General features: G+C 71.7%; 47 protein-coding genes (2 of these 47 running past the window's edge). 29 read left to right on the top strand and 18 right to left on the bottom strand.

The window, feature by feature from the left end:
• The 3 genes from ACF1CT_RS08070 to ACF1CT_RS08080 form a co-directional block, all read right to left on the bottom strand.
• A protein-coding gene (locus tag ACF1CT_RS08070; RefSeq protein WP_391782923.1) for a helix-turn-helix domain-containing protein crosses the window boundary here: on the bottom strand, positions 1-1,147 show its 5' portion. It extends 74 nt beyond the left edge of the window; only the first 1,147 of its 1,221 coding nucleotides appear in the window; the start codon lies at positions 1,145-1,147; the stop codon falls past the left edge of the window.
• Between the two features lie 701 nt (positions 1,148-1,848).
• Positions 1,849-2,799 carry a ScbA/BarX family gamma-butyrolactone biosynthesis protein gene (locus ACF1CT_RS08075; protein ID WP_391782924.1) on the bottom strand — a complete coding sequence of 317 codons (951 nt, stop codon included), beginning with the start codon at positions 2,797-2,799 and terminating at the stop codon, positions 1,849-1,851.
• Between the two features lie 532 nt (positions 2,800-3,331).
• On the bottom strand, positions 3,332-3,919 hold the full coding sequence (locus ACF1CT_RS08080) for a TetR family transcriptional regulator (RefSeq protein WP_391782925.1): 588 nt from the start codon (positions 3,917-3,919) through the stop codon (positions 3,332-3,334).
• Between the two features lie 623 nt (positions 3,920-4,542).
• Between ACF1CT_RS08080 and ACF1CT_RS08085 the strand changes: the two genes are divergently transcribed.
• Positions 4,543-5,745, top strand: a complete 1,203-nt coding sequence (locus tag ACF1CT_RS08085) for an IS701 family transposase (RefSeq protein WP_391782926.1) — start codon at positions 4,543-4,545, stop codon at positions 5,743-5,745.
• 92 nt (positions 5,746-5,837) lie between these two features.
• Here the strand turns inward: ACF1CT_RS08085 and ACF1CT_RS08090 are convergent, their stop codons facing one another.
• Both ACF1CT_RS08090 and ACF1CT_RS08095 read right to left on the bottom strand, forming a co-directional pair.
• Positions 5,838-7,454, bottom strand: coding sequence for a PH domain-containing protein (locus ACF1CT_RS08090; RefSeq protein ID WP_391782927.1), 1,617 nt, complete (start codon positions 7,452-7,454; stop codon positions 5,838-5,840).
• A 192-nt stretch (positions 7,455-7,646) separates the two neighbouring features.
• Positions 7,647-8,915 (bottom strand): choice-of-anchor A family protein, encoded by a 1,269-nt coding sequence (locus tag ACF1CT_RS08095; RefSeq protein WP_391782928.1) that lies wholly within the window; start codon positions 8,913-8,915, stop codon positions 7,647-7,649.
• 321 nt (positions 8,916-9,236) lie between these two features.
• Between ACF1CT_RS08095 and ACF1CT_RS08100 the strand changes: the two genes are divergently transcribed.
• Together ACF1CT_RS08100 and ACF1CT_RS08105 are read left to right on the top strand one after the other, a co-directional pair.
• Positions 9,237-9,416 carry a hypothetical protein gene (locus ACF1CT_RS08100; protein WP_391782929.1) on the top strand — a complete coding sequence of 60 codons (180 nt, stop codon included), beginning with the start codon at positions 9,237-9,239 and terminating at the stop codon, positions 9,414-9,416.
• A 174-nt stretch (positions 9,417-9,590) separates the two neighbouring features.
• The gene (locus tag ACF1CT_RS08105; RefSeq protein WP_391782930.1) at positions 9,591-10,022 is read left to right on the top strand and encodes a DUF4240 domain-containing protein; all 432 of its coding nucleotides are present in this window, start codon (positions 9,591-9,593) and stop codon (positions 10,020-10,022) included.
• 314 nt (positions 10,023-10,336) lie between these two features.
• On the opposite strand, the gene ACF1CT_RS08110 is transcribed toward ACF1CT_RS08105, so the two are convergent.
• Complete coding sequence (locus tag ACF1CT_RS08110; protein ID WP_391782931.1) at positions 10,337-11,167, bottom strand: DUF6008 family protein; 831 nt, start codon at positions 11,165-11,167, stop codon at positions 10,337-10,339.
• Between the two features lie 340 nt (positions 11,168-11,507).
• On the opposite strand from ACF1CT_RS08110, the gene ACF1CT_RS08115 reads away from it, so the two are divergent.
• The 9 genes from ACF1CT_RS08115 (at position 11,508) to ACF1CT_RS08155 (ending at position 25,421) form a co-directional block, all read left to right on the top strand.
• Positions 11,508-11,951, top strand: a complete 444-nt coding sequence (locus tag ACF1CT_RS08115) for a winged helix-turn-helix transcriptional regulator (protein WP_391782932.1) — start codon at positions 11,508-11,510, stop codon at positions 11,949-11,951.
• Between the two features lie 190 nt (positions 11,952-12,141).
• Complete coding sequence (locus ACF1CT_RS08120) at positions 12,142-13,128, top strand: DUF1702 family protein (protein WP_391782933.1); 987 nt, start codon at positions 12,142-12,144, stop codon at positions 13,126-13,128.
• Positions 13,129-13,201: 73 nt separating this feature from the next.
• A complete protein-coding gene (locus tag ACF1CT_RS08125) occupies positions 13,202-14,257 on the top strand; it encodes a DUF1702 family protein (RefSeq protein ID WP_391782934.1) in 1,056 nt (351 codons plus the stop codon).
• Between the two features lie 56 nt (positions 14,258-14,313).
• Entirely contained in the window at positions 14,314-16,182 is a 1,869-nt protein-coding gene (locus tag ACF1CT_RS08130) for a CRTAC1 family protein (RefSeq protein ID WP_391783069.1), read from the top strand.
• A complete protein-coding gene (locus ACF1CT_RS08135; protein WP_391782935.1) occupies positions 16,179-17,204 on the top strand; it encodes an enediyne biosynthesis protein in 1,026 nt (341 codons plus the stop codon). The genes ACF1CT_RS08130 and ACF1CT_RS08135 overlap by 4 nt, the downstream gene beginning before the upstream one ends.
• A complete protein-coding gene (locus ACF1CT_RS08140) occupies positions 17,201-23,026 on the top strand; it encodes an SDR family NAD(P)-dependent oxidoreductase (protein ID WP_391782936.1) in 5,826 nt (1,941 codons plus the stop codon). The genes ACF1CT_RS08135 and ACF1CT_RS08140 overlap by 4 nt, the downstream gene beginning before the upstream one ends.
• A gap of 3 nt (positions 23,027-23,029) precedes the next feature.
• Positions 23,030-23,491, top strand: a complete 462-nt coding sequence (locus ACF1CT_RS08145; RefSeq protein ID WP_391782937.1) for an acyl-CoA thioesterase — start codon at positions 23,030-23,032, stop codon at positions 23,489-23,491.
• Positions 23,488-24,075 carry a flavin reductase family protein gene (locus tag ACF1CT_RS08150; protein ID WP_391782938.1) on the top strand — a complete coding sequence of 196 codons (588 nt, stop codon included), beginning with the start codon at positions 23,488-23,490 and terminating at the stop codon, positions 24,073-24,075. Before ACF1CT_RS08145 ends, ACF1CT_RS08150 begins: the two co-directional genes overlap by 4 nt.
• Positions 24,072-25,421, top strand: coding sequence for a cytochrome P450 (locus ACF1CT_RS08155; RefSeq protein WP_391782939.1), 1,350 nt, complete (start codon positions 24,072-24,074; stop codon positions 25,419-25,421). The genes ACF1CT_RS08150 and ACF1CT_RS08155 overlap by 4 nt, the downstream gene beginning before the upstream one ends.
• Positions 25,422-25,581: 160 nt before the next feature.
• Here ACF1CT_RS08155 and ACF1CT_RS08160 read toward each other — a convergent pair whose 3' ends face one another.
• A complete protein-coding gene (locus ACF1CT_RS08160) occupies positions 25,582-26,346 on the bottom strand; it encodes a helix-turn-helix transcriptional regulator (protein WP_391782940.1) in 765 nt (254 codons plus the stop codon).
• Positions 26,343-27,260: a transcriptional regulator gene (locus ACF1CT_RS08165; protein WP_391782941.1), complete on the bottom strand. Its 918-nt coding sequence runs from the start codon at positions 27,258-27,260 to the stop codon at positions 26,343-26,345. Before ACF1CT_RS08165 ends, ACF1CT_RS08160 begins: the two co-directional genes overlap by 4 nt.
• A 583-nt stretch (positions 27,261-27,843) precedes the next feature.
• Between ACF1CT_RS08165 and ACF1CT_RS08170 the strand changes: the two genes are divergently transcribed.
• From ACF1CT_RS08170 to ACF1CT_RS08200, 7 genes are all read left to right on the top strand, one after another.
• Positions 27,844-28,374: a DUF5987 family protein gene (locus tag ACF1CT_RS08170; RefSeq protein WP_391783070.1), complete on the top strand. Its 531-nt coding sequence runs from the start codon at positions 27,844-27,846 to the stop codon at positions 28,372-28,374.
• Positions 28,371-30,032 carry an FAD-dependent oxidoreductase gene (locus ACF1CT_RS08175; protein WP_391782942.1) on the top strand — a complete coding sequence of 554 codons (1,662 nt, stop codon included), beginning with the start codon at positions 28,371-28,373 and terminating at the stop codon, positions 30,030-30,032. The genes ACF1CT_RS08170 and ACF1CT_RS08175 overlap by 4 nt, the downstream gene beginning before the upstream one ends.
• A 189-nt stretch (positions 30,033-30,221) precedes the next feature.
• The gene (locus ACF1CT_RS08180; RefSeq protein ID WP_391782943.1) at positions 30,222-31,271 is read left to right on the top strand and encodes a carboxymuconolactone decarboxylase family protein; all 1,050 of its coding nucleotides are present in this window, start codon (positions 30,222-30,224) and stop codon (positions 31,269-31,271) included.
• A 2-nt stretch (positions 31,272-31,273) separates the two neighbouring features.
• On the top strand, positions 31,274-32,116 hold the full coding sequence (locus tag ACF1CT_RS08185) for a TIGR03084 family metal-binding protein (protein ID WP_391782944.1): 843 nt from the start codon (positions 31,274-31,276) through the stop codon (positions 32,114-32,116).
• Positions 32,117-32,256: 140 nt separating this feature from the next.
• On the top strand, positions 32,257-33,018 hold the full coding sequence (locus ACF1CT_RS08190) for a prephenate dehydrogenase/arogenate dehydrogenase family protein (protein WP_391782945.1): 762 nt from the start codon (positions 32,257-32,259) through the stop codon (positions 33,016-33,018).
• An 84-nt stretch (positions 33,019-33,102) separates the two neighbouring features.
• The gene (locus tag ACF1CT_RS08195) at positions 33,103-34,101 is read left to right on the top strand and encodes a class I SAM-dependent methyltransferase (protein ID WP_391782946.1); all 999 of its coding nucleotides are present in this window, start codon (positions 33,103-33,105) and stop codon (positions 34,099-34,101) included.
• Positions 34,102-34,198: 97 nt separating this feature from the next.
• Complete coding sequence (locus tag ACF1CT_RS08200) at positions 34,199-35,884, top strand: thiamine pyrophosphate-binding protein (protein ID WP_391782947.1); 1,686 nt, start codon at positions 34,199-34,201, stop codon at positions 35,882-35,884.
• Positions 35,885-36,066: 182 nt separating this feature from the next.
• Here ACF1CT_RS08200 and ACF1CT_RS08205 read toward each other — a convergent pair whose 3' ends face one another.
• The gene (locus tag ACF1CT_RS08205) at positions 36,067-37,650 is read right to left on the bottom strand and encodes a 4-hydroxyphenylacetate 3-hydroxylase family protein (protein ID WP_391782948.1); all 1,584 of its coding nucleotides are present in this window, start codon (positions 37,648-37,650) and stop codon (positions 36,067-36,069) included.
• Positions 37,651-38,149: 499 nt separating this feature from the next.
• Between ACF1CT_RS08205 and ACF1CT_RS08210 the strand changes: the two genes are divergently transcribed.
• The 3 genes from ACF1CT_RS08210 to ACF1CT_RS08220 all read left to right on the top strand — a co-directional run bounded on the left by ACF1CT_RS08210 (position 38,150) and on the right by ACF1CT_RS08220 (position 41,529).
• Complete coding sequence (locus tag ACF1CT_RS08210) at positions 38,150-39,331, top strand: acyl-CoA dehydrogenase family protein (protein WP_391782949.1); 1,182 nt, start codon at positions 38,150-38,152, stop codon at positions 39,329-39,331.
• A gap of 378 nt (positions 39,332-39,709) precedes the next feature.
• Complete coding sequence (locus ACF1CT_RS08215) at positions 39,710-40,138, top strand: SgcJ/EcaC family oxidoreductase (protein WP_391782950.1); 429 nt, start codon at positions 39,710-39,712, stop codon at positions 40,136-40,138.
• A 41-nt stretch (positions 40,139-40,179) separates the two neighbouring features.
• A complete protein-coding gene (locus tag ACF1CT_RS08220; protein WP_391782951.1) occupies positions 40,180-41,529 on the top strand; it encodes an FAD-dependent oxidoreductase in 1,350 nt (449 codons plus the stop codon).
• Between the two features lie 96 nt (positions 41,530-41,625).
• Here the strand turns inward: ACF1CT_RS08220 and ACF1CT_RS08225 are convergent, their stop codons facing one another.
• Positions 41,626-42,219 (bottom strand): NAD(P)H-dependent oxidoreductase, encoded by a 594-nt coding sequence (locus ACF1CT_RS08225; protein ID WP_391782952.1) that lies wholly within the window; start codon positions 42,217-42,219, stop codon positions 41,626-41,628.
• A gap of 97 nt (positions 42,220-42,316) precedes the next feature.
• Positions 42,317-43,141 carry an inositol monophosphatase family protein gene (locus ACF1CT_RS08230; protein ID WP_391782953.1) on the bottom strand — a complete coding sequence of 275 codons (825 nt, stop codon included), beginning with the start codon at positions 43,139-43,141 and terminating at the stop codon, positions 42,317-42,319.
• A 182-nt stretch (positions 43,142-43,323) separates the two neighbouring features.
• Between ACF1CT_RS08230 and ACF1CT_RS08235 the strand changes: the two genes are divergently transcribed.
• Positions 43,324-44,220, top strand: coding sequence for a glycosyltransferase family 2 protein (locus ACF1CT_RS08235; protein ID WP_391782954.1), 897 nt, complete (start codon positions 43,324-43,326; stop codon positions 44,218-44,220).
• A gap of 197 nt (positions 44,221-44,417) precedes the next feature.
• On the opposite strand, the gene ACF1CT_RS08240 is transcribed toward ACF1CT_RS08235, so the two are convergent.
• The 5 genes from ACF1CT_RS08240 to ACF1CT_RS08260 form a co-directional block, all read right to left on the bottom strand.
• Positions 44,418-44,924, bottom strand: a complete 507-nt coding sequence (locus tag ACF1CT_RS08240) for a GNAT family N-acetyltransferase (RefSeq protein ID WP_391782955.1) — start codon at positions 44,922-44,924, stop codon at positions 44,418-44,420.
• Positions 44,925-45,096: 172 nt separating this feature from the next.
• On the bottom strand, positions 45,097-46,347 hold the full coding sequence (locus ACF1CT_RS08245) for a cytochrome P450 (RefSeq protein WP_391782956.1): 1,251 nt from the start codon (positions 46,345-46,347) through the stop codon (positions 45,097-45,099).
• Positions 46,348-46,433: 86 nt separating this feature from the next.
• On the bottom strand, positions 46,434-47,666 hold the full coding sequence (locus tag ACF1CT_RS08250; protein ID WP_391782957.1) for an acyl-CoA dehydrogenase family protein: 1,233 nt from the start codon (positions 47,664-47,666) through the stop codon (positions 46,434-46,436).
• A gap of 91 nt (positions 47,667-47,757) precedes the next feature.
• Positions 47,758-49,131: a condensation domain-containing protein gene (locus ACF1CT_RS08255; RefSeq protein WP_391782958.1), complete on the bottom strand. Its 1,374-nt coding sequence runs from the start codon at positions 49,129-49,131 to the stop codon at positions 47,758-47,760.
• Positions 49,132-49,225: 94 nt separating this feature from the next.
• On the bottom strand, positions 49,226-51,046 hold the full coding sequence (locus ACF1CT_RS08260) for a non-ribosomal peptide synthetase (RefSeq protein ID WP_391782959.1): 1,821 nt from the start codon (positions 51,044-51,046) through the stop codon (positions 49,226-49,228).
• 414 nt (positions 51,047-51,460) lie between these two features.
• On the opposite strand from ACF1CT_RS08260, the gene ACF1CT_RS08265 reads away from it, so the two are divergent.
• From ACF1CT_RS08265 to ACF1CT_RS08280, 4 genes are all read left to right on the top strand, one after another.
• A complete protein-coding gene (locus ACF1CT_RS08265) occupies positions 51,461-52,105 on the top strand; it encodes an ArsR/SmtB family transcription factor (RefSeq protein WP_391782960.1) in 645 nt (214 codons plus the stop codon).
• Positions 52,102-53,466, top strand: coding sequence for an MFS transporter (locus tag ACF1CT_RS08270; protein WP_391782961.1), 1,365 nt, complete (start codon positions 52,102-52,104; stop codon positions 53,464-53,466). Before ACF1CT_RS08265 ends, ACF1CT_RS08270 begins: the two co-directional genes overlap by 4 nt.
• A gap of 110 nt (positions 53,467-53,576) precedes the next feature.
• Complete coding sequence (locus tag ACF1CT_RS08275) at positions 53,577-54,083, top strand: SigE family RNA polymerase sigma factor (RefSeq protein WP_391782962.1); 507 nt, start codon at positions 53,577-53,579, stop codon at positions 54,081-54,083.
• A 65-nt stretch (positions 54,084-54,148) separates the two neighbouring features.
• Positions 54,149-54,976 carry a hypothetical protein gene (locus tag ACF1CT_RS08280; protein WP_391782963.1) on the top strand — a complete coding sequence of 276 codons (828 nt, stop codon included), beginning with the start codon at positions 54,149-54,151 and terminating at the stop codon, positions 54,974-54,976.
• Between the two features lie 137 nt (positions 54,977-55,113).
• Here the strand turns inward: ACF1CT_RS08280 and ACF1CT_RS08285 are convergent, their stop codons facing one another.
• Positions 55,114-55,797: an alpha/beta fold hydrolase gene (locus ACF1CT_RS08285; RefSeq protein ID WP_391782964.1), complete on the bottom strand. Its 684-nt coding sequence runs from the start codon at positions 55,795-55,797 to the stop codon at positions 55,114-55,116.
• A 478-nt stretch (positions 55,798-56,275) separates the two neighbouring features.
• Here ACF1CT_RS08285 and ACF1CT_RS08290 point away from each other — a divergent pair, with 478 nt between their 5' ends.
• Together ACF1CT_RS08290 and ACF1CT_RS08295 are read left to right on the top strand one after the other, a co-directional pair.
• On the top strand, positions 56,276-56,482 hold the full coding sequence (locus ACF1CT_RS08290) for an MbtH family protein (RefSeq protein WP_391782965.1): 207 nt from the start codon (positions 56,276-56,278) through the stop codon (positions 56,480-56,482).
• A complete protein-coding gene (locus ACF1CT_RS08295) occupies positions 56,479-57,120 on the top strand; it encodes a LuxR C-terminal-related transcriptional regulator (protein ID WP_391782966.1) in 642 nt (213 codons plus the stop codon). Before ACF1CT_RS08290 ends, ACF1CT_RS08295 begins: the two co-directional genes overlap by 4 nt.
• Positions 57,121-57,172: 52 nt before the next feature.
• Here ACF1CT_RS08295 and ACF1CT_RS08300 read toward each other — a convergent pair whose 3' ends face one another.
• Positions 57,173-57,671, bottom strand: partial view of a LeuA family protein gene (locus ACF1CT_RS08300; protein WP_391782967.1) — the end only. 701 nt of this gene lie beyond the right edge of the window; only the last 499 of its 1,200 coding nucleotides appear in the window; its start codon lies off the right edge, out of view; the stop codon is at positions 57,173-57,175.

A 57,671-nucleotide genomic window follows, 5' to 3' on the forward strand; every position in this document is an offset into this window, starting at 1 on the left:
TGTTGGACGACTGCTGGGCCTCCCGGGCCAGGGCGCGCATCCGGTCGAGTCCGACATCCGGGCGCCCGCCCAGTATCAGCAGACGGCTGTCGAGGATCTCCAGCCTCACCCGGTCCCGGTAGGTCAGGCGCGGACCGGTCTTCCGCACCTCGTCCACCAGAGTCCGAGCCTCCTCCAGCTCACCCTTCTGGAAGGCGAGTTCGGCCTTGAGGGCGGTCAACTCCTGGGCGAACGAGGGGACCCCGACGTAGACGAGGGCGCTGTCGGCCTGATCGATGCAGCATTTCGCCGCGCCGAGGTCCGGTGGGCTCTTGCGCAGGTGCAGTTTGGTCGCCGCGATCCGCAGGCGCAGCCACAGTCGCAGGTCGATGGCGCGGTCGAAGCCGTCCAGCGCGGTGAGGAGGAGTTCCTCCGCCGCGGCGTTGTCGCCCTGGTGCGCGCGGACCGCGGCGGCGGTCCAGAGCGCCTCGGCCCACAGTGCGTCCGACCGGCCCTCGGTCATTCCGGTCAGCTCGTCGGCGTGCTGCCGGGCCCGGGTGAGGTGTCCCGTCTCCGCCTCCGCCGACACGAGTGCCAGCAGGACGTTCACGACGTCACGGGCGGGGAGACGTTGCTCGCGCGCCAGCCGGTACGCGGCGGTGGCGGCGTCGGTGGCGGGAGCCGTGTCGCCGCTCGCCCGTAAGCAACGGGCGAGCTGGGTGAGGCCGCGGGCCTGAAGGGCGGGAAGGGCCAGCTCGTCACCGAGGCGCACCATCTCCTCCAGGTACATCCGCTCCCGGCCGTGGTCGTTGTGCCGTTGTCTCCAACGGGCCAGCATCCACAGGGCCTGCCAGCGCAGCGCGTCACGGTTGTGCGAGCCGTTGAGGGCGCGGTCCAGCGCCTCCAGGTTCTCCTCGGTCTCGGCGGAGGCCACATGGGCGAGTGCCTGGGGCAGCGTGTCGGCGGGCGCTTCCTCGAACGCCGAGGAGGAAACACCGAGTTGGCGGGCCAGATGGTCCACGGCCCGGTCGGTGGGGTGCCGGGCCCCCGATTCGAGGCGGGAGAGGTAGCCGGTGGACATGCCGTCGCCCGCGAGTGCGGCCTGGGACAGCCCTCGTTCGAGCCTCAGCTGTCTGAGTCGACGTCCGAACAACGGCTGCTCCAACATGACCGACACCATCTCCTGAACCCACGTGAGACAAACAGGTGACGCCGTCCGGAGGCGACGCCCACCGCCCTGGGGCCGCGTGGAGGCGGTGGGCAAAGTATTGCCGAAAATCAGCGTTCGCGCAGCATGCCCGGCGAGTTGTGCGACCTCTTTCTGATTGCCAGGATGCTGGAAACCATTGCCAAGGTGCCGAGAGGGGATTGCCACGGTGCTTCGGTTCGGTCGAATTTTCTGAATGGGATGTCGAAAGAGGGGGTCCGACAGGGTTCGGTCCGTTTGGATTTTTGTCCGGTATGCCGCTCCCGAGTTGCTCCGCTCGTTCGGGGTGTTGCGGTGGTCACCCGTGAAAACGGTTGACCGGGGGCGGTTCTTGGCAGGTTCGAGAGGTTTTTTCGGCCCTGCGGTTTCTCTTCATAGGTATCGGTTCCCATCCGTATTCGGGCGACGGTCCGTATACGATTCTTCCTCACACCCCCGGGCTTGGGTCGGCATTGGTCGCCGACCCTTCTCCGGACGTTCGGAACGAATTCCCGGACGACGGGAGAAGGGTTGCTCATTCCGTGCCGGTAATCGGGTTCCGAACGATGCCGGTGGGTCCCGAATGTGCCATCCGGTGGAATGCGCCGGCCATCCGTCGGAATGGATCAGGAGGACGGCGGAGCGGAGGGGCGGAGTCGGAGGACGGGGGAACGGGCGGGGCCTCAGGCTCCGGTCAGGTCGGTCATGCCGGTCGACGCGGTGAAGACGGGCACGTCGTTCTGACGGGCGTCGATCCGTGCGCCGCGGTCCGCGCAGTCCGCCGGGGGAGCGGTGTCGGTCCCGTCGATCCAGCAGGGGGAGTCGAACTCCACGTACTGGTGGAAGCGGACGTCCATGAAGGTCGGCGTCTCGGCCGCCGGAGCGGCGGCCAGGGCGTGGCCGGCCTGCCGGACCGCCTCCAGGAGCAGCATGCCCGGCACGTGGTCGACGGGGTGGTCGAACAGGACCGGGTGGGACGTGTCGACGCGCAGTTGCCAGCAGGCCTTCCGCGGAGTGGGCGTGAGCACGACGTCCCGCGCGCGATGGCGGCCGACCGTGCCGTGGTGCACGGGGGTGGTGGGGGAAGGCGCCTGGCCGTAGACGCGGGGTATGTCGTCACCGCGGTCCCGGCGCAGCCACTGGTAGACGGTGGGGGAGTGGATGCCGGACCGGGCCGACGCCACGGCCAGCAGCGCGTTGTCCCGGACCGCTTCGATGTCCATCCGTATGGACGAGGGCACCACCCTCTGGCGTCTGATCTCCGAGCAGCGTATGTGCAGTTCGATGTCGGCCGGGGTCGCTCCCGCCCTCAAGGCCCCGGGGTTCACCCGGTAGCGGAAGTGCGACCAGCTGAGCTGGTGTCCGAAGGGCACCCCGTATGCGGCGTGGATGAGCAGCGGAAAGGTCTGCCGCACCGTTTCGCAGAGCAGCAGTGGGTCGTGAAAGCCGCGTTCGGAGGCATAGAAACTGTGGCTGCGCGGCCACTGGGCGGTGACGACGAAGTGATCGTCGGCCATTTTGTGCCAGCCGGTCAGGAACACCTCCGCGAGCGCCGCCCGGTGCACGTACTCCTTGGCGACCGTGGTGGTCAGAGCGGGACGCGGTACGGCGGGACGTTCGGTCGTGATGAGCATGCCACTCCCCTGGGGCGTGCCGATGTGGAACCTTCCGGCGTCGGGCCGTGAAGGTGCTCAGTAAAATAAAGGATGCTCGTTTTGTTTGTCGAGTAGGACGTGTGAATATGGTGTTGAGCAGGGGGTGTCCGTGAGAGGGCGGTGAAGGAAGTCCTGCTTTGATCTTGCTTCGTGCGGGAGATTTTCGTACCACTGTCGGTGGTCGATGCGATCGGTGATTCGGGGGGAAGATCCTCTGTCGAATTACGTGCGGCCGTACGGGGCGAGTCGGCTGGTCGCATCGGCGAATTCGCGGTGACATTTCGGGAAAGGGATCCCCGCTTCGGCGGTGCGTCACGCCTATTCCAGCGGAATATCCCGTCGGGCCGGTGCCGCGCCCCGACGGCACCCGTGCGGACGGCACCCGGTACGCACGGGCGCCGTTCGGCCCGGACGGGCGAGGCGGTACGGCCGGGGAGGAGCGCGGGGCGGACGAGGCGGGACGGGACGAAGGCGGGACGAAGACGGGACGGCGGTTCGCTCCGGTGCCGTTTCAGACGGCCTCGTCGGTCGCCGATACACCCGCGAGGGCCAGGCGCCACACCCGTTCGAGCGACTCGGTGGCGTCGCGCACCTCCTTCGAGGCGTTCAACTGGGCCTCGGAGCCGGCCGTCAGGTACTCCACCAGCCTCGTGACGTCGTCCGGCAGCGCGCCCTCCCGCAGCTCCCCGTCCCGGGACGCCTTGGCCAGGAGTTCGCGCACGGTGGGGAGCCAGATCTCCGACCACTCCTCGAACGCCTGCCGCTCACGTGCCAGGCGCACCGCGGATCGCACGAGAGGTTCCTTGTCGATCAGCCGCGTCAGTTCGAGCGTCAGTCTGACGACCGCGCGCAGCGCCGACCCCGGCTCGCTGCCGAGCTTGTCGAGCGCCGCTTCCACGAGCTCGCGGCCGCCCTCGTGGACGGCTTCGGCGAGTTCGGCCTTCGACGCGAAGTGGAAGGACAGGGCGCCCATGGAGATGTCGGCCGCTCTGCTGATACGGGCCAGGCTCGTGCGCTCGTAGCCGCCCTGGGCGAACTGTTCGGCTGCCGCGTGCACGAGCGCGGCCCGGGTCCGGACGGCCCTCGCTTGTTTGACCATGTTTTCTCCGAAGTCGTTCGTGGGGGGCATGCGGCGCCGCGGCTCGCGCCTCGTGCCGCAGCCTCCGCGCCGTCAGGTCATGGCGCCCGCGGGGCCCAGCCTGCGTCGGTGGTCCGAGAACTACAACGCGGAGTTGCTGAAGACGTATCGGGTTTCCGCCGGACTCCCGCGGAAGGTCACCGCGGCGACGCGGCTCTCCGTGACCGGTCCCGCCCCGGTACCGCGACGGTGAACACCCCGCGGGCCGACGGGTGCCGTGTCGCGTCCGGGGGCCCTGGTGTGGCGGGGCGGGGCCGGGAACTGCTTGTGTCCGGACGAAAAATCATAGAGATCACTATGTCAGATACGGTTCCGGTGATTTCGGGGCAGGGCCTCGGCCGGAACCCCGTCATCGGGGCACCGTAGATGTTCGAATGCCTCACGGATGCGTCTGACCAGGCAAAATGTACCTACCCTCTCGGTTTTGATCGTCGGACCGGTCTTCGGTGGGGGTGCTGATCGAGATTTTCGCGGACTTGGCGAAGTCGCAAAGTTGGCTCCGAGGGGTCATAAAACAAAGAGGTCGTTCGCTATTGTTTCTTGGTGCTCGTCGCGGTCGCCGGCTGTCGCAGGGAGGGAACGTCATGGTCACGAGTACGAGTGCCGCCACGCGGTCACGCACCTCGGTGCCTGGGTTCGCCGAGGCCGTCTTCGAGAATCTGCCACGCACCGACCAGCGCAGGTGGGCCCACGTCTATCTGCAGAGCCTGCTCACCACGACGGGGAAGAAGTCGGTCCGCCGCCTCGCCGCCACGGCCTCGCAGTCGCCGACCGCCTCGCAGTCGCTCCATCAGTTCATCAACGCGAGCCCCTGGGACTGGGCACCGGTACGGGAGGAACTGGCCCGCTGGACCGCCCGGCGCATGACGCCGTCCGCCTACGCGATCGACCTGGCGGTCATCCGCAAGCGCGGCGAGCACTCCTGCGGGGTCCACCGCCGCTTCGTCCCGTCGACGGGACGCTCCGTCACCTGCCAGGTGGGCATCGGCGCGTTCCTCACCGACCGAGACCTCGCGGTGCCCGTCGACTGGCGGCTGATGCTGCCGGGAGCCTGGGTCAAGGACCCGGACCGCAGGCGCCGTACCCGGATCCCGGACGACATCGGCCAACGCCCCCTGGAACAGCACGTTCTCGACCTTGTCGACCACCTGGCACCCGTGAACGGCGCCGCGTCCGTGCCGGTGCTGGCGGACCTGAGCACCGAACCGGGCGCGGCCGCCCTGGTGCGGGGGCTCGCCCGGCGCAACCGGGACTTCGTCGTGTCGGTACCGGGCAGCCTGCCGGTCGTGGCCGGCCGACACCTGCGGCTCACCCCGTACAGCGGTACGGGCGAGTCCGGCCTCGTCCTCACCGCCCGGAGCCTGTTCGAGATCGAGACCGGCAGCCTGGCCCGTATCGAGACAATCGCTCCCGGGGGAGGCGACGCCCGCCCGACCACGGTGCTCACCGGCTTCGTCGCCCTGCCCGGCACGGCACCCGCCCGCAGCCTGCTGCCGCGCCGCACCTACCGCCTGTTCGCGTTACGGGACCAGGCGCGCAGACCGGCCCAACTGTGGCTGACGAACCTGACGCACAGCCGGATGGAATCCCTGCTGGAGATCACCCGGCTGCAGGGCCGTACGACGGAGACGGTGCAGCAGCTGGAGGACGATTTCGGCCTCGCGGACTTCGAGGGCCGTTCCTTTCCCGGCTGGCACCACCACATGACCCTGGTCTCGGCGGCCTTCGCCTGCAGCCGACTCGGCGGAACGGGCAACGGGCCCGACGGGCCACCGGCCGCGGCCTGAACGCCCAGCACCCCCGTGCCCGTCCCGGCCGCACGCCGGCCCCGGAGCGCCCGGGACGCGGCGTCCGCCGGGAAGGCACGGCGGCGGGCCGGTCACAGCCGCAGACCCGCCTCGCCCGTCGGTGCCGCCGCGTCCGGTGCCACCGGGCCCCACGCGCGAATGACACGGACCAGATCGTCCGGGGCGGCGGCGAGGCGGACCGGGCGGCCCGCGTCGTCGAGTTCGGCGATGTGCCAGCTCCTGGGAACCGTGTCGCCGTCGTCGCCCCGGGCCCGTCGCACCTTCTCGACGGTGAGCCGCTCCACGGGTATCCGTATCGCCGCGAACCTGCCCGGACCGGAATGGGGCGTCACCGCGGGCGATCCGCCTCCGACGACGATGTGGGTGCCGAAGCCGTGCGGGTTGTAGTCGGTGTGTTCCAGGAAGCGGGCGGCCACGAACACCTCCTCCCCGTCGGACGTCCCGTGCTCGGACCCCACGGATCCCACGGACTCGCCGGACGTCCCGGTTCCGCCGGTTCCGCCGTTCCCGTCGGTCCACCGCGGCGCAGGGACGCGAGTGGCGCGCCAGGCCCAGGCGAAGAGGCCCGCCGTGGCCAGGGAGCCCGCGACCGCCCACGCGATCGTCGTGGGAGAGGTGGGCGGGAACACGGGGTGGAGGTAGCAGAACGGCAGCAGCCACAGGGCGGTGCCGACGAGCGCTCCCACGAACGGGAGGGCCGACGGAAGCACCTCGTCGTCCGCCAGCCGACGTCCGCGCCTACGCACCAGGAGCAGCGCCCCGGGGCAGCCCGCGGCGAGGACACATCCGGCCGCGACGGCGGAGAGGTCCCCGGCGGCCGGCATGTGCTCGTGCCACACGTGGTGCTCTCCGGCGACCGTCCGTACCGCGCCGCGCCAGACGGTGAGTTCGACGCGGTCGCCGGAGCGGAAGGCCGTGGCGGCCTCCGGCGAGACCGCGAGGCGCCGTACCGGACGTTGGTCGGCGAAGTACAGCCAGCTCCTCTTCTTGGGCCGGTGGGGATCGGTCCGCTCGATCACGGCCGCCAGGGCGGTCAGGCACTCGCCGCGCTCCTTCGCGGGCGTCGTCGCGGTGCACGGGACGGCCGACTTCCACGCCCGCTCGTCGGACACGGTGCCCGGCATCGCGTACGCGGCAAGGCCCGCCCCCACGAGCAGCAGCGCACACAGGCTCAGCGGTCCGGCCCAGCCGCGTCCCGCGGTGCGCCCGGTCACGACGGGGAGGTGGTCCGACCGGGGGGTGCCGTGAAGGCGGTGCAGGGCACGGAGCGCGTCCAGCGTCGCGTCGAAGTCGGGGTCGTCGGGCGACCAGCCCCGTGGCAGCGGCAGGAGCAGTTCGCTCCCGTCGCGCAGCAGCAGGCCGACGCGGCGCGCCTCCTGGGGCCGGGAGGAGTGCGAGTACTTCAGGTGCACCCTCAGGTCGACGATGTCGTGCCAGGGCACGTTCCGGCGGCGCAGCGGGGTTCGGGTGCGCACCCCGTGCTCGTCGGCGTCCACCCGGACGGCGATCCGGTGCAGTGACGCGATGCCCACCAGCACCGACAGGACACCGGCGCCGATCCATGGGTCCGGGCCCCGGTACAGCGCGTGCAGCACGGTCAGGATCGTGCCGATGGCCCCGAGCCCGGCGAGGAACCACAGGAAGCGTTTCTGGAGGGGACGGCAGCTCACGTCCCGGACACCGGTCATGTGCGGAATTCTGCTCTTCGCGGGATCGGGGCCGCATGTACGGATTCCGGCAGCCGTGCCCCCCGTGATCTTGCCGACTTCGTGCACGGGGCCCACGGGAACGGCCCCGGGAACAACGGAGATCCGCTGCTCCCGGGGCCGAGTCCGGGGCCCGCGTGGGAACTCCGCCCGGCACGGGCGGAGTTCCTCGGGTCAGGCCTGCTTGGACCTGCGGCGGGCCACGACGACGAGACCGGTGCCCGCGGCGAGTACCACGGCGGTGCCGATGACCAGGGGGATGGTGCCGCTGCTGCCCGTCGAGGCGAGGTCACCGCCGGCGCCGGAGGTGCTCTGCGACGGGGCGGGGGTGTCCGGCGTGCCGGCCGGTTCGGAGGAACCGGCGGTCGGCGTACCGCTCGCCGGAGGCGGCGTCACGGAGGCGGAGGGCGTGGCGTCGACCGGAGGGGTGGTCTCCGGGCTGCCGCTGGGCGTCGGCGTGGCGGACGGCGTGGTGCCCGTCTCCGGGAGGCAGCCGCTGAACGGGAAGTGGTGCGTCTCGGCACCGCCCGAGCCGTGCAGCGAGGCGACCCACACCGAGCCGTTGACCGGCGCGCCGGTGCCCAGTTCCAGATGCGCCCTGGGCGCCAGCACGCTGCCCGGCCAGGCCGCGAGGCTGCTCTTGGTGACCGTGGTGGCCTCGGGGAAGTTCCACAGCAGCCGGGCGCGGACCTTGCCGCCGGAGGCGCTCTGGAGCTTGTCGTCCAGCACGAAGTCCTGACCGCCGGAGAGGAAGAAACCGGTGGTTCCGGCCTTCGCCATGTCGTAGGTCGTGCCGCTGACGTTGACGATCGTGGTGGAGCCGGCCGGGACCTTGAGGAAGACCTCCTTGGCCTGCTCCAGCTGACCGGCGGTCACCTTGAAGACGTTGCGGTTGCTGTCGCCGCCCTCCAGGGTGAGCCTGCTGCCGCTCACGGTCACCTTGGTGCCGTCGGTCGCGGAAGCGCCGGCCAGCGCCGAGGAGTAGGACCGGAGCTTGGCGAACTCTCCGTCGAAGTCGATAAGGCCGGTCTTCTGGGTGAACGTGCCCGAGTGGAGTTCGACCGCGCGGTCGCGGACCTTGCCGCCGACGACCGCGTTGCCCTTCATGACCACGGTGGCCGACTTGTCGTTGAGCAGGTCGCCGCGGACGACGAGCGAGGCCCGGCCGGGCAGGGCGTCGACCTCCGCCGCCGACAGCTCGTTCGCGGCGCTGAAGCCGCCGCGGAAGTCGGCGTTGCCACCGACGGCCACCGCACCCTCCGCGTCGGGGGAGTGGACGTCGTCGCCGAGGACGAACTCGCCGTACTTCCCGGCGATACCGAAGGCGTCGGTGGTGCATGCTGCCGAATCGGCGGGCGCGGCCAGTGCGGCCGGAGCGGCCGTGAGGCCGAGTACGAGGGCGCCACCGAGCGCGGCGGCTGCGGCGGTTGCGGATATGCGCATGGGGCTTGGTTCTCCCGCGAAGATGAATGAGAAGATTCTGTGGCGGCTTTGCCCATAGTTTTCACACAATGGAACATTGGTCAAGACCAATGCCCGAAGTGCTGATGAAGCGCCAGGAAACGGAGCTTTGTCCGATATTGCTCCCGGGTGGAGGGCCTGACCCGCGCCGATCGCGCAGGGGGGCTCTCTCCCGCTCCCGACACCGGGGCCCGGCCGGATCGACCCGGTCCGGACGTGCCTGTCGGTGCCGCCCTTTACACTCGGCACCCGTTGCCACACCATCCGCACCATCCGCGCGCCGCCGAACCGAAGGACATGCACGTGTTTGAACAGGCTCCCATCTACGCACGACTGGTCGAGGAGCAGGGGGACGTTCCCGCGCAGGTGCGCCAGGAGGCCGAGAGGATCGAGGACGACCTGCGCAGGACGATGCAGCCGCTCCGGAACCTGTCCGAGCACGCTGCCCGCCAGGGCCGGCCGCCCACCCACCTGATGCCGTGACGGGGTTCGGAGGGCGGAGCCCGTACGGCTCCGCCCGGCACCGTCCGCGCTGATCCCCCGGGCGCCCCGGCCGCGAGTGGTGCGGGGCGCCCCACCGCACCACTGCGGTCGGCACCGTCCGCGGCGGACGTCCGCGGGACGGCTCGTGTCGGACCCGTCCGCCATGCTCCAGGCATGAATGAAGACTCCTTCTGGCAGCTCATCGAAGAGTGCGGAGCCCCGACCGGGGATCCGGAGGGCGATCTGCTCGCGGCCGCTCTGACGGACCGGCTGGCGAACGGCCCCGTGGCCGATGTTGTCGGCTTCGCCGAACAGCTCTCCCGGCTCCTGTTCGGGCTGGATCGCCGGGAATGCGGCGACGGATTGTCGGGCGACGCGTTTCTCTACACCCGGGCGGCCGTCGTCGCGGCCGGCCGCGAGGTGTACGAAGGCGTCCTGCGGAACCCGGAGCTGTTCGTGCCGTTCGCCGAGGATCTGGTCTGGGCGGAGGCGTTGCTCTACGTGCCCGACGACGCCTACCGGCGCATCACCGGCGACGCGTGGGACCGCGGCACCGCGTACGACTACGAGTCGTACTCCAACAGGGCCGGGTGGGCCGACGGCTGAAGGTCGTTCGGCCGATCCGGTCCGGCGTTCGGAGCTCCGGGCCCGACGGCCGGACGCCGGAGCCGGAGCCGGAGCCGGAGGGTCGGTTCACTCGTTCGGGTGGGGTGGTGATCCGTGGCGGCGGATCTCCGGGGCTTGAGCGTCGGGGCCCGGGCTTCGGGGCCGGGCGCCTTCTCTCGCCCGATCGAAAGCTCCTGACGGGCCGGCCCGCAGGCGGGTCGCGGCGGGGCGTGGGCGCGGCACCCGGCACGGCGGCGCGTTCCGGGCGCCGCGCCCCGTCCTACGGGCGAACGGCGACGTCTGCCGGACGGCCCTCAGGACCTGCCCGCCAGCGCGGGTTCGCGCGACACCTCCTTCCGGCACGTGGGGCAGTGCGTCGCCGACGTCGCGGGGACGGCCACGGGTGCCCCGGACTCACCGCCGGGCGGCGCATCGGGGCCGTCGTCGCGGGCCGGTTCGAATCCGGCCCTCACACGGCGCCGCTCCTTCCACAGGTGGTACAGGGAGATGGCCATGATGGTGGTGCCGACGGCGTTGGCCACGAAGTGCCACCAGACGCGGTACGTCACCAGCCCCGGGCCCGGTTCGAGGGCCCCGAACCAGGTGGACAGGCCGATGGCGCGGCTCGCGCCGAGTGCGACGGACACGGTCAGGACGACGTGCTCGATGCCGTGGATGCCCTGCATCCACACGCCCATCCTTGCCCATGCGCGGGACTTGAGCTGCCCGCTCGCACGGCGCGTGATCTGCATGATGCCCACCAGGCCGGCGAGGAACATGAAGTTGCCGACGAGATGCAGGATCTCCATGCCGAGCGACGGCTTCGTCATGTCGATCTGCCCCATGCCCCGGGCCAGACTGTCGCCCCAGGGCGTCATCCAGGCCGGTGAGTTGGGGTGGGCGATCCAGTAGCCTGCCTGCGCCACGTGCTCCTGGAAGTGGCCGACCTGACCGATGACGCCCAGCGCGACCAGGGCGACGGACACCCGGTACGCCCACGGGCGCACCGGTCCGCGGTTGGCGTAGGCGAGGACGGCCACGGCCGCCCACATCGCCGCGGCCCAGAGAACGAACAGCACGGCGCCTGCCGTGTCCACCGATGTCACGGTGGTACTCATGCCGGGCATGCCTGATATACCCGGCATGCCATGAGTGGAATGATCCATGGAAGCCTCCTGGATTGGGAGTGCCCGACGCTAGAAAAGGGGCGCGCGCGTCCACTACTCCTTCTGTGCGGGGTTCCCCGGAGGGTCCGTGCCACGGTTCCCGGGGAGTCCCGCGCGGGGTTCCCGGCATGCCGGAAGTCGTGCGAACGACCGTGTGGACAGGCCGACTTCACGAAGTCGCTGTTTCGCCACCGCGGTGGGCTGCTCGGTCCTTTCACGCAACCGGGGCGCCACTAGGCTGTGTCTTCATGGTGCAGTCGTCCGGCCGGACGCCGCACGGCAGACGGCAGTTTGAAGACACGGCCCCAGGGGTGAGCCCATGCTGAGACACACCTACGAGGGGCAGGACTGCTCCCTCGCCCGGACGCTCGAAGTGGTCGGCGAGCGCTGGACGCTCCTCATCGTCCGGTCGGCGCTTCTCGGCATCAAACGGTTCGACGGTTTCCTGGAGAGCCTCGACATCGCGCGCAACGTTCTGACCAGCCGCCTGACCAGGCTCGTCGAGCACGGTCTGATGGAGCGGGTGCCGTACCAGGACAAGCCCGTCCGGCACGAGTACGTCCTCACGCCCGCGGGCCGCGATCTGACCTGCGCCGTTCTCGCGCTCATGCAGTGGGGCGACCGCAACCTCCCGCAGGAGGCGGGGCCGCCCCGGCGCGCCGATCACCACGGCTGCGAGGGCACGGTGCTGGTGGAGATGCGCTGCACCGGCTGCGGGCGTGCCGTCGACGACTCGGGGATCCATGTGCGGCATCTGCGCTGAGAGCCTGTCGGGCCCGCGGCGGCGGTGACCGGAGGGGCCGCCGACCGTGCGATCCGGTGCCGTTCCGCGCGTGTGCGGAACCCGTGGCGCCCGGCTTCCCTTCGCACAGCGGAAGATGCCCGCCGTCTCCCCGCCATCTCACCATGAGGCCTCCGCCGTCCGAGGGGGCGGCCCGTGGCTGGAGGCATCGATGGCATCCGTGTGGGGAGCGCTGCGCAGGCTGATCCTGGCCCCGTCGCTGGACGAAGTGGGCTTCGCGGGAAGGGGGTTCGAGGTCGAGCCCACCGAGGGCACACGACACCTGGAGGCGGTCCCGCAGGCGGTGGTGTGCGGCTTCGAATGGGGGATCGCCGATCGCGACCTCGCCGAGACGGAGCGGCGTCTGTCCATGGTCGACCAGGAGCTGAGGGGTTTCGCCTACGAGGGCGCGACCATGGCCTGTGTCGTCCGGGACGCGATGGGGCCGCGCGGCGGGGACCGCACCAGGACGCTGCTGGAGGGCGGCGGCAGACCGCACATCTTCCTCAACTACATCGGTGTCGGCTTCGCCATGGCCCGCCTTCCCCGGCCGTTGTGGAAGAAGGCGCTGCCCGTGCTGACCGACGCCGATCTCTATCCCGCGATGAGCTGGCTGGCCGTCGACGGCTACGGTTTCGACCTCGCCTACTTCCACACCCGGCGATGGGTGGGTGAACAGCGGGTTCCCGAGCCCTACCCGTTCGAGGGCGACGCCGCGTACTTCCCGCGCGCCGTCGACCAGGGCATCGGGCGTGCGTTGTGGTTCATCCACGGCGGCTGCACCGACCGCGTCGCCGCGGCGGTGCACGCCTTCGCCGCGGACCGGCAGGCCGACCTGTGGAGCGGTGTCGGGCTCGCCGCCACCTTCGCCGGTGGCTCGGCCCCCGCGGGGCTGGCCGCCCTGCGAACCGCCAGCGGCCACCACGCCCCGCACCTCGCACAGGGCTCCGTCTTCGCCGCCAAGGGCCGCCACCGCGCAGGGTTCGTCCCGCGGCACACCCGGCAGGCCGCGCACGCCTTCACGGGCCTCGACGTGGACTCGCTGGCGCGGCTCGCCGACGACTGCGCCCCCGACGGCGCGGCGACGGGGAACGGACCGGCCTATGAGACCTGGCGCCGGAATACGCGCGAGCGCTTCTTCGCGAATGCTTCTTCGTGATCGTCGTTTGAGCACAACCGAAGTGGACGCCCCTCAGGGCCCCTTCGCTACCTTCGAAAGCAACTCCCGAGAAATGCGGGGAGATCCTCAAGAGGGGCGGTTGGCTGAATTGTCCACAACATTTCGTACGCTGCGGCGTCGTCTGCTCACGCCGAATATTTCGGCGACCAAACTGGAAGTGCGCGGGTTCTACCGCAAGAATCCCGAGGCCCAGGAACTGCTGGAGACAGTCGGCAAGTCGTTCCTCCAGGGATATGGGTACGCCGTCGAGGCGCGTTCGGCCGAGGAGGCCGAGGAGTGGCTCGCAGGCGTACCGCGCGCCTTCCGCGGCTTCGCCTACGAGGGGGCCGGGATGGGGGCGGTGGTGCTGGACGCGCTGCCCGGCCGCCGGGGCCGGCTGGCGGGGCTGCTGGCCGGTGCGGGCCGCGACCACATTTACATGATCTACGTCGGCATCGGCTGGGCCATGGCCCGCCTCCCGAAGTTCCTGTGGCCGGACGTGACCCGGACCGATCCGCTGCTGCGCTGGCTCATCCTCGACGGATACGGATTCCATCAGGCGTATTTCCATACCGATCAGTACGTGTACGACACCGCCCGCCACCACCCGTTCAGCTGGGCGAACGGTCCCGAGTCGTATGCGGCACGCGCCATCGACCAGGGCATCGGACGCGCCCTGTGGTTCGTCGGCGGCACCGACGCCGACCGCGTGGGCGACCTGATCGCCGCCTACCCGGCCCATCGCCACGCCGACCTGTACGGCGGCGCCGGGCTCGCCGCCACGTACGCCGGGGGAGCTGACCGCGCGGAGCTTGAGCACTTCGCGGAGCGGGCCGGGGCGCATCTGTTCTCCGTCGGCCAGGGTGCCGCGTTCGCCGCCGAGGCGCGCGAGAAGGCCGGTACCACCATCGCCCACACCCATCTCGCCACCGACGTCCTGTGCGGCACCACTCCGGAGCGGGCCGCCCGGGTGTGCGTCGACCTGATGCCCGGCCCGCAGGACCGGGGAGACATTCCCGCCTTCGAGTTCTGGCGGCAGGAAATCGCCGTGGCGATAAGGGAACGACGTGACGGAAATGGTGTCGAGGAAGACGACCACACGTTCACCACGAAAGGTGTCGGCAAGTGAGGAAGAAAAATAATTGGGTGCGCCGCAATGTCCCGGGAATTGTTGTCTTCGCTCTCATGGTGGGCGTGTTCGCGGGAGTCCGGCTTCCCTCCGTGTCTGCCCATGAAAAGCAGGATGTGGCATCCGGTTTTGCTTTCCAGCCGATGTCGATAGCCGCGCCGCCCGGATACCCGGTGCAGACCGTCCGCAAGGTGAACAAGGCCTACAAGCACATCGAGGCGTGGATCTCCTCGGTCGGCTCGGGCATCGCCATGAACGACATCGACGGTGACGGTCTCGCCGACGACCTCTGCGTCACCGACCCCCGGATCGACCAGGTCTACGTGACCCCCGCCCCGACCCGTCCCGGTCGCTACGAGCCGTTCGTCCTCGACCCGGCGCCGCTGCCCAAGAGCTCCACCATGGCCCCGATGGGCTGCGTCCCCGGTGACTTCGACGAGGACGGCACCACCGACCTGCTCGTGTACTACTGGGGCCGCACCCCGGTGCTCTTCCTCGCCAACAAGAACGCCGACAAGAACGCCGACGGCGCCCGCACACTGTCGGCAGCCTCGTTCACCCCGACCGAGCTGGTGCCCAACAGCGGCGGGACCCCGTACGACGGACCGCTGTGGAACTCCAACGCGGCCACCGTGGCGGACTTCGACGGCGACGGCCACGACGACATCTTCATCGGCAACTACTTCCCCGACAGCCCCGTCCTGGACCCGGACAAGGACGGCGGCGTCACCATGAACGACTCCCTGTCCCACGCCATGAACGGTGGCGGGGGCCACTTCTTCCGCTGGACCGAGAACGGGTACGTGGCCTCCGGCGACGACACCCTGCCCGCCGACGTGCGCGGCGGCTGGACCCTGGGCGCCGCCGCCACCGACCTCGACGGTGACCACCTGCCCGAGCTGTTCCTGGCCCACGACTTCGGTACGTCCGGACTGCTGTACAACAAGTCCCGCCCCGGCAAGATCGAGTTCGCCAACGTCAAGGCCGTCCACAGCCCGCTTGTGCCCAAGTCCAAGGAACTGGGCCGCAGCTCCTTCAAGGGCATGGGCATCGACTTCGGCGACCTCGACAACGACGGCCTGTACGACATGTTCGTCAGCAACATCACCACGTCGTTCGGCATCCAGGAGAGCAACTTCGCCTTCTTCGACACCGCCGACGACAAGCAGGGCGTGCGCGCCGCGCTGAAGAAGGGCGAGGCGCCCTTCTACGACAAGTCCGCCGACCTCGGCCTCGCCTGGTCCGGCTGGGGCTGGGACACCAAGACCGGTGACTTCGACAACAGCGGCGACCTCCAGATCGTCCAGGCGACCGGCTTCGTCAAGGGCGAGACCAACCGCTGGCCCCAGCTCCAGGAACTGGCCACCGCCAACGACCAGCTCGTCAAGCACCCCGGCGCCTGGCCGAACGTCCGCGAGGGCGACGACCTGGCCGGTAGCCAGACCCTACGCTTCTTCGCCAAGCGCGAGAACGGCAGCTACGTGAACATCTCCGATGAACTCGGCATGGCCGTTCCCGTTCCGACCCGGGGCATCGCCACCGGCGACACCACCGGTGACGGACGGCTCGACATGGCCGTCGCCCGGCAGTGGGGCGAGCCCGTCTTCTACCACAACGTGGCCGAGAACCCCGGCCACTACCTCGGGCTGACACTCACCCACCCCTCGGGTTCCCCCGTCATCGACGCCCAGGTCACCGTCACACTCCCCGACGGCAGCAAGCGCGTCGGCCGCGTCGACGGCGGCGGCGGACACTCCGGGAAGCGCAGCTTCGACGTGCACATCGGACTCGGCGACGTCGCCGGGCCGGTGAAGGTCGCGATCAGCTGGCGCGACCGCTCCGGAGACGTACACGACCAGGACATGCGACTGAGCGCCGGCCGGCACTGCCTGGAGCTCGGCACCGAGGCCAAGGAGATGAAGTGACCGTGTCCGTAGAGCAGGCGGCGCAGCCCGCTGCCACCCCCGCCCCCACCGGTGCCACCCCGCCCCGCCACGACCCGAAGGTCGTCACGGCGCTGCGCCGGTTCGCCATCTCGATCTCGGTGCTCAACATCTTCGGCTACACGGTGCTGGGCTTCGAACAGCCCTGGCTGTGGCCCTTCATCGCGCTGATTACCGCCTACGTCGTGGAGACCGCCCTCGAAGCGGTCAGCGCCCACTTCGACGGGCGCACCGCCCGCTTCCGCGGCAACGGCAAACGCGGCATGATCGAGTTCCTCTACCCGGCGCACATCACCGGCCTCGCCGTGAACATGCTGACCTACGTCAACGACAAGGTGTGGGTCATGGTGTTCGGCGTCATCGTCGCCGTCGGCACCAAGTGGGTGCTGAGGGCCCCGGTCCGCGGCCGGATGCGCCACTACATGAACCCGTCGAACTTCGGCATCGCGGTCATCCTCGTCCTCTTCCCGTGGGCGAGCATCGCGCCGCCGTACCACTTCACCGAGTACGTCTACGGCCCGGTCGACTGGATCGTCCCGGCGATCATCCTGACCCTCGGCACCATGCTCAACGCCAAGCTCACCGGCCGCATGTGGCTGATCGGCGCCTGGGTGATCGGCTACGCGCTCCAGGCCGTCATCCGCGGCATCCTCTTCGACACCTCCATCCCCGCGGCGCTCGGCATGATGACCGGTGTGGCGTTCGTGCTCTTCACGAACTACATGGTCACCGACCCGGGCACCTCTCCCTCCAAGCCCCTCGCCCAGGTCGCCTTCGGCGGCGGCGTCGCCGCGGCCTACGGCGTCCTCACCGCCGTCCACATCGCGTACGGCATCTTCTTCGCCACCGCGATCGTCTGCCTCGTCCGCGGCGGATACCACTGGGCGGTCCACTTCCAGGCGAGGCGCACCGCCGCCACGAGGACACCGGTCGACGTCGCGGCGGTCCCCGCGCCTGCCGCCGCCGACCCCGTCGACCGGGACAAGGTCGTGGTCACGGTATGAACAGGATCGCCATCGTCGGCATGGCCTGCCGATATCCCGACGCCACCGGCCCCGCCGAACTCTGGGACAACGCGATCGCCGGACGGCGCGCCTTCCGCCGCCTTCCCGACGCCCGGATGCGCCTGGACGACTACTGGGACGCCGACCCGGCCGCCCCCGACCGGTTCTACGCCCGCACCGCGGCCGTGCTGGAGGGCTACGAGTTCGACCGGGTCGGCCACCGGATCGCCGGAAGCACCTACCGTTCCACCGACCTCACCCACTGGCTCGCCCTCGACACCGCCTCCCGGGCCCTCGCCGACGCCGGATTCCCGGTCGGCGAGGGGCTGCCCCGGGAACGCACCGGCGTCGTCGTGGGCAACACCCTCACCGGGGAATTCGCCCGCGCCAACGTGATGCGGCTGCGCTGGCCCTACGTGCGGCGGGTGATGGCCGCCGCACTCAAGGGCCAGGACTGGGAAGAGGGCCGCGTCGCCGACTTCCTCGCCGATGTGGAGACCGCGTACAAACGGCCGTTCCCCGACATCGACGAGGACTCCCTCGCGGGCGGCCTGTCCAACACCATCGCGGGCCGCATCTGCAACCACTTCGACCTGAACGGCGGCGGCTACACCGTCGACGGGGCGTGCTCCTCCTCGCTCCTGTCCGTCACCACGGCCGCGACCTCGCTGCTCAACGGCGATCTGGACGTGGCCGTCGCCGGTGGCGTCGACCTGTCCATCGACCCGTTCGAGATCATCGGATTCGCCAAGACGGGCGCCCTCGCACGCACGGAGATGCGCCTGTACGACCGGGGCTCCAACGGCTTCTGGCCGGGCGAGGGCTGCGGCATGGTCGTCCTGATGCGGGAGGAGGACGCGCGCGCGGGCAACCACCACGTCTACGCGACGATCGCGGGGTGGGGCATCTCCTCCGACGGGCAGGGCGGCATCACCCGGCCCGAGATCGGCGGATACCGCCTCGCCCTGCGCCGCGCCTACGAACGGGCCGGGTTCGGCATCGACACCGTCCCGCTCTTCGAGGGCCACGGCACCGGCACCGTCGTCGGCGACGCCACCGAACTCGGCGCCCTGACCAGGGAACGGGCCGCCGCCGGATCCACCGGACGGGCCGCCATCGGCTCCATCAAGGGCATGATCGGCCACACCAAGGCCGCCGCCGGGGTCGCCGGGCTCATCAAGGCGGCCATGGCCGTCGACAGCCGGACCCTGCCCCCGGCCATCGGCTGCGTCGACCCGCACGACCTGCTCACCGCCGACGACGCCAACCTGCGCGTGCTGCGCAAGGCCGAGACATGGCCCGACGCCCCGTGCCGGGCGGGCATCACCGCCATGGGCTTCGGCGGCATCAACACCCATGTCGTCCTCGACGAATCCGCCACCCGGCGGCGCACCGCCCCGAACCGCCGCCTGGCCGGCCTGGCCCACTCGCTCCAGGACAGCGAACTCCTGCTGTTCGACGCACTGAGCGCGCGGGACCTGCGCGACCGGGTGCTGGAGGTGGCGGACTTCGCGGTCCGGGTCTCCTACGCCCAGCTCGCCGATCTCGCCGCCACCCTGCGCAGCGAACTGCGCGGCGCCGCACACCGCGCCGCCGCCGTCGTCACCTCGCCCGAGGACGCCGAACGGCAACTGCGCAGACTGGCCGCGGAACTGGAATCCGGCACCACCGACCACATCGCCGCCGACAGCCGGATCTTCCTCGGCCACGCGACGAACCGCGGCCGGATCGGCTTCCTCTTCCCCGGCCAGGGCTCCGGGCGCACCACCGGCGGCGGCGCGCTCGCCCGCCGCTTCCCGGAGGTCGCCGAGGTGCACACCGCGGCGGCACTGCCCACCGGCGGGGACATGGTCGCCACCGACGTCGCCCAGCCGCGCATCGTCACCGGCTCCACTGCCGGTCTGCGCGCCCTGGACCTGCTCGGCATCGAGGCCACCGTCGCCCTCGGCCACAGCCTCGGCGAACTCTCCGCCCTGCACTGGGCCGGATCGCTCGACGAACGGACCCTGCTGGAGGCCGCCCGGGTACGGGGCGCCGCGATGGCGGAGCACAGCGCCTCGGGCACCATGGCGTCGCTGACGGCCACCGCCGAACGAGCCGGTGAACTCGTCGACGGGCTCGCCGTCGTCGTCGCCGGACACAACGGACCGGCGCAGACCGTCGTCGCCGGTCCGGTGGCCGGCATCGAGGAAGCCGGACGGCGCGCCGAAGCGGCGGGGGTCGGCTTCACCCGGCTCGCGGTCTCGCACGCCTTCCACTCGCCCCTGGTCGCCGCCGCCGCCGAGTCCTTCGGCACCTGGCTCGCCGACGCGCCCCTCGTCCCGCCGCGCGGCAGGGTCGTCTCCACGGTCACCGGAACGGAACTGGACGGCTCCACCGACCCGAAGGCGCTGCTGCGCCGTCAGATCACCGCCCCCGTCCTGTTCGACCGGGCCGTCCGGGCCGCGGCGAAGGACGTGGACCTGTTCGTCGAGGTCGGGCCGGGACGGGTCCTCACCTCGCTGGCCACCGCCGCCACCGGGGTTCCCGCCGTCGCGCTGGACACCGACGACGAGTCGCTGCGCGGACTGCTGCGGGTCGTCGCCGCCGCGTTCGTCCTGAACGCCCCGGTCGCGCACGAGCGCCTCTTCCACGAGCGGTTGATCCGGCCGCTGAAGGTCGGCGAGGAGTTCTCCTTCCTCACCAGCCCGTGCGAGCAGGCACCCGATATCGCCCTCCCGGCCGCCCGGCCGGCGGGCACCTCCACGGCCGCGGCCCGGGGCGCCGCGGACCCGGGAGCCGCGAACGCCGACACCCCCGCACCCCCCGTCGTCCGGGAGGACATCGGCGCCCTGGACGTGCTGCGCGCCCTGGTCGCCGAACGCGCCGAACTGCCCGCCGAACTCGTCGAGGAAGGCACCCACCTCCTCGACGACCTCCACATGAGCTCCATCACCGTCGGGCAGATCGTCAACCAGGCGGCCACCGGCCTCGGCATCGCCGCCTCCCGGATCCCCACCAACTTCGCCACCGCCACGGTGGGACAACTCGCCGAGACCCTCGACGCGTTGACGCAGTCGGGGGACACCGGGACGGAACTGGGCCTGGTCACCGGGGCGGCGCCCTGGGCCCGACCCTTCGCCGTGGACCTGGACGAGGTCGCCCCACCGCCCCCGGCCGCCGACGGCACGGACGGCACCTGGGAGCTGTACGCGCCCGACGGCGTCCCGCACGCCGAGCCGTTGCGCCGGGCGCTGGAATCGGCAGGGACCGGCTCCGGGACACTGGTCTGCCTGCCGGACGCCTGCGCCCGGGCGGACGTCGACACCGCACTCGCGGCGGCCAAGGCTGCCGTCACCGGCGACCACGACCGCAGGTTCGTCCTGGTCCAGCACGGCCGGGGCGCCGCGGGGCTCGCCAAGACCCTCCATCTGGAGGCGCCCCACCTGCGCACCACCGTCGTCCACACCCCGCCCGGGCCCGGTCTCGTCGAACGCGTCGTGGCCGAGACGGCGGCCACCACCCGGTTCAGCGAGGTGCACTACGACGCACACGGCGTACGCCGGGTGCCCACCCTGCGCGCCCTGCCCGTCGCCCCCGAGCACACCGACCGACCGCTGGACACCTCGGACGTGCTCCTGGTGACGGGAGGAGGCAAAGGGATCTCGGCGGAATGCGCCCTCGCCGTCGCCCTGGACAGCGGGGCGAAACTGGCGGTCCTGGGCCGCTCCGACCCGGCCGCCGACCGCGAACTCGCCGACAACCTCCGGCGGATGGCCGACAGCGGTGTCACCGTGCACTACGCGCGGGCCGACGTCACCGACACCGGCCAGGTCGAGCGAGCCGTCGCCGAACTCACCGGGGCCCTGGGCCCCGTCACCGGTCTGCTGCACGGAGCGGGCCGCAACGTCCCCGCCGCCCTGACCGCGCTCGACACCGAGGCGCTGCACGACACCTTCGCCCCCAAGGTCGACGGACTGCGCAACGTGCTCGACGCACTCGACCCCGGCCGGCTCAAGCTGCTGGTCGCCTTCGGCAGCATCATCGGCCGCGCCGGGCTGCGCGGCGAAGCCCACTACGCCACCGCCAACGAATGGCTCGCCGACCTCGCCGAGGACATCGCACGGACCCACCCCCACATCCGGGTGCGCTGCGCGGAGTGGTCCGTGTGGTCCGGCGTCGGCATGGGGGAGCGGCTCTCCGTCGTCGAGACCCTGACGCGCGAGGGCATCGTCCCGGTCTCGCCCGACCGCGGCGTGGAGATCCTGCTGCGCCTCATCGGCGACCCCGACGCCCCCGTCGTCACCGTCATCAGCGGACGCACCGAGGGCATCGGCACCGTACGGCGCGACCTGCCGCCGCTGCCGCTGCTGCGCTTCCTCGGCAACCCGCTGGTGCGCTACCACGGGGTCGAACTCGTCACCGAGGTCGAACTCAACGCGGGCACCGACCCGTACCTCGCCGACCACCTCCTCGACGGCAACCTGCTCCTGCCGGCCGTGCTCGGTCTGGAGGCGATGACCCAGGTCGCCTCCGCGCTCCTCGGCACCGAGGACACACCCGTCATCGAGGACGCCAGGTTCCTGCGGCCCGTGGTCGTCCCGCCGAACGGCAGCACCCGTGTCCGGATCGCCGCGACCGTCACCGCCCCCGGCACCGTCGCCGTCGCGGTCCACGCCGAGGACACCGGATTCGCCGCCGAGCACTTCCGCGCCCGGCTGGTCTTCCCCGGCACACCCATCGCCGAGGGGGCACCGCACCAGGTCCCGGCCGGGGTGCCGCCCGCCGCCCTGGACCCGGCCGCGGACCTGTACGGGGACGTCCTGTTCCAGGGCGCCCGCTTCCGGCGCCTGCGCCGCTTCCACCGGGCCGCCGCCCGGCACGTGGACGCGGACGTGGCGGTGCGGAGCGGACCGGGGGACTGGTTCGCCGGATTCCTCCCCGGAACCCTGCTCCTCGCCGATCCGGGCATGCGCGACGCGCTCATGCACGGCAACCAGGTGTGCGTCCCCGACGCCACACTGCTGCCGTCCGGTGTGGAGCGCATCCAGCCGCTCGGCGCCCGCGAGGACGTCCCCGACGAGCTGCGCTACAGCGCCGTGGAGCGCGGCAGGGACGGCGACACGTACGTGTACGACGTCGTGGTCCGGGACGCCGACGGCACACCGGTCGAGCGCTGGGACGGGCTCACCCTGCACGCCGTGCGCAAGGGCGACGGGGCGGGGCCGTGGACGGCGCCCCTGCTCGGCCCGTACCTGGAACGCGCGCTGGAGGAGGTCACCGGGGCGCACGTGTCCGTCGCCGTCCACCCGCACGGCGAGCGGCCCGCCGGATCGGTCGAGGAACGCCGCGCCCACACCCGGACCGCGGCCGCCCAGGCCGCCGGGGCACCGGTGACGGTGCGCCACCGCCCCGACGGGCGGCCGGAGCTGGACTCCGGGCGGCGGCTGTCCGCCTCGCACGGCCTCGGGGTGACCGTGGCCGCCGTCGCCGACACGGCCGTCGCCTGCGACATCGAGGCGGTCTGCATGCGCTCCGCCGATGACTGGGACTCCCTGCTCGGCGAGCACGCGGCCGCCGCCGCACTCGTCGCCAGGCAGACCGGCGAGGCCCCCGACACCGCGGCCACCCGGGTGTGGAGCGCGGCCGAATGCCTCAGGAAGGCGGGCATCCTCTCGGGCACCCGGCTGACGGTCGAACCGGGCCGCAAGGACGCGTGGGTGGTCCTCACCGCCGGTGACCTGCGGATCGCGACCTTCGTCACCGCGCTGCGCAACGCGCTGGAGCCCGCCGTCCTCGCGTTCCTGACTCTTCCCGAATCGCATGACGAAGGGCGGTCCTAGACCATGCCGGAAGACTACTTCGAGTACCAGCACACCGTCGGGTTCGAGGACACCAACCTCGTCGGCAACGTGTACTACGTCAACTACCTGCGCTGGCAGGGGCGCTGCCGCGAACTGTTCCTCAAGCGGAAGGCGCCCGGCGTCCTCGCCGACATCCAGCGCGACCTGAAGCTGTTCACGCTGAAGGTCGACTGCGAGTTCTTCGCCGAGATCACCGCCTTCGACGAGCTCTCCATCCGGATGCGCCTGTCCGAACTCGGCCAGACCCAGCTCGAATTCACCTTCGACTACGTGAAGGTGGCGGAGGACGGGGCGGAGACCCTGGTGGCCCGCGGGCGCCAGCGCATCGCCTGCATGCGGGGGCCGAACACGGCCACCGTGCCCTCCCTCATCCCCGAGGACCTGGCCCGCGCCCTGGAGCCCTACACGGTGACCGGACGACAGCTGACCGGGCGGCCGGCATGAGCGCCCCGCCCGCCCGCCCGGCCGTCCACCCCCCGTCCCGCCCGGCCGCGACACCGCCCGACGCGACCGGGGCGGGGGAGGAACGGCGGCTGCGCCGGGCCTTCGGCTCCTTCCCCACGGGGGTGACGGTGGTGACCGTGGGCGGCGACGTCCCCCGGGGGATGACCGCCAACTCCTTCACGTCCGTCTCCCTCGACCCGCCCCTCGTCCTGGTCTGCGTCGCCGAGGAGGCACGGATGCGGAGCAGTCTCGCCGCCGCCCCCGTCTTCGCCGTCTCGGTGCTCGGGGCGGACCAGGAACACGTCGCCCGGCACTTCGCCGACCGGTCCCGGCCGCCGGGCGCCGGCCAGTTCGACGCCGTCGACTGGTTCCCCGGGCCGGTGACCGGTGCTCCGGTCCTCGCCGGGGCCGCGGCCCACTTCGAATGCCGTGCCTGGCGCACCTACGACGGCGGCGACCACATCCTCCACGTCGGCAGGGTGCTGGCCTGGGAGGAGAACCCGGACCGGGACGCACTGCTGTTCCACCGGGGCCGCCTCGGCCGCCTCGGAGGGTCCGGCCGGAGCCCGGAGGCCGTCGCATGACCGGCGGGGCGGCCTCGCCGCCGCTGTGGGCCCTGCCCGGGCTGCTGCGCAAACTGGCGGTGGACCGGCTCGGGATGATGCGCGACGCCGCCGAACTCGACGACGTCGTACGGGTCTCCATGGGGCCCAGGAAGATGTTCATCTTCAACCACCCCGACCACGCCAAGCACGTCCTCGCGGACAACAGCGACAACTACCACAAGGGCATCGGCCTCGTGCAGGCCCGGCGCATCCTCGGGGACGGGCTGCTCACCAGCGAGGGCGACATCTGGCGCGCCCGGCGCAGGACGGTCCAGCCCGCGTTCAGGCCGGGCCGGATCGCGGCGCAGGCGGACGTCGTCGCCGAGGAGGCGGTGGCCCTGGTGGCCACGCTCGCGAAGGCCGCGGGCGGGCCCGCCGTCGTCGACGTCCTGCACGAGGTCACCGGCCTCACGCTCGGCGTCCTCGGCCGTACCCTGCTCGACTCCGACCTGTCCGCGCACGACTCGATCGCCCACGCCTTCGAGGCCGTCCAGGACCAGGCAATGTTCGAGATGGTCACGCAGGACCTCGTCCCCGACTGGGTCCCGCTGGCCCGGCAGCGCCGCTTCCGCCGCGCCGAGGCGGAACTCTCCCGCGTCGTCGAGGCCCTGGTCGCCCGGCGCTCGGAACGGATGCGCTCCGAGGGGGACGGCGACGACGCCCTGTCCCGGATGATCGCGGCGGCGTCGCGCGTCGAGGACCCGCGGGCCGGCCGGCGGCAGTTGAGGGAGGAGCTGATCACGCTGCTCCTTGCCGGTCACGAGACGACCGCCAGCACCCTCGGCTGGACACTGCACCTGCTGGAACGTCACCCCGGCGCCCGGGACCGGGTCCGGGAGGAGGCCCGGCGGGTGTTGGGGGACCGGCCGCCCGGCATGGAGGACCTGCACCGGCTCACGTACACCACGCAGGTCGTGCAGGAGGCGATGCGGCTCTATCCGCCGGTGTGGATCCTGCCGAGGATCGCCCGGGCCGACGACGTGGTCGGCGGCCACCCGGTGCCCGCCGGCGCCGATGTGCTCGTCTGCCCGTACACCCTGCACCGGCACCCCCGGCTGTGGGAGCGTCCCGAGCGGTTCGATCCCGACCGCTTCGACGCGCGGCGGGTGGCGCGCAGGCCCCGCTACGCGTACATCCCGTTCGGCGCGGGCCCGCGTTTCTGCGTCGGCAGCAACCTCGGGATGATGGAGGCGGTGTTCGTGACCGCGCTGGTCACCCGTGACCTGGACCTGCGGGCCGTGCCCGGGTACGAGGCGGTCGCCGAACCCATGATGTCCCTGCGTCTGGGCGGCGGCCTTCCCATGACCGTCGCACGGGCCCGGTAGGACAGGGGCCCGGCCCGGTGCGTAGGTGCCGCCGCAGGTGGAGAGGGGGCCGGGCCGAGGGCCGCCCCCTCTCCGTGCCGGTGTGCGTGCGATCGACGGTTCCCGCACGGTGTCTGTGCGGTCTGTGCGGTCTGTGCGGTCGGCGCACGGCGCGCGCCGCTCAGCTCGCGACCGCCGCCATCGCCGCGGTGCGCATGTCGAGCAGGGCCATCAGGACCGGCGGATCCAGCGCGGCGAGCGGGCGCAGGGTGATGTCCGCCGGCAGCAGGAGCGTGTCGGTGTCCGCGGTGACCGGTCCGTAGTGGCCGACGGACACGGCCTGGGCGTCGGCCGTTCCGGAGGGGACGTCCTCGGCCCCGTACGGCACGGAGTGGACCAGGACGTGCCAGGTGCCCTCCGGGATGTCGCGCAGCTCGAAGGCGCCGGGGCTGTCCAGGACCAGGCAGCGGGCGGGCCTGCCCTGCGGTACGGGCTTGGGGAAGAGCCCCACGAAGCAGTAGCCGGGTCTGCGGTCCGGGGAGAGGTGTATGCGGCCGCGCAGGACGGTGCCGGTGGGGGAGGCGGCGTCCAGGGCCTCCAGTTCGGAGGCGAAGCCGCCCAGTTCCCGGAACATGCTGGGGGACACCCCCACACAGGACTTGAAGCGGGAGCTGAACGTCCCGACGCTGCTGTAGCCGACCTGGCTGCTGATGTCCGCGACGCTGAATTCGGTCTCCATGAGGAGCCGTTTCGCCTCCTGGAGGCGCAGTGCGGAGAGGAAGCGGCCCGGAGAGGTCCCGGTGACGTCGCGGAAGATCCGGGTGAAGTGGAACTTGCTGAACATGGCGGTGCGCGCCATGTCGTCGATGGTGATTTCCTGGCCCAGGTTGACGTGCATGTCGTCGATAACCCGGCGTACGGCCCGCTCGATGGAAGTGGTGGTCACCGTGTCTCCTGGTTGATGGATGGTTGTCGATGTCGGGATTCCGAAGCGGCTTTCGTTCCCGAAGCGGCGGACCGATCGCTGAACCGTCGTCGGGACAGATCCTCGGCGAACCTTTTCCACGTGTCGGAACACTGCAGGGCGAGTTCCGCCACCGTGTCGGTGTTGTGGGACGGTACGGCTGCCGCCACGCTTCGCCAGGCGTCGTCCGTCACGAAATGCGTGTGGATCCAGCGGACGAAGGCGCGGCCGTTCTCGGAATGCCGGAGCGAGGGGTCGCCGGCGAGTTTGCGCAGGGTTTCGAACGAGGCCCGGGTGCGGGCCGAGTGCATCGGGGCCTCCGGCCGTCGTAACGAACTCGGCCCGGCCCGGGGGGTGGGCGCGGCGGGCGACGCGGAGGCGGTGGGGACCGGTGGGGTCCGGGGGTCTGCGGGCCGGTCCGTGGAGCGGCGGCCGGCCGGCACCGGGGTCTCGCCGCGCAGCAACCGCTGACGTACGTCGTGCGCCGTGCCCAGGGACAGCCCGGTCCGGGCGACGACGGTCCGCAGCGGCAGCCCGGGGCTGTTGGTGAGGAGTTCCGCGGCGTGCAGGCGCTCGGCGGTGCGGTCCAGGGGGTGGGCCCTGCCGTCGCTGCCCAGGCGCACGTTCACGCGCGGAGAATCCCCGGTTGAACGACGCACCGCGGCCACGGTCTTGGCGTCGAGGCCGACGCACGAGGAGACGGCGCGGTCCGACAGCTTCGGGTGGGAGGCGAGGATACGGATCGCCGCGGCCTTGCGCTCGGTTCCCGACAGCGGCAGGCCGTGCGACACATTGGCGGCGACCGCCCTGAGGAAGAGTTCCGCTTCGGCGCCGTCGAAATACTGGACGTCCACCGTGTCCTGCCCGAGGATTCCGGCTGCCGCGATTCTGTGCATTCCGTCGATCACGCGTCGGGTGGAGCGGTGGACGAGAATGGGGGGCAGTGTCTCGTATATCTCGCAGAGTCGCTGCACATGGTCGTCGTCCAGGCCGTTGAGCCGCGGTGAATCTGCTGGGAGGAGGCTGTCGACCCTGACCCTGTCAATGAAATGGGCGGGTAACTGAAGGGTTCTGTCGGTGTTTTCCAACGTTCTCCCCCGTGTGTTCAAGGCGGCCTGTCCAGTTGTCCCGAATTCCGCGTCGGAACGTCTGATTGCGCGTTCTCTCTACACGTTCGAATGAAGCGTACCGGCCCCTCCGTTTCTTCTTGAAACTCTGCGCGCGCGATGTTTCGACTCCGGTTAGTTGCTTGAAGAGACTCACTGTGTTCGCTGAACCCACCTGCTTAGTTGCTTGAAAAGACTCAGCGGTCCTAACTTTCTTACGTGCCGGTCGGCACCCCCACGAATCCCACTCACGGAGGCCGAGTTGCCCGACAACGACGTACGAGAGGAACCGCGGAACGACGAGCGGAAGGAATCGCGGAACGGCGAACCGGAGGCCCACGGACCGGAGACCCGGACGGACGAGCGGGAGACCCTGACGCTGGAGGCGTACGCGGACACCATCGTCCCGGGGGAGAAACGGTGGCCCGGCGACCGGGCCGTCGCCGGCGCGGCCGAGGGCGGCGGAGCCGTCGCCGCCGGTGCGCTGGAACTGCTGCGCTGGGACGCGACCGGGATCTCCGAGGGGCTCGGCGACCTCGCCCGCCTGGTCAACGACCACGCCGAGGTCTACGCCATGGAGAACGGCCTCGCCCCGGACGGGGACGTCCCGCCCTTCGTCGCCCTGGACTTCGCCGACCGCACCGCGCTGATCCAGCGGCTGACCCGGCCCGGCCACCCCGAGAAGGACTTCTGGGTCCTGCTGTCCCTCTTCTGCAACATGGCCTTCGACTCGGCCGCCCACCTGCACACCGTCGAGGCGCTGCGGGACGGGCACCCGGGACTCGCCGCGATGGGCATCACACAGCCCGACGCGGACGGGCTCTGGCGCTTCGACTCCTTCGGCTACGGCCGTCCCCTCGCACGTCTGCATCCCGACACCACACCCTCAGGGAGTCCGGCATGAGCGGCAGCACCGTCGAGCGCACCGACGTCCTGGTGATCGGCAGCGGCTTCGGCGGAGCGATCGCCGCCTATCACCTGGCCGCCGGGGGCGCCGATGTCACCGTCCTGGAACGTGGCCCGTGGCTGAAGGACCAGGACTTCGAGCACGACTACAAACTCGGCTCCTCCTACACCCGGGTCTTCGACTTCGTCGTGGGCGACGGGATGAGCGTCCTGGGCGGCAACTGCGTCGGCGGCGGCAGCGTCGTCTACTTCGCCGCGATGCCCCGGGCCCCCCGCTTCGTCTTCGACCGGCGCGGCGGCATCGGCCGCCGGATGTGGCCCGAGGCGGTCAGCCGGGACACCCTCGACCCCTGGTACGACCGCATCGAGGAGTCCCTGTCCGTCACCAAGCAGCAGTGGAGCGACGTCAGTTACGCCGGAGGGCTGTGGGCCGCGGCCTGCGACCACGCCGGCCGCACCGCCAACCCGCTCGCCGTGGCCATCGACAACTCCAGGTGCACCAACTGCAACTGGATGATGGCCGGTTGCCGCTTCGGGGCCAAGCAGTCGCTGACCGTCAACTACCTGCCCGCGGCCGTCGCCCACGGCGCCGAGATCCGTCCCCTGCACGAGGTGCAGTACCTCTCGCGCACCTCGGACGGCTCCTACCGGGTGCACTACAACATCGTCGACGACGAGGACTACCGTCTCCGCTCCGGAAGCGGGGTCATCGAGGCCAAGATCGTGGTCATGGCCGCCGGAGCCGGAGCCACCCCGGTGATCCTCCAGCGCAGCGAGGCCGCGCTCGGCACCATGCCGCACGCCGTCGGCCGCTACTTCTCCGGCAACGGGGAACGCCTCAACACGGCCATCCTCAACGAGGACAAGGTGGCCGAGCTCCTCGGGCTGAGCCGGGGGGAGGGCCTCGCCTACGCGGCCAACCAGATCGGCAAGGGCCCCACCGTCGCGAGCTGGGACCGCCTGGACGGATCGCTCCCCGAGTACTCCCGCTACTCGCTGGAACAGCTCTACTTCCCGCCCGGCCTCGGCACGATCCTCGCCCAGGTGCCCGACGCCCACGGCCCCTCCTGGTTCGGGACGGAGAAGAAGGAGATCCTCAAGCGCTGGAAGTCCTGGCTGACCATCTTCTCGATGACGGAGGACGACAACGAGGGTGTCTTCGGGCCGCCGCCGGCCACCGGCAACGCCCACCGCATCTCCCAGCAGATGCTCGGCCGCGGCAACCTCAGGTACGTCCCCACCGAGAACACCCTGCACGGGTGGGCCCAGTCGGACGCCGAGGTCAAGGAGATCATGGAGAAGGACGGGCTGGCCCGCGTCATGCCGTGGACCAACGACCTGGTCGGCGCGTACACCGTGCACCCGTTGGCGTCCTGCCGGATGGGGGACGACCCGCACACCTCGGCCCTGGACGACCGCAACGAACTCCGCGACCACCCGGGCATCTTCGTCACCGACGGCTCCGCCGTCCCCGGCGCGCTCACCGTGAACCCGGCCATGACCATCGCCGCCCTCGCGGAACGCGCCGTCCCCGGCATCGTCCACGCCGCACGGAGCAGGGGAGTGGACGTCACCTACGGCGCTCCCGCGCCCGACGGCTCGCGCAGCGGCCGCCGCAGGGTCCTGCCCCTGGTCCCGGCCCTGACCGGCTCCTGAGCCGGATCGCGCCACCCCGCAGGGCCCTTGCCCCGGTCCCGGCCCTGGTTCTGTGCCTGGTCCCGGCCCTGACCGGCTCCTGAGCCGGATCGCACCACCCCGCGTACGCCGTCCGGTGAGTTGCTTCACGAAACCAGTCATTCGCGTGCGGCCCCGCCGTCCGACCCGCACCCCCAGGAGGTGCCCTCCATGCGCACCCTGATCAGAGCGGCCCTGCGCCAGTCACTCGGCGACATCCGCCACATCACCCCCGTCGCCCCGACCGCCGCCCGCGGCCCCGTCGCCCGCGTGTACCACGAGGCCGAGCGCGACTTCGGTCTCCTCGCGCCGCCCCTGGTCCTGCACTCGCCCGCCCCGACCGCGCTCGCGGCGAGCTGGCTGCTGCTGCGCGAGACGCTCCTGGTACCCGGTCACGTCGACCGCGCGCTCAAGGAGGCCGTCGCCACCGCCGTCTCGCGGGCCAACACCTGCCCGTACTGCGTCGAGATCCACCAGGCGAAACTCGACACGCTGCCCACCGCCGACGACGGCGAACGCGCCGATGTCCTCGCCTGGTTCGAGGGCGAACCCGGCCGCGTCGCCGACCGTGACATCCCCGAACTCGCGGGCGTCGCCACCACCTTCCACTACCTCAACCGCATGGCCGGGCTGTTCCTGCCCGCCTCGCCCCTGCCACGGCAGGCCCCGCGGGCCGTCCGCGACCCGATGCTGCGCATGGTCGCCCGGTCCATGCGCCCCACGGCCCGCGGCCCGCTGCTGCCCGGGGCCTCGCTCGACCTGCTGCCCCCGGCCCCGCTGCCCGCGGACCTCGCCTGGGCCGCGGAACGTCCCGCCGTCGCCGGGGCCCTGGCGCGGTCCGCCGCCGCACTCGACGCCGCCGTCGCCCCGTGGCTGGCACAACCCGTCGGGCACACCGTGGACCGGCACATCGAACGGTACGACGGCACCGCCCCCGGACCGGGCCGCGCCTGGCTCACCGAGGCACTCGCCGCACTGCCGCCGGACCGACCGCTGCCGGGGCAGCGCCCGGTCGCCGCTCTCGCCCTGCTGACCGCCCTCGCCCCGTACCGGATCACGGACGACGACATCCGGGCCTTCCGGGCCGTGCGCCCCACCGACCGCGACCTCGTCGAGCTCACCTCATGGGCCGCGCTGCGCGCCGCCCGTCACCTCGGAACCCGCCTCGCCGCACCCGCCCACCAGACCGTTCCGTCGAACGGCCCGACCACCAGGAGCTGACCATGACCACCACCGCCCCCGCCCCCGTCCTCGATCACGATCTCGCCCGCGCGCTCGACGCCGTCCTCAAGGACCTCGCGACCGACATCGAGGAGACCGCACGGCTCGTCAATGACCTCGACGAAGCGGCCTGGGCCACGCCGACGCCCGCCCCCGGCTGGAGCGTCGCCGACCAGATCGCCCACCTGACCTTCATCTTCCATCTCGCGGGCACCGCCGCGGCCGACCCGGAGGCATTCAAGGCCATCGCCGCGGGCGCCGCCCACGACTTCGACGGATCGGTCAACGCGGCGCTGGAACAGTTCAACGCCTTCCCGCCCGCCGTACTGCTGGCCCGGTTCCGGGCCCTGGGCGAAACGTCCGTCGCGGCCCTCGCCGCGGTCCCCGCCGACCAGGTCGTCCCGTGGCTGGTCAACCCGCTGCCGCCGACCGTGCTCGCCTCCGCCGGGATCATGGAGCTCTTCGGGCACGGGCAGGACATCGCCGACGCGCTCGGCGTGCGGCGCGAGCCCACCGAGCGGCTTCGGCACCTCGTCCGGTTCGCCGTCCTCACTCGCGACTTCGGCTATCTCTCCCACGGACTCACCCCGCCGCCCGAGCCGTTCCGCTTCGAGCTCACCGCACCCTCCGGAGAGATCTGGGCCTTCGGCCCCGAGGACGCCGCACAGCGCATCACCGGCCCCGCCCACGACTTCTGCCTGCTGGTCACCCGACGGCGCCACCGGGACGACCTCGCCCTCACCGCGACCGGCGCGGAGGCCGACCGGTGGCTCGGCATCGCCCAGGCCTACCGCGGCCCCGCGGGCGAGGGGCGCAGGCCCGGCCAGTTCGCCCACCGGCACTGATGTCCCGACGGAGAGGGGCCGCCACCGGGACGCCCTCCCGGCGCCACACCGCCCCACGACCCCGACGTCGACCCCGACATCGGCACCGCCCCCCACACAGACCCGGCCGCCGGCCCCGGGGCCCACCAGGAGGAGCGTCCATGGCCACCCCCACCACCCTGCGCACCGCGACCGTGATCGGATGCGGCACCCGCGGCCTCGCCGTCGCGTTCGCGCTGCGCGGGGCCGGGGTCGAGGTACACCTGCTCGACACGGACCCACGCGTCGTCGCCCGTGCCCAGGAACTCGGCGCCGGCGGTCTCCGGCCGCCGGGCCTCCCGGCGGCCGACGTGGTCGTGGTCGCCACCCCCGCCGCCACCGTCGTCGACGTCCTGTACGAGGCACAGGCGCGGGGACTCGGCCGCGCGTACACCGACATCGCCGCGACGGACACCAAGGAGGCCATCGGGGCGGAGGCCCGACTACGGGGCTGCGACCTGCTCGGCTACGTACCGGGCAACCCGCTGATCGACCCGGATCACGTGCCCCACCGGCCCACGACCGCCGCGGACGGCCCGTTCACCGGCCGCACCTGGATTCTGTGCCCCTACGAGGACGGCGACCCGGCGGCCACCGCGGCGGTCGACGCCCTCCTACGACTCTGCGGGGCCCACCGCCGCGACCTCACCCCCGCGCAGCACGACCGCGCCGTCGCCGCCCCCGCGCACACACCGGCCCCGGTCGCCACCGCGCCCACCGGGCCCCGCACGGGGGCGACCCCGCCGTCCGGCCTCGCACGGGCCGACCCGTGCGAACCGGACCGATCAAGCCGCTTTGACCAGCACGATCCGGCCTCGACGACCGGGCCGGGACAGCTGAGCAACCGCGGAGATGACCTGCCTCCGGGACCGCTCGGACCATGAAACGCGAATCGCCCCCCAGCGCCTTGGCGGGGTGGCGGCGGGGGAGGCCCCCGCCGCGGACTCACCGGGATGAGGTGCTGAGCAGTGACCGTCGACATCGCACAGAGCAGCGCGCGCAGCGTTGCCACCATCTACAACTCCGCCGTCGCGGCCTTCGCGATCTCCGCGGCATGGGAGATCGGGGCCCTCGACGAGCTGTACCGCGACCGGGTGCTCGACACCGCGGAGTTCGCCGAGCGCAACGACCTCGACGTGCTGTCGACGACCGGTCTGTTCCGGGCCATGGCCTCCGTCGGACTCGTACGGCGCGAGAACACCACCGTCACCGCCCTGCCCCGCTTCGACGTGATGTACCGCAACAAGTCGTTCTTCCACTGGCTGGGCCGGGGCAGCGCCGAACTCTTCCAGCAGATCCCGCGCGTGCTGTGCAACGAGAACCGCCAGGGCGACTACTACCGCCGGGACCCGGCCGCCATCGCCTTCGCCTGCCGGGAGATCGACGAGGTCACCTACGCCCCGACGTTCTGGAACGCCGTGGAGAACCTCGACTTCGCCGTCACCCGCGTCGCCGACCTGGGCTGCGGCAGCGGCGGCCGGCTCATGGACCTCCTGCGGCACTTCCCCGACGCCTCCGGGATCGGTGTCGACATCGCCGCGCCCTCGCTCGACGTGGCCCGCAAGGAGGCCGCCGAGGCCGGGCTCTCGGACCGCACCGAGTTCGTCCGGGGCGACGTGCTGCGCCTGGAACCGCACCCCGGTTTCGACGGGGTCGAGTTGGTCACCTGTTTCATGATGGGCCACGACTTCTGGCCCCGGGACAGGTGCGTCGCCACCCTGCGGCGCCTGAGGGAGGTCTTCCCGGCGGCCCGACGTCTGCTGATCGGTGACGCCACACGCACCTCCGTCCCGGACACCGAACTGCCCGTCTTCACCCTCGGCTTCGAGCTCGGTCACGATCTGATGGGCACCTTCCTGCCGCGCATCGAGGACTGGGAGTCGGTCTTCGAGGAGGGCGGCTGGGAGCTGATCCGCACCAACAGGATCGAGATGACGGTCGGAGAGGTCATCTTCGAACTCGCCTGACCGCCCGCCCGCACGCCCCCGATCGCACGCCCCCGGCCGTCGTCCTGTCGGCCGGACGCCGCTCCCACTCCGTGGCCCTCCGAACCCGGGAGTCCCGATGAGCACTCTTGTGGCCGCAGTGGCCGCCGCCCTCGCCGCCGACGGCGTACGTCACGCCTTCGGCCTCGTCGGCGGCGGCAACGTCCTGGCCGCCGCCGCCCTCACCGCGTCCGGAATCCACTACACCGCCGCCCGTCACGAGGGCGGCGCGATGGGCATGGCCGACGCCTACTTCCGGGCGACGGGCGAGGTCGCGGTGTGCACCACCACGCACGGACCGGGCATCGCCAACACGGCCACCGCGCTCGCCGAGGCCGCCAAGAACCGCAGCGCCGTGCTGCTGCTCAGCGGCGACGCGCCGCTCGCCGGACCGCGAGCGCACGACATCGACCAGAGCGCCCTGGTCACCGCCCTCGGCGCGCCCGTCGTGCGACTCACCGATCCCGGTACGGCCGCGGTCCGTGTCCGTGCCGCGCTGGACACCGCGCGGTCACGGCAGCGCCCCGTCGTCGTCCTCCTGCCGAACGACCTCCTCGACGCGCAGGCCGGCCCCACCACGTCCCACGCACCGTCACGGCCCGTGGCCGCCGCTCCCCGAGCCCCCTCGTCGCAAGAGACCGAGCGGCTCGCGGCACTCCTCGCCGGAGCGCGGCGGCCACTCCTGCTGGCGGGTGCCGGGGCCTGGCGCAGCGGGGCGGGCAAGGTGCTGCGGGACCTTGCCGACCGGGTCGGAGCCCTCTGCACGACGACGGTGATGGCCCACGGGCTGTTCGACGACAGCCCCTGGTCGTTGGGCATCTGCGGCGGTTTCTCCGCACCCGGCCCCGCCGAACTGATCGGGCGGGCCGACCTGGTGATGGCCTTCGGCACGAGTCTGGACACCTTCACCCTGCACGGCGGCCGACTGCTCGACCCGGCGGCCACCGTCGTCCGCGTCGATCTCGCCGACACACCCGCGCACCCCCGTGTGGACCTGGCGGTGGGAGGCGACGTCGCGACCGTCGCCGTACGGCTCCTCGACGCGCTCGACCGCCTCGACGGTCCCGCACCCGCACCCTGCGCGTCCCCGGCACCCTCCGCACTCGATACCGGATGGCGCTCCGCGGAGACCCGGGCCCTCGCGTCCGCCCGCTGGCACGACGTCCCGTACGAGGACGCCGGGACGGCGGACCGTATCGACCCGCGCACGCTCACCCGCGCGCTCGCCACCCTGCTCCCCGCGGAACACACCCTCGTTCTCGACGGCGGCCACTTCATCGGCTGGCCCGCCATGTACTGGTCCGTGCCCGACCCCGCCGCCATGGTGTTCACCGGTGCCGCGTTCCAGAGCATCGGGCTGGGGCTCTCCGGCGCCGTCGGAGCCGCGGTCGGACGGCCCGACCGGGTGACGGTCGCGGCGCTCGGCGACGGCGGCGCGCTGATGGGCCTGCCCGAGCTCGACACCCTGGTACGCACGGGCCGTTCCTGTCTGGTGGTGGTCTACGACGACGGTTCGTACGGTTTCGAGGAGCACATGTACGTTCCGCGCGGGGCCGACAGCTCCACCATGAGCTTCGCGGACACCGACTTCGCCGGTCTGGCCCGCGCCCTGGGCGCCGAAGCGGTCACCGTCCGCGAGGCCGCCGACCTGGCGGCCGTCGCCGCCTGGCGGGAGCGGGACTGCCCCGGCACCCTGCTGCTCGACTGCAAGATCGTGCGCCGGGTGATCGCCCCCTACCTGGCAGACCTCCTCGCCGGCCACTGACCCGGGACGCACGGCGCCCCGACGGCTCCGGAGGCCCGGCGGCTCCGGGGCCCGAGACATCCTGAGCTTCCTTCAACCCAAACGAAATCGACCGAACCGGTCTGAAGTGTTCCGAAGTGGCTCGACGGCCGCGGGACCCCTCCGGGAGTCCCGCGGCCGTCTCCGTGCTCGGTGACGTGCCGTCAGTCGCCGAGCAGGTTCTTGCGTCCCTCGCGCAGGGCGTCGAACGAGGACAGGTCGGGCACCGTCCAGCCGTCGAGGTCGTACTCCGACAGGCACTTGTCGACAAGTGCCTTGTAGTCGTCCATCTGACCGCTCGCGGTCTGCGCGAACAGCAGCTCCACACGGGTGTTCTCGTGGTTCCCCGCGTAGTTGCGCTCGTACAGCTCGTGCCGGCCGCCGAACTCGCTGCCCACCGCGTCCCAGAGCAGCTTGAGCACCTTGACCCGCTCGACGGAGCCGATGCCGTTCGATCCCCGGACGTACTTGTCGAGATAGGGCCGGATCTCCGGGTTCTTGAAGTCGTCGGCGCTGGAGTTGAGATAGATCAGCCCGCTCGCCACGTCCTGCTGGATGATCTCCTTGACCCTCGGGTAGCCGATCTGCATGAACCAGCGGTACGCCATGCCGTACTGCGGGTTGGGCAGCACGGCACCGCCCCGCCACTCGACGGGATTGCGGGCGGCGGCGTCCGACAGCCCCCAGAAGAGGTTCCGCCAGGCCAGCACCTCGCCCAGCCGCGTCTGCACACCGCGGAAGTCCTGCGTGCCGGTGATCTCCAGCGCCTTGGCCAGGGCCCCCGCGATGAACTCCAGCTTCACCGCCAGCCGGGTGCAGCCGTGGAAGGTGAACCGCTCCATGAAACCGGAGTGCGAGGAGAACATCTGGATCTTCGCCATGTCCCCGTAGATGAAGACGTCCTCCCACGGGATGAGGACCTTGTCCATGACGAGGATCGTGTCGTTCTCGTCCAGACGCGAGGACAGCGGGTAGTCGAACGGGCTGCCCATCACCGCCGACGTGGCGGTGTACGAGGGGCGGCAGATCAGCTTCACCCCGGGCGCACCGGTCGGCACCGTCGCCACCAGCGCGAACTCCTTCTTCTTGACCGGCAGCCCGTAGTGCGCGATGAAGTTGTGGTGGGTGAGCGCGGACCCGGTGGCCACCACCTTCGCGCCGCTCACCACCAGGCCCGCGTCGGTCTCCTTCTCCACGTGCACGAAGACGTCCGCCACCTCGTCCGGCGGCAGACTGCGGTCCACCGGCGGGTGCACGATCGCGTGGTTCCAGTAGAGGACCTTCTCCTGCGACTCGCGGTACCAGCGCCTGGCGTTCTCCTCGAACGGCGCGTAGAAGTCGGCGTTGGCGCCGAGCGTGCCGAGGAACGCCGCCTTGTAGTCGGGGCTGCGCCCCATCCAGCCATAACTCATGCGCGACCAGGCGGCGATCGCCCGCTGGTCGGCGACCAGGTCCTCGGCGCTGCGCGGGGTGGTGAAGAAACGGTGGGTGAAGCCCCCGCTGCCGGTGTCGGTCCGGGTGGTGAGCACGTCGCGGGTCGCCGGGTCGTGCAGGGCGTCGTAGAGCCGCGCGGTCATCCGCACCGGGTTGTGGAAGGCGGGGTGCGTGGTGACGTCCTTGACCCGTTCGCCGTACAGGAAGACCTGCCGGTCGTCACGGAGGCTCTCGACGTACTCGTCACCGGTGAGCGGCCGGCTGCCCGGAACCCGGGCGTTCCCTTCGTCGGCGGAGCGGTGCTGGTCGGTCATGTGCCCCTCTTCCTGAAGTCCTCGGAGTCCGGCGAACCCGGCCGCACCCACGCGCACGGCCCGACCGCACACGTGCCACGGACCGGCCGGGCCCACCGTGCGGCGCACCGGTCGGGCACGCGTGGCACGCGCCGTCCGGACATGTCCGCCGCGTACCGGTCGGGCATGTGCGCCGCGTACGGACCGAGACCATTCCGTGTGCCGTCCGCGCCGGTCGGAAGCGTGCGGTGAAACCCGCCTCGGTCCCGCCGGGAACCCGACGTGCCGACCGGACCGTCATCGTGGCAGCCGACGGGCAGCCGGGTCTTCTCCTCACGTGCCACACCTCACGGAGCGCCGGTCGGCCGACCGGCCGGCGGATGACGGTTTCGGCGGTCATGCGGACCTGCCCGGGGGCTCGCCAACAGCGCAATCCAAAAGGTGCCGCGCCCCGTGCGCCGGTGTGACGGTCTCTCCAGCACGGCCCGCTCTGTCTCCCGCGACGTCCAGGAGGACACCGATGCTCACCGCCGACATCCCCACCCGTGCCCAACTCGTGCAGCGAGCCGCCGAGTTGGCACCCCTTCTGAAGAAGAACGCCGCACAGGCGGAGCAGGACCGGCGGCTCCAGGACGAGACGATCGAGGCCCTGGGGGATGCGGGCCTCTTCAAGCTCCGCGTTCCCAAGCGCTACGGCGGATACGAGGCCGACACCCGCACGCTCGTCGACGTGGCGGCCGAACTGGGCCGCGCCGACGGAGCCGCCGCCTGGACCGCCGCCGTGTACTGGATTCCCACCTGGATGACCTGCCTGTTCCCCGACAGCGTCCAGGAGGAGGTGTTCGCCACCCCCGACGTCCGTATCTGCGGCACTCTCAGCCCCTCGGCGCTGGCCACGCCCGCCCCGGGCGGCATCACCGTCAACGGGAAGTGGGGTTTCATCAGCGGAGCCCACCACAGCCACTGGCAGGAGGTCATCGCCGTCCTCCAGAGCCCGGACGGTCCTCCGCAGCCGGTCATGGCCCTCGTCCCCATCGGTGACCTCCGGCTGATCGACGACTGGGACACCTCGGGCCTGTGTGGGACGGGCAGCGTCAGCACGGTCGCCCAGGACCTCTTCGTGCCGCAGGAGCGGGTGCTGCCGCTCGGCGCGATCCTCCAGGGACAGGGGGCCTCCGCGCTCAACGCGGACACGCCGGTCTACCGTTCCCCGCTGCTGCCCGTCGCCTCCGCCTCGTCCGTCGGTACCGCCCTCGGTCTCGCCCGGGCCGCCAAGGACGCCTTCTTCGAGCGGCTGCCCGGCCGTACGATCACCTACACCTCCTACGCCCAGCAGGCCGAGGCGCCCCTCACCCACCTCCAGGTCGCCGAAGCCACCTTCAGGACCGACCGGGCGGAGTTCCACGCACACCGCCTGACCTCCCTCGTCGACGGCAAGGGCGAGGCCGGGGAGCAGTGGTCGCTGGAGGAACGGGCCCGTGCGCGCGCCGACCTGGGCGCGGCGTGCAAGCTCGCCAAGGAGGCGGTGGACCTCCTGGCCTCCGCGAGCGGTGGGTCCTCCATCTACCGGGACGTTCCCATCCAGCGCGTGGTCCGCGACATCCAGGCCATCAACGTGCACGCCCTGATGAACCCGAGCACCAACACCGAGCTGTACGGCCGCGTTCTGTGCGGACAGGAGCCCAACACCCTCTACATCTGACCTGGCGTCAGAAACGCGCGCACGCTTCTGCCGCCGAAGCCGGCACAGCCATCGGCGCAATCCCGGGACCGGACCCGAACCGGACCCGGACCGGACCCGGACCGGACCCGGACCGGACCCGGACACAGACCTGGGAACAAGCGCGGTCACAAACCCGCGCGCAGGCGAGAACCAGGCTGCATCACAAACCTATCCACAAACCTCGCCGCAAACATCGCCTCAAACCCCACTGCAAACATCACCACAAACATCACTGCAAACTGTGCGACAAGCCCGACAGCAAACACGGATACACACCTCGCCGCACACATGCGCACCCACCTTGATCCGATCCCGGGAGCAGCCCCGGGACCGCCCCCGAACGAGGAGCAGACCACCATGACGACTCAGACCGCCCCCGCCGCCGTCGAGATTCCGGCCGAGGACAAGGCGGCCGTGGCCGCACTGCCCGGGCGCATCGTCGCCGCCTGGGCCGCGCACGACGCCGACGCGTTCGCCGAGGTCTTCACCCCCGACGGCACCATGATCCTCCCCGGTGTCTTCGAGCAGGGCCAGGACGCCGTCCGGACCTTCATGGCGAACGCCTTCGCCGGTCCGTTCAAGGGCACCCGGGTCACCGGCACCCCCGTCGACGTCCGCTTCGCCGACGCCGAGTCCGGCATCCTCATCACCCGCGGTGGCATCCTCGCCCCCGGCGAGACCGAGCCGAGCCCCGAGCGTGCCGTCCACGCCTCCTGGGTCGTGGTCAAGCGCGACGGCCAGTGGCTGCTCGCCGCGTACCAGAACAGCCCGCGCGACGCCGCCTGAACCCGGCCCGACACCCACACGACTCGAAGGAGGTGACCGCGATGGCCGTCCCGACCGGCGACCGCGCGGTGGTACTCGGCGGCAGCATGGCCGGCCTGCTGGCCGCACGGGTGCTCGCCGACACATATCGCGATGTCGTCATCGTGGAACGCGACGACATGTCCCCCGGCGCCGAAGCCCGCCGGGGCGTGCCCCAGGGCCGACACGTCCACGGCCTGCTCGCCCGGGGCCAGCAGATACTCGACGAACTGTTCCCCGGCTTCACCGAGGACGCCGTCGCCGCGGGCATTCCCACCGGCGACCTGGGCGAGCTGCGCTGGTACTTCAACGGCCGCCGCCTGCAACCGTCCACCACCGGTCTGGTCTGCGTCTCGGCGACCCGGCCCCTCCTGGAGAGCCGGGTACGGGCGCGCGTCGCCGAGGTCGAGAACGTCACCTTCAGGGACCTCCACGACATCGCCGGCCTGGTCACCGACGACGCCCGCACCACCGTGACGGGGGTCAGGGTGCAGAGCAGGCAGCCCGGTGCGGAGGAACGCGTCCTGGAGGCCGACCTCGTCGTCGACGCCACCGGTCGTGCCTCGCGCACCCCGGTGTGGCTGGAGGAACTCGGCTACGCGCGCCCCGAGGAGGAGCGCATCCAGATCGACCTCAGCTACACGACGCGACGGTTCCGCCTGCCCGACCCGTCGGTGCTGCGCGGCGACCTCTCCATCAACCCGGTGTCCTCGCCCAGCCACCCGCGCGGGGCGTTCCTCTCCCGCATCGAGGACGGCCTGATCGTGGTGTCCCTCACCGGGGTGCTGGGCGACAGCGCGCCCGTCGACCTCGAAGGCTTCCTCGCCTGGACGAAGACCCTGCCGGTGAGCGACATCCACGACGTCCTCCAGGACGCCGAACCGGTCGGCGACGGTGCGGTCTTCCGCTACCCGGCGAGCGTGCGGCGCCGCTACGAGCAACTCGACAGGTTCCCGCGCCGGTTCCTGGTACTGGGCGACGCGGCGTGCAGCTTCAACCCGGTGTACGGGCAGGGCATGACGGTGTCCGCACTGGAGGCCGTCGTGCTCCGTACCCACCTGCGTCGGGGCCCGGTGCCGGACCCGGCCGCGTTCCTCCGTGACATAGCCCAGGTCATCGACGTGCCGTGGGACTTCTCCGCCGGTGCCGACCTCGGCTTCCCGGAGGTGGAGGGCCGCCGCACGGCCAAGGTCCGCATGGGCGGTGCCTACATGGCCCGGCTCCAGGCGGCGGCCGTCCACGACGGCGAGGTCACCGGCACGTTCATGCGGGTGGCCGGCCTCGTCGAGCCCCCGCAGGCCCTGATGAGCCCGCGCATGATGTTCCGGGTCCTGCGCGGCTCGCGGCAGAACCGACCGACGCTCGTCGCCTGACGCCGGAAGGCGCTCGCGGCGCGGGGCCGAGGCCGGGGAGACCGGTCCTCGGCCCCGTGCCGCGACGTTCCCGCTCCGCGCGCTCGTCCGACGACGTCAGGTCAGCAGCGCGGCGGCCTGCTCGCGCGCCCGGAGCAACCAGGAGGCACGCGTCTCGTCGGTGGAATCGGTGACCGTACGGAAGACGACCCGGCGAACATCGGTGACTCCCACGTACGGAAGGACGCATGCCGACCAGATCCTGTCCAGCGGGTCCCCGAACTCGTTCTCCTCACGCTCGGCGGGAGTGTCCGAGGTGTTCAGGACGAGGGCCCGGCCCGCCCTGAGGAGCCCGGCCGGTTCGCCGTCCGCGGACGTGAGTTTGTACGCGACGCCGGGCACGAGGACACGCTGCACCCAGCCCGTGAGGACGGCGGGCGGCATCCCCCACCAGTTGGGGTGCACGAACACCATGGCATCGAGTGTGGCCACCTCCGCCCGGTGCCGTGCCACCTCGTCGTCGGCGGAGTCCGGGGCGGAGCGGACCGTCCGCGTCTCCTCGGCGGCCAGCACGGGCGGGAACCCCTCGGCGCAGAGATCGTGTGCGAGCACCTGGCAATCGCGGGCGCGCAACTCCTCCACCACGGCGTCGAACACGGCGTGGTTGAAACTGCCCGGTCTCGGATGTGCGAGATAGACCCCTGCGCGCATTGCCTGCCCCCGTGGACGCCGATAGTCATGACCAACGATGCGCGAGAGCCTATGGCACTCGGGGGAACCGCCCGCCACCCGATCCCCCCTCGTTCCGTCAACGGCCGCTCGACGACGTCGGGTTCGGTCCCCCGATCGCTTCCAGCAGGGTGGTGTGCGTCGAGCGGTCGGCCGCCACGAGCAGCCCGCCCGCGCCGGTGTGCAGGGGCTGACCGTAGATGCCGGTCACCACGCAGCCCGCGGCTTCGCACAGGGCGATCCCGGCAGTGAAGTGCACGCTGTCGCGCAGGTCGCCGTCGGTGACGTAGGCGGCCCTTCGCCCCGCTGCCACCCACGCCACCGCCAGTGTGGTGGACACGACACGCGGTCGGAAGTTCTCGGTGAACCCGGGGGCGGTGAGGAGATCGGCCGCCCGGAAGTCCGGAGCGTTGGGGAACGGCGGGTCGAGGTTCACATCCACCAGCCGGGAGACGGCGGTCGGCACCAACTCCTCGTCCACGTCACCGTTCCGGAGCCGTGAGCCCTTGCCGTCGGTCCAGAAGACCTCGCCGCTGAACGGATCGGCGGTCGCGGCCGCGGTGGTTTCGGACCCCACCCGCAGGGCCACGTTCACCCCGACCAGCATGTTGCGTACGGCGTAGTTCAGGGTGCCGCACAACGGATCGACCAGCCACCTGCGTTCCGAGTCCCGCGCACCGGTGTGCCCGCTCTCCTCGCCCGTCACGGCGTCGTCGGGGCGTGCCGTGCGCAGCACGTCGAGGACGGCCCGTTCGGCCGCGAGGTCCGCGGTCGTCGCGAAGTCACCGGCGGACTTCTCGTACCGGGCCAGTGAGCCCCCGTACAGCTCGCGCACCACGACAGCTCCCGCCCGTGCCGCGGTCATGGCGAGCTGCGCGTCGGTCCCCGGTCCTGTGGTCAGCATGCGTGCAGCATAGTCTCGGGCCGACACGTCGACGTCGAAGTGGTCGTCGAACCGGGGGAGTTGGCGCACGCGTCGAGCCTGTCGTGCCCGACCCGGAGCGCGGCGGAGCCATCGGCGTCCACCGGCGCCGCACTCGGCGGGTGCGGCATTCAGCGGCCCCGGGCACCATTAAGCTCGACGCCATGCCCAAGAAGCCCCCCGTTCCCCCTGTTCCCGTGCTCGGCAACGTGATTCTGACCATGGGTGATCGCCCCGCCGAGGTCGCCGCTCTCCTGGAATCGGTGGAGAAGCAGGACGGGGGGCCGGTGCCCACCGTCGTGATCGGGCAGGGCGCGCCCCTGCCCCCGATGCCGGACTGGGTGGACGCCGTCGAGCTCACGGAGAACCTCGGCATCCCGGGGGGCCGCAACGTGGGAGTGCAGCGCCTCCGGGAGCGGGGCGGCATCGACGTGGTGGTGGTCCTGGACGACGACGGCCTGCTCCCGCGCCAGGACACGATGCGGCTCATCCGCGAGGCGTTCACCGCCTCGCCCCGGCTCGGCGTGGTGGGCTTCCGTATCGAGGACGAGGAAGGGCTGACCCAGCGGCGGCACGTACCGCGCCTGCGTGCCTCGGACCCCATGCGCTCGTCGAAGGTGACCACCTTCCTCGGCGGCGGCCACGCCATCCGCATGGACGTGATCGACGAGGTGGGCGACTTCCCCGCCCCGTTCTTCTACGCGCACGAGGAGACCGATTTCGCCTGGCGCGCACTGGACGCCGGCTGGGACATCGAGTACCGGGCCGACATGGTTCTCCGGCACCCCCGGACCTCCCCGGCCCGGCACGCGGCCTACTACCGCAACGTGGCGCGCAACCGGGTGTGGCTGGCCCGTCGGCATCTCCCCGTTGTTCTGGTCCCCGTCTACCTGGGGGTCTGGGCGCTCCTCACCCTGGTGCGCCGCCCCCCGCTGTCCGGACTCCGCGCGTGGTGGGGCGGGTTCTTCGAAGGCGTGCGGACGCCGTGCCCGCCCCGGAAGTCCATCCGCTGGCGCACGGTCTGGCGGATGACACGACTGGGCCGCCCACCCGTCATCTGACCTGCGGACGATTCGGCGCCGTTCGGCGCGGTCGGCACTGCTCGGTGCGGGAGGTGTGCCGCGCGACGGCGTGCCGTGGGCGCCGGCAGCGTCCGGAGCCGTGGCGGTGGACACGGCACGCACCGAGTCCCCGGAGTGTGCGCGAACCATCGCCGCCCGGGTCGGCCGAAACAGGCGGCCCGGGCGGCCCGCTTCTCTCAGCGGCCCGTGGTTTCGGCCGGGAGCACCAGCATCGTGTGCTCGTGCTCCCCGTACCGCACGGTTCCGGTGCGCCGGAAACCGTGCTTCTCCAGCAGCCGCACCGATGCGGTGTTCCCGGCGAAGGGGTCGGCGTGCAGCGGGCGGGCCGTCTCCCGTTGGAGGAAGAGCGCCAGCGCGCGAGTGCCGATGCCCCGGCCCCAGTGACGCCGACCGAGCCAGTAGCCGATGAAACGCCGGCGCTCGTGCTCGTGCTCGTCCCACCAGGCGACGACATTGCCCGCCGTCACGCCGTCCACGGTGACGGTCTGCACGGTGACGGTCGGGTCCCCGAGGACCTTCGTGGTCCAGTGCGTCATGAAACGCTCCCGGTCCCGGGGGGTGAACATCGACCGCCGAGCCGCCTCCGCGTCCTGCTCGTACTGGAAGAAGGACTCCAGGTCGGTTTCCCCGACGTCCCGCAACCGCACATCGCCCGTAGTGGTGTCGCCCGTTGTGTTGGTCATGGTCGACGAGTCTGGCACCCGGCACCGACATCGATACCGGTCGCCGGTGCCACGCGGATTCCGACGGCCTTGTTCCCGGCCCCGGCTCCCGTCCCCGGCCCCGGTTCCCGGCGGGACCGGGGAGGGACCGGGACCGGGGCCGGTCGCGCGCTGCTCCGCGCGGGTGCGATGCTCAGGCCGCCGAGGCGCCCGCGGTCACCCGCGAGGTGAGCCGGACGGGCAGGCTGCGGTGGCCGTTCATGATGAAGGTGGGCAGCGGCTGGAGCTCGGACCGGTCGACGGCCAGCGCGAGATCCGGGAAACGCGCGAAGAGCCGGGACAGGCCCGTCGTGGCGATCAGCCGTGCGATGCCCGCGCCCATGCAGTAGTGCGGGCCGAGGCCGAAGGTCAGGTGTTCCTTGTCCTCGCGGGTGACGTCGAAGGTGTCCGGGGAGTCCGGGTGCAGGCCCGGGTCGCGGCCCACCGCGCTGTAGTTGACAAGGATCGGGTCGCCCTTCGGGATCGTCACCCCGCCCAGTTCGATGTCCTCCGCCGCGTATCGCAGCGGCAGGTGCACCAGCGGCGATTCGACCCGAAGGGTCTCGTCGATGACGTCGTCCCAGGTGGCGCGGCCGGAGCGGACCAGCTCCAGCTGGTCCGGGTTGCTCAGCAGGGCGGTGATGGCGTTGTCGAAGAAGTTGATCGTGGTCTCGGAGCCCGCGCCCAGGATCGCGAAGATGGTGTCGGTCAGCTCGTCCTCCGAGAGCCGCGAACCGTCCTCGTCACGGGCCGCCACCAGGTCGCTGGTGATGTCCTCGCCAGGTTCCCGCCGCTTGTCGGCGATCAGTTCGGCCATCGCCCCGCGCCAGCCCGCCAGGACCGCCTGCGCCTGTTCCGGGGTGACCGTGGTGTCCACCATCGCGTCGATGACCTTCGCGGTCTTCGCGCGGGCCTCTTCCGGCATGCCGATCAGATCGGCGACCAGCCGGGCGGGCAGCGGGTAGGCGAAGCGCTCGCGCAGGTCGACGACCTCACCCGGCTCGGCCGCCGCCAGCGCGTCGAGCAGTTGCTCGGTGAGTTCCTCCACCCGCGGACGGAATGCCTCGGTGCGGCGCGGGGTGAAGGCGTTGCCGACGAGCCTGCGCAGCCGGACGTGGTTCTTGCCGTAGGCGGTGACCATGTTGTCCATGGCGACCCAGCTGATCATCTCCCAGTCCGGGGGGATCTCGCCGTTGACGAAGGCCGGCCAGTGGTTGCGGGCGCTCTTGGTGACCCTGGGGTCGGTCAGCACCTTCCTGATCTCGTCGTGGCCGTTGAGGGACCAGGCGACGACGCCCCCGGGCAGTCCCACCCGGGTGGCGGGGCCCTGGGCGCGCAGGGCGGCGGCCTCGCCGTGGATGTCGCGTCCGGTGGTGTCGAGGGCGAACGGGCAGCGTTGCTCCATGGGGGTATCCGTCTTCTCTTCAAAGGGGGCGGGGCGTTGGGAGGGGCTTGCGGCGGTGCGGGAGGTACGCGGGGCGGGGCGGGCGGTCAGCCGGTGGCGAAGTGGGCCTGTGCCAGCTCGCGGTTGGCGAGCGTCGACAGGAACACGCCGTTCCCGGCGTGGCTGTGCAGCATCGACAGGTCGCGCCATACCCGTTCGATGCGGTGGCCGCCGCGTACCGAACTGGATCCCGCGGTCGGGAAGAGCTGCCCCTCGACCGCCCGCCAGCACAGGCGCACGGCCTCGCGGCTGATGGTGGCGAGCCGCAGTTCCTCCTCGCGGGTGAACGCCGCGGCGTCCTTCAGGCACAGCTCCTGCCACTGGCGCACCGCGTCGCGCATCGCCGCCTCGGCGGTCGCGATCAGACCGGTCGCCTCGCCGTAGCGGAACTGGTAGTCGGGGTCCTCGGTGCGCGGCACGATCGGGAAGAACGAGGTGGTACGGGTACGCATCAGCTCCTCGTACGCGTCCAGGGCGCCCCTGGCCATGCCGAGCGCGAGCACGCCGAGTTCGAGCAGCATGAAGCTGAGCGGGCCGCCGCCGTACTCGGCCCCGTGCAGACGCCGCCCCGGGGTGTCGTCGGTGAGGGCGATCTGGCTGAGGTGGCCGCCCAGCGTCCGGTGGCCGGGCACCCGGGCGTCGTCGATGCGCAGGCTGTGCGAGCCGCTGCCCCGGAGACCGAGCTGGTCGCCCCAGTCGTCGAGGCGCTCGAACTGGTCGCGGGAGACGACGAACAGCATCGGTGCGGGAGGCAGCCCCTCACCCTGCGGCACCAGCGTGTGGCCGATGAAGTGCGTGGCGTAGGGGGCACCTGAGCAGTAGTTCCAGGTGCCGTTCAGAATCCAGCCGCCCTCGCCGTCCGGTTCGGCGGTGCCCGCCGGGGCGACGGTCGCCGGGCAGATGAACTCCCCGGAGGCGAACAGCTCGTCCTGGGCGCGCTCGTCGAACAGGGTGCCCGCGACCAGCGCGTGCGCGGCGCCGAACAGGTACATCCAGCCGGTCGACGGGCAGCCCCGGGCCAGGGCACCGGCCACCCGCAGGAAGGTGTCCGGCCCGAACTCGTAGCCGCCGTAGCGGCGCGGTACGAGGATGCGGTAGAAGCCGGCCCGGGAGAACGCCTCGTGCGTGTCCCGGGCGTAGAAGCCGCGCTGTTCGGTCTCGGCCTGCCGCTCGACGAGCGTCGCGGCAAGGGCCTCGGCACGGGCCACGACCTCGTCGGGGGTGAGGCCGGGCTCCGGGGGCGCCACGGTTGTGGCGGTCTCGGCCAGGGTGGTGGTCATCGTGGATCGTTCCCCTTCTCACGGGTCGGTCGACGTGCCGCGGGCCCGGGGCACGCGGCAGGTCCGGGACGAGGGAGCGGGCGGCGGGCTCTCAGAGATCGGCGAGCGCGGTGCCGGGCGCCTCGGCGAGGCGGCGCAACAGGGTGCGGAACTCGTCGACGAGGCCGACGGCGGTCGCCTCGTCGAACCGGTTGCGGTCGAACTTGAGGCTTCCGGCGAGCCGGCCGCCGGGCAGCACGTCCATCGCCCACAGCCCGCCGTCCGGAATGGCCGAACTGACCTCCTGGGAGCGGACCCGGTGGCGGATCTCGGTGAACCGCGCGCCCGCCACGGTGCGGTCGTCCAGCGGGAACGGCGACTGCAGGACCTCGAAGGCGACGACGGCGAGGAAGCCGTCCGCGAACGGTGCCAGCAGCGCCGGACTGTCCTCGGCGATCCGGGCGAACGGGATCTCGTGCTCGTACGCCCCCAGACACGCGGCGCGCGCCCGGTCGAGGACGTCGGCGAGCGTGGCGCACGGCGTGGTGTCGATCCGGATCGGCACGAAGTTGAAGAACGGACCCACGGAGTCGACGAACCGCTCGTCGGAGCGGCCCGAGGAGAACGTCGGGAAGACCACGTCCGTGACGCCGGTGCGACGGCGCAGCAGCACCCCGTACGCGGCGGCCAGCACCATGAACGGGGTGCTGCGGGTGGTCCTCGCGAAATCGGCGACGGTACGGGACAGCTCCGCGTCGAACACGAACCGGTGCACGCCGTAGGCGCTGGGCACCTCCTCGCGCGGCCGGTCGGTGGTGACACCGGTGATCTGCGCCCCGGCCAGCCGGTCGCGCCAGTACCCGCGCTCACGGTCCGTGCGCGGGCCGTCCGCCTGCTCCAGCTGCCGGCGTGCGAACTCCTGGTACTGGGGGGCCGCGGACGTCACCGGCCGCCCGCCCCCGGCACGGGCCTCGTACGCGTCGGCGAGGTCCCGCATGATCACCTGGAGCGACCAGGCGTCGGTGGCGGTGTGGTGGGTGACCAGCACCAGCACACCGTCGTTCGCGTCGAAACGTCCGAGCACGGCCCGGACGTGCGGGAGCCGGGTGACGGAGAACGGGGTGGCGTCCAGGTCGTTGAGGAACGCCTCGGCGCGCTCCTCGCGCGTGCCCCCGTCGTCCGGCACGTCCACCACCCGCAGTTCGGCCGGTGCCGGGGGATGCACCACCTGGTGGCCGCCGTCGGCGTCGCCGAGCACCGACGTGCGCAGGATCTCGTGCCGCGCGACGACGTCGTCGAGGGCGCCGCGCAGGGCGTCGGGGTCCACGGTGCCGGTGACCCGCCAGCCGCAGACGAGGATGTGCCGGTGGCCGAACGCGCCGTCCGTGGCGCCCTTGTCGAAGCCGCGCAGGAACTCCTGGTTGTAGGAGAGCGGGATGCGACCGCCCGGTTCGTTCGACTCCGGCCGCACGTCAGTGATGGTCACGGAAGACCAGTCCTTTCTCATTCGGTGACCGGTCCGGCATGCCGACCGGGATGGTGCCGCGCCCGGTCGGGCGCGGCGGAGGGGACCGTACGGTTCAGTGGTCGACGGCCGACACCAACTGGTCGATGCGGCAGTCGAGTTCCACGGCCGTGGGGTGGTTGAACACCTCGCCGATCGAGATCTCCACACCGAACTCCGCCTCGACCCGGGAGACCAGTCGCATCGCCTGGAGGGACTGGCCGCCCAGGTCGAAGAAGTTGTCGTCGACGCCGATCGACGGCACGCCCAGCACCCCGGCGAAGACGCGGCAGAGGCGCCGAAGCCGCTCACCACCCGCCCCGCCGTCCCCCTCACCGCCCGTCGGCCCGTCACCGGACGAGGCGCCGGGAGGGGGGACGGTGGCCGGGGCGGGCTCGGGCAGCGCGGACCGGTCGAGCTTGCCGTTGGGGGTCAGCGGCAGCTCGGGCAGCTCCACGAGGACGTCCGGGACCATGTACTCGGGAAGGATCTCGCCCAGCGCCGCGCGCAGGGCGCGCACGTCGCAGCCCGGGGTGCGTGCGACGACATAGCCGGTCAGCCGCTTGTCCCCGGGGCGGGGTTCACGGACGACGGCCGCGGCGTGGGCCACCTCGGGCAGCGCGGCGAGCGCGTGCTCCACCGCGGCCGGTTCCACCCGGTAGCCCCGGATCTTTACCTGGTCCCCGGCGCGCCCGGCGAATTCGAGGAGCCCGGCGGCGTTGCGCCGCATGAGGTCGCCGGTGCGGTACAGGCGGTCGTGCGGGCCGCCCGCGGGATCGGCGACGAAACGTCCCGCGTTCAGATCCGGGCGGCCGTAGTAGCCCGCGGCCAGCCGGTCGCCGCCGATGCAGAGCTCGCCCACCTCGCCGTCGTCCACCGGCAGCAGCCGTTCGTCGAGCAGGCGGGCGTCCACACCGTCGAGGGGCAGGCCGACGGGGACGCCCTGGGCCAGATCGTCGGCACAGGTCAGGGCCGCCTGGGCGGCGAACGAGGAGACCTCCGTCGCCCCGTACATGGCACGCACCACCAGACCCGGGCAGGCGTCGAGCACCCGCAGGACCGCGGTCGGGGCGATCACGTCGCCGCCGGTGAGCACTTCGGACAGGGAGGCGAAGCTCTCCGGGGCCTCCTCCGCGAAGACCCGGAACAGACCCGCCGTCAGATGGACGGCCGTGATCCCCTCCCGGACGAACAGGTCGCGCAGCGTGCGCAGGTCGAGGCCGCCGGGCGGGGCGACGACAAGATGACCGCCGCGCAGCAGCGGCACCCACAGTTCGTACGTCGACACCCCGAAGGCGTACGGCGCCACCGACAGGACGCGCCGGTGCCCCCCGCCGTCCCAGCAGGAGTCGGCGGCCAGGCCCAGCACACCGTTGTGCGTGACCGCGACGCCCTTGGGTTCCCCGGTGGAGCCCGACGTGTGGATGACGTGGACGATCGCGTCGCCGTCGACGGTCACCCCCGGGTCGCCGTCCGGCAGCGAGCCTGGCGCCCCGTCGCGGGCCGGTTCCAGCGTCCTCGTCCCCAGCGCCTCGGCCCGCTCGCGCATCACGGCGTCGGTGAGCACCAGGGGGCCGCCCGCGCTCCGGACGATCAGGCGCATCTGCTCCGGCGGATACGCGGCGTGCAGCGGCAGATAACAGGCGCCCGCCTTCACGACGGCGAGGATCGACACGACGACGTCCACCGAACGTTCCATCAGGATCGCGACGGGTTCCTGCGGACGGACGCCCAGGGCGAGCAGCCGGTGAGCCAGCCGGTTGGCCCGTGCGTCGAGCTGCCGGTAGGTGAGAGACACCCCGCCCGACGACAGCGCGACGGCGTCGGGCGTGCGGCGCGCCACCTCGGCGAAGCGCTGCTGCACCGAGGTGGCGACCTCGGATTTCGTGGAGACCATCGCGTCAGTCCAATCCGCTCAGCCGTGGCCGCGTGCGCGGGCGAGAGCCCGGGCGCGGCGCACCCTCCGGTCCTGCGTCACGTTCACAGAGGCCGGACGGGCGCCGCATCTCCTGGATTGCCGTGCGGGGGAGCGGACAGCCGTGACCTGGGCCCCGGGCGCGGGGCCCGGGGACGCCCGCTTCGAGATCGGCAAGTCGGGGCGCGTCCGGTCGTCGTGCTCCGACGGCCGGCGGGATGCCTCCTGTTCGGTGAACCGTGCGCCGCGGGGGAGACGGGGAGCCGGCCGAGACCCGCGAGTCCGTCCAGCCCCCGTCACCTCGGGGGGTCGGGAGCAGGGGGCGTCGGCCGAAATCACAAAATAAATTTTGCAAAAATACTTTTGGAAAGACTCCGGGTGTCCTAACCTCCCGTCATGGTCAGTGAAGAACACAGACGCGTACTCGATCCCGAGCGGGACGCCGCCGCCCTGAAGGCCCTCACGCACCCGCTGCGCATCCAACTGCTCGGTCTGCTGCGGCAGGACGGCCCGGCCACCGCGAGCGAACTGGCGGTCAGGACCGGGGAGTCGTCCGCCTCCACCAGCTATCACCTGAGGGTGCTGGCGAAGTACGCGTTCGTCGTCGAGGCCGAGCACCGTGACGGGCGGGAGCGCCGCTGGCAGGCCGTGCACGCCGTGACCTCCTGGAGCAACGAGGCGATGGAGGCCTCACCGGGCAGTCACGCCTACGTCGGTCTGTCGCGCAGGGTCCAGATCGAGCACCTGGAGGCATCTCTCGCCCGGCACGAGGCCGATGTCGCCGAGGGCCGGCTGGGACAGGAGTGGGTGGGGCCCTCGGGGATCAGTGACCTGTTGCCCCGTATGACCCCCGAGTCGCTCACCGAACTCTGGGAGGCGTTCGACCGGAAGCTGGAGGAACTGACCGCCCGCGATGCGCACGATCCGCGCGCCGCGCAGGTCGTACTCCTCACCGCCGGCCTGCCCCTCGCGCCGCGCGGCCACGGCACGGAGCCGGACACGTCTTCCCCCGCGGCGCCGGATGCCGAGGACGCGTCATGACGGAGCCACTGGGCATACGCACCGCACGCCGCCGATACGTCACGATCTGTGTCCTGTTCTGGCTGCCGCTGGGGCTGGCCATCGCTCCCCAGATCCTCCTGTTCACCGAGCGGGGCATGGCCATGACGGCCATCGCGGGTTTCTTCGCCGCGCATTCCCTCACCGCCGCCGCACTGGAACTGCCCACCGGAGGACTGTCCGACGTCCTGGGACGCCGTGCCGTCCTGGCCGCCGCCGGCCTGCTGAACCTCGTCGCCCTGATCCTCGTGGGCCTGGGCACGGCTCCCTGGCTGCTCGGCCTCGGCATGGCCCTGGTGGGCGCGGGCCGTGCCCTGTCCAGCGGACCTGCCGAAGCCTGGTACGTCGACACCGTCCAGGCACACTGCGGTCCCGACGCGGACCTGCGCACCGGGCTGGCCCGCGGTTCCTCCGGGACCTCCGCCGCGCTCGCCACCGGCACCCTGCTCGGTGGTGTCCTTCCCTGGCTGCTCGGACGCGGACCCGACGCCGGTGCCCGGCTGAGCGAGGCGACGTCCGGGCTGGTGGTGCCCCTCTCCGTCCCGATGTTGCTGGGCGCGGCGGTCGAGGCCGCCTTCGTGCTGTACGTCCTGACCGTTCTGCGGGAGCCGCCCCGGCCGACAACCACCGTGCACGACGTACTCCGAGGCATCCCGGCCACCGTCGTGAGCGGACTGCGGTTGGGTTCCCGCGACGCGCTGGTGCGCCGGGTGCTCCTCAACGCAGGGGCCGCGGGCAGCGTCTTCGCCGTGATCGAACTGCTCACACCGGGCCGCGCCGCGGCCCTCACGGGCGCATCGGAGTCGGGGGCGGTGCTCTTCGCCGTACTCGCCTGCGCCGGATTCGTCTGCGCGGGTCTCGGCAGCCACCTCGCACCGCTGACCGCCCGGCTCGCGGGCAGTTCCGAACGCGCGGTCATGGTGAGTCTCGGCGCGAGCACGAGCGGCATGGTCCTGCTCGGCGCCACCGCGGCGTTCCCGGGAACGGGCTCCCTGGTCCTCGCGACCGTCGGCTACGCCTTGGTCTACCTCGGATTCGGCGCGGCGGGACCGAGCGAGAACGATCTCCTGCACCGCCGTGTCGCCAGTGCGGGCCGGGCCACGGCACTGTCCGTCCAGTCCCTCGCCCTGCAACTGGTGGCGGCCCTCACCGGCTTGGTCATCGGAGTCCTTCCGGAAGGCCCGCCGCCCTGGCTGCTGGGAGGCGTCGTACTGCTCGCCGCGGCAGTCCAGTGGAGACGGCGCGGCGGTCCCACGCCCCCGGCTCCGGCGGCGACGCACCGGCCGCACGCCGTGTCGTCCGTTCCGGGCATCGTGCCCCCGGTCCCCGCGGAACACCGCTGACGCGACAGCGGTGGAAAACAGGTGCTCCTGCCGCGCGACATCCCGCCGTCTCACGTAGTCAAGAGAGGTATGCACGGGGATCACGGAACGAGACGACAGACGGGGGCCGAGTGAAATCAGCACAGGAGGATCAGTACCTGGAGTTCGTGGCCGCGAGGGCGAAGGCGCTGTACCGCTCGGCGTACGTCCTCGCGGCCGGCGACACACATCTCGCCGAGGACCTGGTCCAGGAAACCCTCAGCCGGGTGTACGTGCACTGGAAGCGGGTGGCCCGAGCGGACAGCCCGGCGGCCTACGCCCAGACGATTCTGGTCCGCACCTCCCTCACCCTGCGGCGTCGGCGGAGCACCGGCGAGCGCCCCATCGGGAACATGCCCGACAGCGCGGCGGCGGGCCCGGATGCCGCCCTGCGGCTCACCCTGCTGGACGCACTCGGTCAACTGCCGCCCCGGGACCGGGCGGTGCTGCTGCTGCGCTACTGGGAGGACCGCAGCATCGAGGAGACCGCCCGGATGCTCAAGCTGAGCAGCAGCGCGGTCCGCTCCCAGGGCACCCGGGCCCTCAACAGGGTGCGCGCGTCGCTCGGCGACAGCCTGTCCGATCTGGTCGCGCACTGAACACGGTGCACACAGGCCGGCCCCGCCGCGAAATCCCTATCAGCGACAGAAAAGGTGACACCAGCATGCCGTTCGAAGCAGACCTCGCACGCGCCCTGGACCGTACGACCGACGCCCTCGAACCCGATCTCACCACGCTCACGGGCGGAGCCGTCGAGCGCGGACGGAGCCGCAGCCGGCGTCGGCGCAGCGCCGGTGCCGTCGCCGGGGTCGGCGCCTGCGCCGCGATCGCGGCGGCCGGCCTGGTGCTCCCCGGCGTACTCGCCGGGGCTCGCTCCGCGGGATCCGACATGGAAACGGTGGCGCTGGCGATGCCTCGTTCCGCGATCAGCGGCACCCAGATGATCGACGCTGTGAGGAAGACGTTTCCCGGGAGCCGGTTCGGCCAGGAGAAAGGACAGGGCAACGACCCCTCGAACCCGTCCGGCGGGTGGGTCGCCAACGGCGGAATGGACGTCAACGACGGGCACGGTGCCGCCAACGTCGGTGTCTCGGCCCTGCGGCTCAAGCTGCCGCTCAGCGACGGCGAAGGGCTGAACTGCGACCATACGGCCGGGCGCGCCGAGGCCGGCGACACCTGCGAGCTGAGCGAGCTGCCGAGCAGCGCCGCGCTTCCCGGCGGAGCCCTGGTGATGTCGGAGAAGATCGCGGACAGGCAGCCGATGGGCGCCGACCCCGTCCCCGACTCCGACATCGCTCACCGCTGGACGACGACGGTGACCCTGAAGTCGACCGGCGCCCAGCTTCAGATGGTCCAGTGGAACACCGCGGGCGACCTCAGTGGGAAAAACAGCCCGAAGCCGACCCGTGACGCTCCCCCGCTCTCCCAGGAGCAGGCGGTGGCCGCACTCACCGGTCCCACCTGGGCGCCGATCCTCGGTGCCGTCGGCTGATCCGGGCCCGGCGGGCGTGCGTAGCCGCTCTTGGTGAAGCCGTGAAGCCGTGAAGCCGCGCCGCGCCGCGCGGGTCGGGCCGGACCGCGGGCGCATGAACAAGCGGTGCGCCGACCGCGGTTGTGCGCGCCGTCGTGTCAGATCCCCAGGAACTCCCGTACCTCCGCCACGAATCGCCCGGGTTCCGTGCGGTGGATCAGGTGCCCGGTCTCGATGGTGACCATCCGTCCCCGGGGAACCCGGCGCACCAGTTCGGCGATGCCCGCCTGGGGGACGGGGCTGCCGCCGCCGCCCGCCAGCGCGAGGGTGGGGGCGGTGATGGTGCCGAGGCGTTCCAGCCATTCCGGTTCGGGAGTGTCGATTTGTCGTCGTACGGCGGGCACCAGGTCCCAGTCGAAGGACAGCTCCCCGTCCGGACGGACCGCGGCCGACGGCTTCCGGGGCAGCGGTGCGGGGACGTCCTCCAGGACGAGCCGGTCCACCCGGCGGCCGTCCGCCTGGGCCACCAGGTAGGCGACGGCACCGCCCATCGAGTGCCCGACCAGGTCCACCCGGTCCAGGCCCAGCGCGTCCAGGAAGCCCGACACGTCGTCGCGCATCAGCGTCAGCGAGTACGCGCCCGGCCAGTCGCTGCGCCCGTGTCCGCGGAGGTCGAGGGCGTGGACCCGGCGGCCCGTGGCGAGCGCGGGAGCCACCTCATCCCAGTCCCCGGCGGTCTCGCCCATGGCGTGGAGCAGGACGAGCGGCGGGGCGTCCCGCGGGCCGGAGACCCGGTAGGCGAGGCGGACGCCGGAGACGTCGACCGAGCGGTGATCAACCATGCACACAACCTAACCGACGCGCCGCCGGCCGCCCGCCCCCGTGTGCCCGGCCGGCGAACGGTCCCCGGACGACCCCACGAACGGCCCCGCGGGCCTTTCGAGAGGGCCCGAGATTGCCGCCTCGCGGGCGGTGCCGCACCCCCGCGCATGTATGGCTCGCAGGCCCCCGGCACTGCTCCCGTGCAGGTCAAAAGCGTACGGGCCGACCGCAGTTGATCACTTCCATGACAATTCGGTAACCGGTGGATCAGTGAAGCAACTGACGTTACGGTGAAGGAGACCTGTGGGTATGGGCGTTCGAGGGGGGTTCGCTGTGCGTACGCGGAACACACGCACAGCACAGCTCTTTTCGGCCACGTATCCACGTCTCCGTGTTCCCCGGGGCGGTCAGGCACACCCCACGTGATCCCCCCTCGATGCCCGGACTCCATTCCGCTGTGGCATCTATTTCGCCGTGTTCACGATCGGAGCATCTGCGATGAGCAATCCCTTCGAATCCCGTGAAAGACGTTTTGCAGTACTGCAGAATGAGGAGGCGTACCACTCGCTGTGGCCGGCGGCCATGGAGGCGCCCGCCGGGTGGCGCATCGTTCTTGAGGAGTCCTCGCGCCAAGCGTGCCTGGACTACGTGACAGAAAGAGGGACGGACCTCCGTCCTGCCCACCTGGCCGCCACGACCGCGTGACCGAGCTGCTGGCCCCGTCCGTCCAGAGGGTCCGGACCCTGTTGGCGGACGACGACCCCATCTCCCGTGACATCGTCCAGCTCGCGCTGCGCAGCGACGAACGACTCCACCTCGTGGCGGGCATCGACAGCCGCCGACCGCTCTCGGAATGGCCCCTGGGCCAGGTCGAGGTCGTCGTGCTCGGCCTCAGCCACGGTGACGTCCTGCTCAGCACGCTGCGGGATCTCGCCGCCCGCGGGATCAAGTCCGTTGTGGTGGGCCTGGACTGGAGCCGCCGGGTCCTCGACAACGTCCTGGCGGCGGGGGCCTCGGGCTGCCTGGTGAAGGACGCCAGGCTCGACGGGGTCGTGAGCGGGGTGCGCGCGGTGGCGGCGGGCAACCGCGTCCTGTCGCCCTGTCTCCTGGAGCTCTACGCGCCGCGCCATGCCCGCGACGGCCGCGTCGACGACCTGGTGGCCCGCCTCACCCTGCGCGAGCGGGAGATCCTGAACCTGATCGGCGAGGGGCTGTCCACGTCCGAGGTCGCCGCGGCCTGCGGAGTGTCCAGTGCGACCATCAAGAGCCATGTCTCGCACGCCCTCACCAAACTGCGGGCGCGCAGCAGGCTGGAAGCCGTACTGATGCTGAAGAGGCAGTAGCCTCCGCAACCCGGTCCGTCGGCGGCCCCGGAGCCGCCGACGGATCCCGGTCCTACACCGTCGCGGGCCGCCCGTCCGGCAGTTCGCGCTCGCCCGCCAGTTCGCGGGCCAGCCGCTCCTGGACCAGCGACAGGTCCTCGCAGTCGACACCCTCGCGTTCGCTGATGTGCGTGCGGTACAGCTGGTCGAACCGCTCCTCGTCCACGTCGACCGCTATCTGTTCCAGCATGTGCCGCAGTATGCCGCGGCCGGAGTGCCGTCCGATGAGCAGCGAGCGGCTGCGGCCGAACCGGGACGGCTCGACGAACTCGTACGTGGTCGGATTGCTCAGCATCCCCTTCTGGTGGATGCCCGCCGTGGTGCCGAACACGTACGTACCGAAGATCGGCTTGTTGCGGGGCTCGCCGAGGCGGATGATCCGGCGCAGCGTCTCGTACGCGTCGTACATGAGCGACAGGTCGACGCCGGTGCTCAGCCCGTACTCCGCGGTCTTGTACGCGAGGACGGCGGCCAGTTCCTCCAGCGGGGTGTTGCCGCCGCGCTCGCCGATG

It is taken from the genome of Streptomyces sp. NPDC014734 (assembly GCF_043083325.1).
Taxonomy (GTDB): Bacteria; Actinomycetota; Actinomycetes; order Streptomycetales; family Streptomycetaceae; genus Streptomyces.

Bases quoted from the DNA above. Each gene is read 5' to 3' on its own strand.
- ACF1CT_RS08075 (WP_391782924.1), bottom strand. From the start codon at position 2,799: ATGCTCATCACGACCGAACGTCCCGCCGTACCGCGTCCCGCTCTGACC.
- ACF1CT_RS08080 (WP_391782925.1), bottom strand. From the start codon at position 3,919: ATGGTCAAACAAGCGAGGGCCGTCCGGACCCGGGCCGCGCTCGTGCAC.
- ACF1CT_RS08085 (WP_391782926.1), top strand. From the start codon at position 4,543: ATGGTCACGAGTACGAGTGCCGCCACGCGGTCACGCACCTCGGTGCCT.
- ACF1CT_RS08090 (WP_391782927.1), bottom strand. From the start codon at position 7,454: ATGACCGGTGTCCGGGACGTGAGCTGCCGTCCCCTCCAGAAACGCTTC.
- ACF1CT_RS08095 (WP_391782928.1), bottom strand. From the start codon at position 8,915: ATGCGCATATCCGCAACCGCCGCAGCCGCCGCGCTCGGTGGCGCCCTC.
- ACF1CT_RS08105 (WP_391782930.1), top strand. From the start codon at position 9,591: ATGAATGAAGACTCCTTCTGGCAGCTCATCGAAGAGTGCGGAGCCCCG.
- ACF1CT_RS08110 (WP_391782931.1), bottom strand. From the start codon at position 11,167: ATGCCGGGTATATCAGGCATGCCCGGCATGAGTACCACCGTGACATCG.
- ACF1CT_RS08115 (WP_391782932.1), top strand. From the start codon at position 11,508: ATGCTGAGACACACCTACGAGGGGCAGGACTGCTCCCTCGCCCGGACG.
- ACF1CT_RS08120 (WP_391782933.1), top strand. From the start codon at position 12,142: ATGGCATCCGTGTGGGGAGCGCTGCGCAGGCTGATCCTGGCCCCGTCG.
- ACF1CT_RS08125 (WP_391782934.1), top strand. From the start codon at position 13,202: ATGCGGGGAGATCCTCAAGAGGGGCGGTTGGCTGAATTGTCCACAACA.
- ACF1CT_RS08130 (WP_391783069.1), top strand. From the start codon at position 14,314: ATGGTGGGCGTGTTCGCGGGAGTCCGGCTTCCCTCCGTGTCTGCCCAT.
- ACF1CT_RS08140 (WP_391782936.1), top strand. From the start codon at position 17,201: ATGAACAGGATCGCCATCGTCGGCATGGCCTGCCGATATCCCGACGCC.
- ACF1CT_RS08145 (WP_391782937.1), top strand. From the start codon at position 23,030: ATGCCGGAAGACTACTTCGAGTACCAGCACACCGTCGGGTTCGAGGAC.
- ACF1CT_RS08150 (WP_391782938.1), top strand. From the start codon at position 23,488: ATGAGCGCCCCGCCCGCCCGCCCGGCCGTCCACCCCCCGTCCCGCCCG.
- ACF1CT_RS08155 (WP_391782939.1), top strand. From the start codon at position 24,072: ATGACCGGCGGGGCGGCCTCGCCGCCGCTGTGGGCCCTGCCCGGGCTG.
- ACF1CT_RS08165 (WP_391782941.1), bottom strand. From the start codon at position 27,260: ATGCACAGAATCGCGGCAGCCGGAATCCTCGGGCAGGACACGGTGGAC.
- ACF1CT_RS08175 (WP_391782942.1), top strand. From the start codon at position 28,371: ATGAGCGGCAGCACCGTCGAGCGCACCGACGTCCTGGTGATCGGCAGC.
- ACF1CT_RS08180 (WP_391782943.1), top strand. From the start codon at position 30,222: ATGCGCACCCTGATCAGAGCGGCCCTGCGCCAGTCACTCGGCGACATC.
- ACF1CT_RS08185 (WP_391782944.1), top strand. From the start codon at position 31,274: ATGACCACCACCGCCCCCGCCCCCGTCCTCGATCACGATCTCGCCCGC.
- ACF1CT_RS08190 (WP_391782945.1), top strand. From the start codon at position 32,257: ATGGCCACCCCCACCACCCTGCGCACCGCGACCGTGATCGGATGCGGC.
- ACF1CT_RS08200 (WP_391782947.1), top strand. From the start codon at position 34,199: ATGAGCACTCTTGTGGCCGCAGTGGCCGCCGCCCTCGCCGCCGACGGC.
- ACF1CT_RS08205 (WP_391782948.1), bottom strand. From the start codon at position 37,650: ATGACCGACCAGCACCGCTCCGCCGACGAAGGGAACGCCCGGGTTCCG.
- ACF1CT_RS08210 (WP_391782949.1), top strand. From the start codon at position 38,150: ATGCTCACCGCCGACATCCCCACCCGTGCCCAACTCGTGCAGCGAGCC.
- ACF1CT_RS08215 (WP_391782950.1), top strand. From the start codon at position 39,710: ATGACGACTCAGACCGCCCCCGCCGCCGTCGAGATTCCGGCCGAGGAC.
- ACF1CT_RS08220 (WP_391782951.1), top strand. From the start codon at position 40,180: ATGGCCGTCCCGACCGGCGACCGCGCGGTGGTACTCGGCGGCAGCATG.
- ACF1CT_RS08225 (WP_391782952.1), bottom strand. From the start codon at position 42,219: ATGCGCGCAGGGGTCTATCTCGCACATCCGAGACCGGGCAGTTTCAAC.
- ACF1CT_RS08230 (WP_391782953.1), bottom strand. From the start codon at position 43,141: ATGCTGACCACAGGACCGGGGACCGACGCGCAGCTCGCCATGACCGCG.
- ACF1CT_RS08235 (WP_391782954.1), top strand. From the start codon at position 43,324: ATGCCCAAGAAGCCCCCCGTTCCCCCTGTTCCCGTGCTCGGCAACGTG.
- ACF1CT_RS08240 (WP_391782955.1), bottom strand. From the start codon at position 44,924: ATGACCAACACAACGGGCGACACCACTACGGGCGATGTGCGGTTGCGG.
- ACF1CT_RS08245 (WP_391782956.1), bottom strand. From the start codon at position 46,347: ATGGAGCAACGCTGCCCGTTCGCCCTCGACACCACCGGACGCGACATC.
- ACF1CT_RS08250 (WP_391782957.1), bottom strand. From the start codon at position 47,666: ATGACCACCACCCTGGCCGAGACCGCCACAACCGTGGCGCCCCCGGAG.
- ACF1CT_RS08260 (WP_391782959.1), bottom strand. From the start codon at position 51,046: ATGGTCTCCACGAAATCCGAGGTCGCCACCTCGGTGCAGCAGCGCTTC.
- ACF1CT_RS08265 (WP_391782960.1), top strand. From the start codon at position 51,461: ATGGTCAGTGAAGAACACAGACGCGTACTCGATCCCGAGCGGGACGCC.
- ACF1CT_RS08270 (WP_391782961.1), top strand. From the start codon at position 52,102: ATGACGGAGCCACTGGGCATACGCACCGCACGCCGCCGATACGTCACG.
- ACF1CT_RS08280 (WP_391782963.1), top strand. From the start codon at position 54,149: ATGCCGTTCGAAGCAGACCTCGCACGCGCCCTGGACCGTACGACCGAC.
- ACF1CT_RS08285 (WP_391782964.1), bottom strand. From the start codon at position 55,797: ATGGTTGATCACCGCTCGGTCGACGTCTCCGGCGTCCGCCTCGCCTAC.
- ACF1CT_RS08290 (WP_391782965.1), top strand. From the start codon at position 56,276: ATGAGCAATCCCTTCGAATCCCGTGAAAGACGTTTTGCAGTACTGCAG.